The sequence below is a fragment of the Actinomadura scrupuli genome (genome assembly GCF_050971785.1).
GTDB lineage: Bacteria > Actinomycetota > Actinomycetes > Streptosporangiales > Streptosporangiaceae > Actinomadura_E > Actinomadura_E scrupuli.
This window is the reverse complement of record NZ_JBPCCU010000004.1, coordinates 451,905-509,016: the sequence shown is the minus strand read 5'-3', so window position 1 is coordinate 509,016 and position 57,112 is coordinate 451,905. Positions and strand designations below refer to the sequence as shown.

The following is a 57,112-nucleotide window of genomic DNA, read 5'->3' as shown; positions in this document are numbered from 1 at the left end:
CCGTGCAACCGGCTCTGACCAGCCTCGGGACGTCCGCGCTCACCGGCGGGAATCATCAGGGCTTGCGGGCCACCCCGCCCACGCTCCACGCCTGCTCGGGCAGCCGGGCGGCGAGCAGGTTGTCCGGGCGCCACTCGCGGACGTAGACGAGCCCGGGCTCGACCAGCTCCAGCCCGTCGAAGAAACGCAGCACCTGCTCCCGGTCGCGGGAGGCGTCCTCGGTCCGGTTGAGGATGTGCCGGTAGATGTCGACGATCGGCTGCGCGACGTCGGGGCGCGCGTCGAACACGACATGGCTGAGGCCCAGGTAACTGCCGGACGGCATCGCGTCCCGCAGCCGGGCGACACAGCCCAATGGGTCGTCCACGGCCGGGATGTACTGCAGCGCACCGAAGATCAGGATGGCCAGTGGCCGGTCGAAGTCGATCAGCCCCCGCAGCTCCGGGTCGGCGAGCAGCTCGTCAGGGTGCAGGACGTCCCCTGCGACGACCCGCGTGAGCGGATCCCGGCCGAGGATCGCGTGGGCGTGGGAGAGCACGACCGGGTCCTTGTCGACGTACACCACGCGGGCGTCGGGGCGGACCGACCGGGCGACCTCGTGGGTGTTGCTCTGGGTGGGGAGTCCCGAGCCCACGTTGACGAACTGGGTGATCCCCTCCGCCGCGAGGTAACGCACCAGCCTGATCTGGAAGGCGTGACCCGCCCGGGCCATCGTGAGGATCTCCGGCGCGACGGCGAGCACCTCCTCAGCGGCCTTGCGGTCCGCGGCGAAGTTGTCCTTGCCGCCCAGGAAGTAGTCGGTCATGCGGGCAAGGTTGGGCGCGGTGGTGTCAAGATCGGCCGGGCGCCTGGCCTCGTCGGTCACGCCTCAACTCCTGTGTCGGGTAGAGCAGCCGGGTGAAGCAAAGGTATCCCCGGGAGGTGGACCCTCCACATCCGGCCCGGGTCCGGCGGCCTTCCTGCACCGCGGGACCGGCCCCGCCCGGGGCGGCGGCCCCGGGCGGCGGCCCCGGGGCGGCCTCAGGCGGAGGTCTCGGTGCGGTCCCCTCCCCAGAGCGTGTGGAAGGAGCCGTCGCGGTCGGTCCGGCGGTAGGTGTGGGCGCCGAAGAAGTCGCGCAGTGCCTGGGTGAGGGCCGCCGGCAGCCGGTCCGCTCGCAGCCCGTCGTAGTAGGCCAGCGCGGCGGAGAAACCGGGCGCCGGGATGCCGAGCCGCGCGGCCGTGGCCACCACGCGCCGCCAGGCGTCCTGCGCCGCCCCGATGCTCTCGGAGAAGTGGTCGTCGGTCAGCAGGGTCGGCGTCGCCGGGTCGGCGTCGTAGGCGGCCCGGATGCGGTCGAGGAACCGGGCCCGGATGATGCAGCCGCCGCGCCAGATCGTGGCCATCGCCCCGGGATCGACGTTCCAGTCGTACTCCGCGCTGCCGGCCTGGATCTGGTGGAAGCCCTGCGCGTAGGCGACGATCTTCGAGGCGTACAGCGCCTGCTCCACGTCGTCGGCGAACCCGGTGGTGTCCTCCAGCGGTGCCGGCGCCGGCCCCGGCAGTCCATGGGCCGCCCGGCGGAGGTCGCCGTGCCCGGACAGCGACCGGGCGAAGACCGCCTCGGCGATGCCGCTGACCGGCACCCCCAGGTCCAGCGCGGTCTGCACGGTCCAGCGGCCGGTGCCCTTCTGCTCCGCCTGGTCCTGCACCACGTCGACGAACGGCTTGCCGGTGGCGGCGTCGGTGTGCGCCAAGACCTCGGCGGTGATCTCGATCAGGTAGGACTCCAGCCGGCCGGTGTTCCAGGTCCGGAAGACCTCGGCGATCTCGGCCGGGGACAGCCCGGCCGCATGCCGGAGCAGGTCGTAGGCCTCGCCGATGAGCTGCATGTCGGCGTACTCGATGCCGTTGTGCACCATCTTGACGAAGTGCCCGGCGCCGTCCGGGCCGACGTGGGTGCAGCAGGGAACGCCGTCGACCTTGGCGGCGATGTCCTCCAGCAGCGGGCCCAGGGCCTGGTACGACTCCGGGGAGCCGCCCGGCATGATGCTCGGCCCGTGCAGCGCCCCCTCCTCGCCCCCGGAGATCCCGGTGCCGACGAAGTGCAGGCCGCGTTCGCGCAGTGCGGCCTCCCGCCGCCGGGTGTCGGCGAAGTGGGCGTTGCCACCGTCGACGATCATGTCGCCGGGCTCCAGCAGGGGTGCGAACTCGTCGATCACCGCATCCGTCGGGGCCCCGGCCTTGACCATGATCACCATCCGGCGCGGGCGCTCCAGCGACGCGACGAACTGCTCGGCCGTCTCGGCCGGCAGGAAGGTCCCCTCGTGGCCGAACTCCGCCACGAGGTCCTTGGTCCTGGCCGTCGTACGGTTGTGCACGGCGACCGGATGGCCGTGCCGGGCGAAGTTCCTGGCCAGGTTGCGGCCCATCACCGCCAGGCCGGTAACGCCGATCTCTGCTTGCGTCATTGCGATCAGTCCCCCCTTGGTTGAAGGCCGTACCCACGGTACGCGCGCCGGTCACCCGCGGTTCGGCCGGTCACCTCCCGTGACTTGGCCGAAGGTTGACCGGATGCCTGAGGATCCCTCTCTGAGCTGCGAGGATGAAGCACTTCGAGCACGGGTAGTGACCTCCCGTGACCATGCGTCGCCCCGTGGCGGGCGAGGCGGGATCGGCGGCGCCGAGGGGGATGATGTGGGCATCGGGGAGACTCTGGCCGCGGCGCGCCGCGCCGCCGGCCTGACGGTGACGGATATCAGCGCGAAGACCAAGATCCGTGAGCCGATCATCGAGGCGATGGAGCAGGACGACTACGCCCTGTGCGGCGGCGACTTCTACGTCCGGGCCCAGCTGCGCGCCATCGCCCGGGCCATCGGGATCGATCCCGCCCCGCTGGTCGCCTCCTTCGACCAGGCGCACGGCTGGTCCACCGGCGGGCTCCCCGCCCAGTCGCCGAGCCCCTCCTCCCGGCTGCGCGAGCGGCTGACCGCCCTGGCCGGGCGGTACCGGCCCTCCTGGGCGGTGGCCGCGGCGATTCCGCTGGTCGCCATCATCGGATACGCCATCTTCGCCCTCATCAGCGGCTCGCACGGCCGCCCGCATCCCGCGACGACGGTCAAGAGCACGCCGCACCGCACGCCCGCGGCCCCGGTGCACCGGGCCGCGGCGCCGCTGCGCAACGTCGAGGTCCGCCTGTACGCCAAGCGCACCAGCCAGGTGATCGTCCACGATGCCACCGGCAAGCTGCTCTTCGACGGGAAGGTGCAGGCCCGCAGCCATCAGGCGTGGACCGGCCCGCAGCGCCTGACGGTGACTCTGCACGACGCCGGGGCCACCCAGCTGACCGTCAACGGCAAGAACCTGGGCCGTCCCGGCCGTTCCGGCCAGGTGCTGCGGCTGAGCTTCGGCCCTGGAGACCCGAAGCGGGCCAAGCCCGCCGACGCCCCGGCGCCGGCCACCCACTGAGCCCCTGCCCGTCCGGCCGTTCCGCTGCTGAAGGCAGGCCCCGGCCTCTAGGCTGGCGGCCGTGCGCTCTCGCGGTGGACCGGCCGTCCTGCTCTGCGCCCTGCTGGCCGGCCCGGCCGCGGCCTGCGGCGCCCCGGCCGGTTCCGCGGCGGAGCCGGCCGCACCGCCCATCGTGACGACGACCCCGGGCACCTCCACCCCGGGCGTCTCCACCCCGCCCCGTACCACCCCGGCGGCGCAGGCCGGCGACACGGCCGCCGCGTGGGCGCGGGCGCTCATCATGATCCATGACATCACCGCCGTCTTCGAGAACGACCGCGTGACGCCGCAGTACGGCTTCATCGCCGACCAGCGCGACGGCTGCGGCTTCACCGCGGGCTGGATCGGGTTCTGCACCAAGTACGGCGACCTGCTCGAGGTGGTGAAGGCCTACAACGCCGCCGCGCCCGGCAACGTCCTCGCGCGGCACACCCCGGCCCTCCAGCGGCTCGCGGACGCCCGTACGGACCGGACCACCGGCCTGGGCACGCGCTTCGTCGCGGACTGGAAGCGGGCCGCCCTGGACCCCGCCTTCCGGCGGATCCAGCTCGACGTGGGTCACCGGGCGTATCTCGTGCCCACCCGCGACGTCGCCCGGCGCGAGGGCGTCACGACCCCCCTCGGGCTGGAGATCCTCTTCGACACCGCGCTCATGATGGGCCCCGGCCGCGCCGCCTGCGACGGGTTGCTCAAGATCGCCTCCGAGACCCACCGGGCGATGAAGGGCGGTCCCGCCACCGGCGTGCCCGAGGCGGCGTGGCTGCGCCGGTTCAACACCATCCGGATCCGGCACCTCGAGCATCCCTGCACTCCCGGCCGCCAGGCGGACTGGCCCCGGGCGGTCGGCCGGCCGCGGGCCCTGCAGGCGCTCGCCGACCAGGGGAACTGGCAGCTCACCCCGCCGGTGCACATCGGCGGGAACCACGATCTGACCATCACCACGCCCACCGACTGAGGTCATTCCACCCGGATGGCGTACAGGGTGGTGTCGTCGGCGTTGCGGTCGTGGCCCATCCGGGCCAGCACGGCCTCCAGCACCTGGTCCGGCTCGGCGGCCGTATCCTCGATGATCTGCTCCAGCCGGCCGATCCGCTCGTCGAGGTCGGCGCCCCGGCGTTCGATCAGCCCGTCGGTGTAGAGCAGGACCAGGTCGCCGCTCAGCAGCTGGGTGGTCATCGTCGAGTAGCTCACCTCGGGGCAGCAGCCCAGCACGGGATCGGGGACGATGTCCATCCTGGCGGCGTGCCCGTCCCTGAGCAGGATCGGCGGCGGATGCCCCGCGCAGGTCCAGTCCATCAGCCGGGTGGCGGGGTTGTAGTGCGCCAGCAGCGCAGTGCCGATGGTCGCCGGCTCCAGGTCGCTCACCAGCGCGTTGAGCCAGCCGGCGAGCCGTGCGGTGTCCTCGCACGTGTAGGCGAGCCCCAGCAGCCCCATGCGCATCCGGGCCATGGCGGCGGTGGCCGCCAGGCCGTGACCGGCGGCGTCCCCGACCGCGAGCAGCGCACGGCCGTCCTGCAGGGCCCGGGTCGCGTACCAGTCGCCGCCGATCCGGGCGGGGCTCTCCGCGGCCAGGCTGCGGACGGCCACCTTGAGGCCCGGCACGGTGACCAGCTCGTGGTCGGGGGGAAGGATGGCCCGCCGCAGGGTGAGCGTCACCTGGCGCTCGCGCACCGTCTCGCCCTGCTGGCGGAGGAACTCCTTGCGGGTCTCGGCCAGCGCGTCCTCGATGTAGCGCCGGCGGGTGATGTCCTGCGAGATCACGCTGACGGCGACCGGCCGTCCGGAGTCGTCCAGCACCGGCTCGGCGAAGATCCACAGGTGGCGGTTCTCCCCCGCCGCGGTCATGATCCGGTGCTCCAGCTCGATCGGCTCGCGGCGGCTGAACAGCGTATGCAGGCTGTCCTCCATCAGCGGCAGGTCCTCCGGCAAGACGATCTTCGGAAGCTCGTCCACCGGGACCGGGCCCTCCTGGGGCGTACGGCCGTAGTTGGCGAGCATCTGCGGCGACCACGTCTGCTCGTCGGCGACCAGGTCCCACTCGCCGAAGCCGACCAGCGCCAGCCGCTCGGCGCGCTCCAGCCGGCGCCGGACGCGGTCCTCCTCGTCGTGGTAGCGCCAGGTGACGCAGACGCCGGTGGGCACCCGTACGCAGCGCACGCTGAGCCGGGCCGAGCGGGCGACCCCGTTCTGCGCGGTGGAGAACACGAAGGGCCCCCGGGCGTACGGTTCGCCGGTCTCCAGCACCTGGACGTAGGACTCGAACAGCCCGTTGAGCGCCGTCCCGGGATCGACGCGGAGCAGCCGGTGGCCGACGAGCTCCTCGGCCCCCCGGCCGAAGATGTCGGTGGCCCGTTCGTTGAGGGCCGCGTTGAGAAAGTCGATCACCCGGCCCTCGACGTCCCGGACCGGGACGAGCCGGCTCGCGCAGTCCTGGGTCGCATCCAGCACCCCCCGCGCCACGGGGTCGTCGGGAAGCCCGGCGAGCAGTTCCGCGTCCCCCGCGGCGTCCTCCACGGCCAGCCGCCGCAGCACCTCCTCCAGCGCGGCGGCGCGGTCCTCGCCCAGCCGCCGCGCGGTGTCCATGACCAGCGACCCCGCGGCCTCGTCGTCGCCCGGGGCCAGCACCGGCGGCCGGCCGGCGATGACCAGCGCGGCCGTCTCCGGCAGTTCCAGGTCGAGATCCCTGGCCAGCCAGATCAGATGCTGCAGCGCCTCGCCCACATGACACCGCAGGCGCTCCGCGAGGACCACCCTGGCCTGGGCGACCACCGCCCGGTCTCGCATGGTGGCCCTCAGGTCCAGCAGTTCCGGCGCGTTCAACCCGCCACCGGCGCTCGGCCCCCTGCCCGTCGCAGCCGAAGAACTCATCCCACCCCCGGGAACTCAGCGTGATGTGGGGAGAATGACCTGGCGGAAACCTCATCCCACATCAATGCAATATAGGGCAAAATGAGAACTCGCGCGCCTCAACCTGTCACTATTCGGACAATTCCGAGTAATATCCTAAATTTACACCATTGGCAGGTAAATTAATGGTCATTCGTCGGAGAGTTCCTCCGCGTACTTGGCCGAGCCGAGCACGACCGACCCCAGCGGGTCGTCCACCAGATGGGTCGGGATCCCGATCTCCGACCGCAGGAGATCCTCCAGGCCGTCCAGCAGCGCGCCGCCTCCGGTGAGCGCCATTCCCTGGTCCATCAGGTCGCCCGACACCTCCGGCGGGCATTCCGAGAGCGTCTTCTTGACGAGGTCGACGATCGCGCCGACGGGTTCGGCGATCGCCTCGCAGATCTCCGCCTGCGAGATCGAGACGATCTTCGGCAGGCCGGTCATCGCGTGCCGCCCGCGGAGCGAGGTGGACCTCTCCTTCCCGGTCGGGTAGGCCGATCCGGCCGCGATCTTGGTCTCCTCGGCCGCCCCGAGACCCACCACCAGGCCGTGCTCCCTGCGCGCGTACGAGACGATGGCCTGGTCCAGGTCGTCACCGCCGATCTGCAGCGCGTGGGCCACCACGATGCCGCCCATCGAGATGATCGCGGCGTCGGTGGTGCCGCCGCCGACGTTGACCACCATCATGCCCTCGGCCTCGGACTCGGCGCCGACGAGCCCCATGCCGATCGCCGCCGCCATCGGGGACTCGATGATGTGCACGCGCCGGGCGCCGGCCAGGTGGGTGGCCTCCTGGACGGCCCGCCGCTGCACCGCCGTGATGCCGCTCGGCACCGCCACGACGACATGGCGCTTGATGAAGTTCGGCGGCCGGTTGGCGACCCGGAGAAAGTGGCGCATCATCCGGGTGGCGATCTCGAAATCCGTGATCACCCCACCCCTGATGGGATGGACCATGGTGATCGTCTCAGGAACACGGCCGATCATCTGCTTGGCCGCGGCACCCACCGCGATGATCCGGCCTGATCTGCTGTTGATTGCCACGACGGACGGTTCCTTCAGCACCAGCCCACGGTTGCGCACATGAATGGACGTGTTGGAGGTACCGAGATCGACCGCGGTGTCACACCTCAAGAATGCCAGCTTGCTGCCCATGAGAGACCAGCCTTCTGCCAGACGAGTGACCCCAGTGGAGTACCGGCGTCATAACACGACATACCCGGGCGGACAATCGGTCAGCGTTCGGCGCCCGTCAAGAACGGCCAAAGAGCGGCGTCCGGGGCCGGGCACGAGGGGCCGGGCGAGAGGGAGCCGGGGCGAAAGGGAGCCGGGGCGAAAGGGAGCCGGGGCGAAAGGGGGCCGGGCATGACGAGGCCGGACCGCGCGGGGGCGCGGTCCGGCCTGTGGCCGCTCGGGCGGCGGGGGTACTGCGGTCGTCAGCCGGCGGCGTACTCGGGGTACCCGTAGCCGATGACGTCGGAGGTGGGGCGGATCTTCTTCGCCACGACGTCGCCGCTGGTGTTGCCCTCGACGGTGGTGATGGTGCCGTCATGGTTGTCCTTGACGACCAGGCCGACATGGTCGATGCCCTCGGTCCCGCCGCCGTTCCAGGAGAAGAACACCACGGCGCCCGGCGTCGGCTTCTCGCCCCACCGGTGGGTCTTCTGGAACCACTTGGCGTGCGCGACCGTGTAGGCGTCCCGGCCCATGTGCTTGACACCGGCCTGCGCGCCGACCCAGGAGACGAACATGTCGCACCAGGCGGCGCCCTTGTAGTCCTTGACGTTCCCGCCGTCGCGGCGGGCGAGCTGCTTGGCGTCCGGCGTGGACTCGAACCACTGGTGGAACTTGGTCTGGCCGGACGCGTCGGCCTTGATGCCGACCTGCTTCTCGGCGAGGCTGACGACGGCGCCCGCGGTGGCCAGCCGGGCCCCCGAGTTGACGTCGGCGCGCTGCGCGGCGGAGTGCGCCCCGGCCCGGACGGACTGGTCGACGGGGGACGCGGACACGGCCGCGGAACCGGCCACGACGGCCCCGACCGCGACGGCGCCCACCACGACACCCGAGGTGACGCGGCTCTTGAAGGACTGGACGCGGCTCGTGAGGGATGAGAAGAACTGTGCGTGCGTGCTTGTCACTGAGCGTGACTCCTCTTCTTCCAGGTCGCCTACCGGGTTAGCTGACGGATTCGGGCATGGAAGTAGCCCTACGGCGCGCTGAGCACGCCGATTCACCCCTGAAACGTGGGTTCCCGGTTCCGCAGAATGCGGATTCGGCGGAAGACGGCCGCTGTAGAGGCAGCCGGCCTTCGATGGACATGTATGGGAGCGCGGATCGGTGTCACGCGCGCGTCACGGCCCTGGAGACGGGTCCGGACGAAGAGATGATCTACGACCATCTGGGCGACACATGGGGCGCATCGCCATAACCAGACATAACGGTATCAAACCACCAAGACGGATGCAAACCTGGCGCAAAACCGACGAGCCGATCGTCATGTTCTCCCCTCGCAGGTATGGTCGCCGTCACGGCGCGGTCACTTCGGCGCGCGCCGGCCACGATCATGGACGGGCACCCGCCCAGGGGCCGGAACCCCCCGTCCAGGCCTTGTCACGGCCCTCCGCGACCGTGTCCACTGGAGACTCCCCCGGATCAGCGCCGCATCTGTCGTCCGGAGGCCTCGCGGGAAACGGAGACATGTGTGGGGGACGAATCCACCGAAGGAATGACCGAGCTGAGCTTCTGGGACGCGCTCGACGAACCGGAGCGGGACGCGCTGCGCGACGCGGGCCGGGAGCGTGAGTTCCGCCCGCACGCCGAGCCGCTGTGCTTCGAGGGGGACTCCTCGTCGACCAATGTGGTGATCATCCTGTCCGGCTGGGCCAAGGTCACCTCCCCGACCCCGTCGGGGCGCCAGGTGGTCTTCGCCGTGCGCGGTCCCGGTGACGTGGTGGGGGAGATCTCCGCGCTGTTCCGCAGGCCGCGTACGGCGACCGTGGAGGCGCTGGACGAGATCAGGGCCCTCACGGTGCCGGCCTCCCGGTTCACCAGCCTGCTCGACGAGCATCCACGGTGCTGGTGGCCGTTGACCGCCACGATCGTCGGCCGCATGGACGAGCTCGGCAACCGGCTGCGCTGGCACGCGGAGGCCGACGGCAAGCGGCGGCTGGCCCATCTGCTCGTCTATCTGGCCGAAACGTCCCTGCGCTACCAGAAGCAGGGCCCGGAGGGCATCGAGATCCTGCCCCGGCTCTCGCACACCGAGCTGGGCAGCTGGGTGGACGCCTCGCGGGAGACCGCGGCACGGGGGTTCCACGAGCTGCGCAGGCGGGGCCTGGTCACCACCGGGTGGAAGAGGATCACCGTGCTCGATCTCCAGGGCGTCCGCGACTACGCCGCCGGATCGGGGCCGCGCTGAGCGGCGGGCCTCAGCCGGCCGGGGCGAGCAGCCCGGCGTACAGGTCCCGGGTGCGCCGGGCGATCTCCGTCCAGGAGAAGTGCTCGACGGCACGCCGGCGGCCGGCCAGGCCCATGGCCGCCCGGTCCGGATCGGCGAGCACGGCGTTGACCCGGTCGGCCAGGTCGGCGGCGAAGCGGGCGGGGTCCAGCGGCGTGCCGTCGGCGGCCTGCTCGACCGGCACCAGCAGACCGGTCTCCCCGTCGGCGACCACCTCGGGGATGCCGCCGGTGGCCGTGGCCACGACCGGCGCCGCGCACGCCATCGCCTCCAGGTTGACGATGCCCATCGGCTCGTAGATCGAGGGGCAGACGAACACCGTCGCATGGCTGAGGACCTGCACCAGCCGGTCGCGCGGCAGCATCTCCTTCAGCCACACCACGCCGCCGCGCTCGGCGCGCAGCCGCTCGACCGATGCCTCCACCTCGGCGGCGATCTCAGGGGTGTCCGGGGCGCCGGCGCACAGGACCAGCTGGGCGGCCGGGTCGAAGGCGAGCGCCGCCCGCAGCAGATGGGGCAGCCCCTTCTGCCGGGTGATGCGCCCGACGAACACCACCGACGGGCGGTCTGGATCGATGCCCAGCGCGGCGAGCCGGTCGGTGCCCGGGTCGGGCGCGTACGCGGCGGTGTCCACGCCGTTGTGGATCACGCTGACCCGGCCCGGGTCGAGCTCCGGGTAGGCGGCCAGCACGTCGCGCCGCATGCCCTCGGAGACGGCGACCACGGCGTCGGCGGCCAGGACGGCGGTGCGCTCGGCCCAGGACGAGAGGGCGTAGCCGCCGCCGAGCTGCTCGGCCTTCCACGGCCGGAGCGGCTCCAGGCTGTGCGTCGTCAGCACGTGCGGCACCCCGAACAGCAGCTTGGCGAGATGGCCGGCGAGGTTGGCGTACCAGGTGTGGCTGTGCACGAGGTCGGCCCCCGCGCAGCCCGCCGCGATCTCCAGGTCGACGCCGAGGGACTGCAGCGCGGCGTTGGCCTCCGCCAGCCCGCCCGGGACCTGGTAGGCCTGGACACCGGGCATGTCCCGGTCGGCGCCGAAGCAGCGCACCCGGACCTCGCAGAGCTCGCGCAGCTCCCGGGCGAGGTACTCGACGTGCACTCCCGCGCCCCCGTACACCTCCGGTGGGTACTCACGGGTGAGAAGATCGACGCGCATGCCGCGAATCCTAGCCCCGCCACGGCGAATCCAGGCTGTTTGCTGATCCGGAACAGGGATACCCTCGCGCTATGAGCACGCCCAAGATCCTGGCAATGGTGCTGGCGGGCGGTGAGGGCAAGCGGCTCATGCCGCTGACCGCCGACCGGGCGAAGCCCGCGGTGCCGTTCGGCGGCATGTACCGGCTGATCGACTTCGTTCTGTCCAACCTGGCCAACAGCGGCTATCTGAAGGTCGTCGTCCTCACCCAGTACAAGAGCCACAGCCTGGACCGGCATGTCTCGCGTACCTGGCGGATGTCGACGCTGCTCGGCAACTACGTCACGCCGGTGCCCGCCCAGCAGCGGCTCGGCCCCCGCTGGTTCCTGGGCTCCGCCGACGCCATCCTGCAGAACCTCAACCTCATCGAGGACGAGCGGCCCGACCATGTGATCGTGTTCGGCGCCGATCACATCTACCGGATGGACCCGCGGCAGATGGTCGACCAGCACATCGAGTCGGGCGCGGCCGTCACGGTGGCCGCGATCCGCCAGCCGCTGGAGCTCGCCCACCAGTTCGGGGTCATCGACGCGGCGGCCGACGGGGTCACCATGCGGGCCTTCCGCGAGAAGCCGACGGACGCGCAGGGCCTCCCCGACGCGCCCGACCAGGTGTACGCGTCCATGGGCAATTACGTCTTCGAGACCCAGGCGCTCATCGACGCGGTCCGCAAGGACACCCGGGACCCGTCGAGCAAGCATGACATGGGCGGCAACATCGTGCCGATCCAGGTGGAGGCGGGCCAGGCCCAGGTGTACGACTTCGCCCGCAACCGGGTACCGGGGTCCACCGACCGCGACCGCGGCTACTGGCGGGACGTCGGCACCCTCGACGCCTACTACGACGCGCACATGGACCTGATCTCGGTGCACCCGGTGTTCGACCTCTACAACCGGCAGTGGCCCATCTACACCGGTCACGACCCGCTGCCGCCCGCCAAGTTCGTCTTCAACGAGGACGGCCGGCGCGGTCAGGCGCTCGACTCCATGGTCTCCCCGGGGGTCATCGTCTCCGGCGGCATGGCGGAGCGGTCGGTGCTGTCCCCCGGGGTCGTGCTGGACGCCGGCTCGCAGGTGTGCGACTCGGTGGTGCTCAACGACGTGCGCATCGGCAAGGGCGCGATGGTGCGCAAGGCCATCATCGACAAGAACGTCTACATCCCCGACGGCGCCCGGATCGGCCTGGACCCCGAGCACGACCGGGCCCGGTTCACGGTGACCGACGAGGGCGTCGTCGTGATCGGGAAGAACCAGATCGTCGAGGGCTGAGCGGGCGCGCCTCAGCCGCCGGCCAGCGCGCCGTCCACCAGGGTGCGGGCCTCGCGCTGGACCTCGGCGAGGTGCTCCGGTCCCCGGAACGACTCGGCGTAGATCTTGTAGACGTCCTCGGTGCCGGACGGCCGCGCGGCGAACCAGGCGTTCTCGGTGGAGACCTTGAGGCCGCCGAGCGGCGCGCCGTTGCCCGGCGCGGCGGTGAGCACCCCGGTGATCGGCTCCCCGGCGAGCGAGGCGGCGGTGACCTGGTCGGCGGACAGCTGGGCCAGCACCGCCTTCTCCTCCCGGGTCGCGGGGGCGTCCACCCGGGCGTACGCCGGGTCGCCGTACTCGGCGGTCAGGTCGGCGTAGTGCTCACTGGGCGACCGGCCGGTGACCGCGATGATCTCCGCGGCGAGCAGGGCCATGATCAGCCCGTCCTTGTCCGTCGTCCAGACCGAGCCGTCGCGGCGCAGGAAGGACGCGCCCGCGCTCTCCTCACCGCCGAAGCCCAGGGATCCGTCGAGCAGTCCCGGCACGAACCACTTGAACCCGACCGGGACCTCGAACAGCGACCGGCCCAGCCCGGCGGCGACCCTGTCGATCATGCTGCTGCTGACCAGGGTCTTGCCGATCCCGGCGGCCTCCGGCCAGCCCGGCCGGTGGCCGTACAGGTACGAGATCGCCACGGCGAGGTAGTGGTTGGGGTTCATGAGCCCGGCGTCGGGCGTGACGATGCCGTGCCGGTCCGCGTCCGCGTCGTTGCCGGTCGAGACCGCGTACGCCTCCCGCCCGGCGATCAGCGAGGCCATGGCGTACGGCGACGAGCAGTCCATCCGGATCTTGCCGTCCCAGTCCAGCGTCATGAACCGCCAGGTCGGGTCGGTGTCGGGGTTCACCACGGTCAGGTCCAGCCGGTGCCGTTCGGCGATCTCTCCCCAGTAGGCGACGGCGGCTCCGCCCAGCGGGTCGGCCCCGATCCGCACGCCGGCGCCGCGGATCGCGTCCAGGTCCACCACCGAACCGAGGTCGTCGACGTACCCGGCGAGGAAGTCGTACCGGCCGGTGGTGTCGGCCCGCAGCGCCCGCTCGTAGGGGATCCGGCGGACCTCCTTCAGCCCTCCGGCGATCAGCGCGTTCGCCCGGTCCTGGATCCAGGAGGTGGCGTCGCTGCCCGCCGGGCCGCCGTTCGGCGGGTTGTACTTGAAGCCGCCGTCCGACGGCGGGTTGTGCGACGGCGTCACCACGACGCCGTCGGCCATGCCGCCGTCGCGGCCGCTGTCCCGGTCGCGGTTGTGGCTCAGGATGGCGTGCGAGACCCCGGGGGTCGGCGTGTAGCCGTCCCGCGAGTCGATCAGCACCGTCACCCCGTTGGCCGCGAAGACCTCCAGCGCGGAGACCTTGGCGGGCTCGGACAGCGCGTGCGGGTCGGCGCCCAGGAACAGCGGCCCGTCCACGCCCTGACCGGCGCGGTATTCCACGATGGCCTGGCTGGTGGCCAGGATGTGGTCCTCGTTGAAGGCGGTGCCGAGCGACGAGCCGCGGTGACCGGAGGTCCCGAAGGCCACCCGCTGCCCCGGGTGGGCGGGATCGGGATGCAGTGCGTAGTAGGCGGTGACCAGACGTGCCACATCCACCAGATCGGCCGGCTGTGCGGGCTGTCCGGCACGCTCATGCACCATGGGGAGCTCTCCTCGGGGTCGTTCGGGACTGCGACAAGTCTGACGTATGACGGCTCGCCGCCCGAGCCCGCCACTCCCGTCCCATCCCCAGATGCGCCCCGGGTACGCGGCGGCCACGGCGGATCTCCGCGCCCGTCAGTCCACGTCCACCATGGCCTGCGAGAACTGCGCCGCGTACAGCCGCCGGTAGGCACCGTCCGCCGCCAGGAGCTCGCCGTGCGTCCCCTGCTCGACGATCCGGCCGGACTCCATCACCAGGATGAGGTCCGCGTCGCGGATGGTGGACAGGCGGTGGGCGATGACGAAGCTGGTCCTGCCCTCGCGCAGCGAGTTCATCGCCCGCTGGATCAGGACCTCGGTGCGGGTGTCGACCGAGCTGGTCGCCTCGTCCAGGATGAGGATCGCGGGCTCGGCGAGGAAGGCCCGGGCGATGGTGATCAGCTGCTTCTCGCCCACGCTGACGTTGGACCCCTCCTCGTCGAGGACGGTGTCGTAGCCGTCGGGCAGGGTGCGCACGAAGTGATCGACGTGAGTGGCCCGCGCCGCCTCGATGATCCGCTCGTGGCTCGCCTCCGTCGCCCCGTAGGCGATGTTGTCGGTGATCGTGCCGCCGAACAGCCAGGCGTCCTGCAGCACCATGCCGGTCCTGGCCCGCAGGTCCTCGCGGGTCATCGAGGCGATGTCCACCCCGTCGAGGGTGATGCGCCCCCCAGTGACGTCGTAGAAGCGCATCAGCAGGTTGACCAGGGTGGTCTTGCCGGCCCCGGTGGGGCCGACGATGGCCACCGTCTGGCCCGGCTCGACGGTCAGCGACAGGTCCTCGATGAGCGGGGTGTCGGCGGCGTACCGGAAGGAGACCCCCTGGAACTCCACCCGGCCGCGCACCTGCTCCGGTCGCGCCGGCGTCCCGGGGTCGGGATCCTGCTCCCGGGCGTCGAGCAGCGCGAAGACGCGCTCGGCCGAGGCCACGCCGGACTGCAGCAGGTTGGCCATGCTCGCCACCTGGGTGAGCGGCTGGCTGAACTGCCGGGAGTACTGGATGAAGGCCTGGACGTCACCGAGCGAGAGCGCCCCGGAGGCGACCCGGAGCGCGCCGACGACCGCGACGAGCACGTAGTTCAGGTTGCCGATGAACATCATGACCGGCTGGATCAGGCCGGAGATGAACTGCGCCCGGAAACTGGAGGCGAACAGGGCGTCGTTGTGCTCCTTGAAGGTCGCGGCGGCCTGCTGCTGGCGGCCGAAGACCTTGACCAGGGAGTGACCGCTGTACATCTCCTCGATGTGCCCGTTCAGCCGGCCCGTCGTGGACCACTGCTGGACGAACTGCGGCTTGGCCCGCTTGCCGATCTGGCCCGCGACCACCATGGAGACCGGTACGGTCACCAGCGCGATCACGGCGAGCAGCGGGGAGATCACGAACATCATGGTCAGCACGCCGACGATCAGCAGCAGCGAGGTCAGCATCTGGCTGAGGGTCTGCTGCAGCGTCTGGGCGAGGTTGTCGATGTCGTTGGTCACCCGGCTCAGGACCTCACCGCGCGGCTGGCCGTCGAAGTAGCGCAGCGGCAGCCGGGAGAGCTTGGCCTGGGCCTGCTCGCGCAGCCGGAACATCGCCCGCTGCACCATGGTGGTGGTCAGCCGGCCCTGCAGGTAGCTCAGGACCGACGCGGCGACGTAGATCAGCACCGCGATCATCAGGATCCGGCCGACCTGCCCGAAGTCGATGCCGTGCCCGGGCACCAGATGCATCGAGTCGAGCATGTCCGCGCGGGTGCCGTGGCCCTCCGCGCGCAGCCGGGCGACCGCCTCGGCCTTGGTCGTGCCCGCCGGGAGCCCGCGGCCGACGACCCCCGCGAAGATCAGGTCGGTGGCCTGCCCCAGGATCTTCGGGCCCAGGACCGTCAGTGTCACGCTCACCACGGCCAGGGCCAGGGTGAGCACGATGAGCGGCCGCTCGGGCCGGAGCGTACGCAGCAGCCGGCGGCTCGACCCCCGGAAGTCCAGGGACTTCTCCACCGACGGCCCGTTCATGAAGGCGGCGGGTCCCCTGCCGATTCCAGGGCCCCCCGCGGGGCCCGGCCCCCGGCCGGGCGTGGGGCGCTCTCCGGCGCCGTTCTGGGCGGGGGTGCTCATGTGGTGGCCTCCTGCTCGGTGAGCTGCGAGAGCACGATCTCCCGGTAGGTCTCACTGGTCTTCATGAGCCCGTCATGCGTGCCCTCGGCCACGGCCCGGCCCTGGTCCAGGACGACGATGCGGTCCGCGTCCCGGATGGTGCTGACCCGCTGGGCGACGATGACGACGGTGGCGTCGGCAGTCTCGCGGGCCAGCGCGGCCCGCAGCGCCGCGTCGGTGGCGTAGTCGAGTGCGGAGAACGAGTCGTCGAACAGGTAGATCTCGGGCCGGTGCACCAGCGCGCGGGCGATCGCCAGACGCTGGCGCTGGCCGCCCGAGACGTTGGTGCCGCCCTGGGCGATCTTCGTGTCCAGGCCGTCGGGCATCGCCTGGACGAAGGCGCGGGCCTGCGCGGTCTCCAGCGCCCGCCAGAGTTCCTCCTCGGTGGCCCCGGGCTTGCCGTAGCGCAGGTTGGAGGCGATGGTCCCCGAGAACAGGTACGGCTTCTGCGGGATGAAACCGACCGTCTCCGACAGCACGACGGGGTCGAGGTCGCGCACGTCGACCCCGCCGACCAGCACGGTGCCGCCGGTGGCGTCGAAGAGCCGGGGGACGAGGTTGAGCAGCGTCGTCTTGCCGCTGCCGGTGCTCCCGATGACGGCGGTGGTCTCGCCCGGCCCGGCGACCAGGTCGATGCCGCGCAGCACGGGCTCCTCCGCACCGGGGTAGCGGAACTCCACGGCGCGCAGTTCCAGCCGGCCGTGCGCGTCCGTCCCGCGCACGGGAGCGGCCGGCGGCACGACGCTGGAGTCGGTGTCCAGCACCTCCTGGATGCGCTCGGCACAGACCTCGGCACGCGGCACCATCATGAACATGAAGGTCGCCATCATCACCGACATCAGGATCTGCATCAGGTAGCTGAGGAAGGCCGTCAGCGCTCCGACCTGCATCGAGCCGTCGTCGATGCGATGGCCGCCGAACCACAGGACGGCGACGCTGGAGACGTTGACCACCATCATCACCACCGGGAACATCAGCGCCATGAGGCGGCCGACGCCGAGCGAGACGTCCAGCAGCTCGGTGTTGGCCACGGCGAAGCGGTCGCGCTCCCGGCCGTCACGGACGAAGGCGCGGATGACCCGGACACCGGTGATCTGCTCGCGGAGCACCTGGTTGATCCGGTCGAGACGCTCCTGCATGAGCCGGAACAGGGGGCGCATCCGGTAGATGATGATGCCGATGATCACAGCCAGCACCGGCACGATGACCAGCAGCAGCGAGGACAGCGGAACGTCCTGGTTGAGGGCCATCAGGATGCCGCCGACGCACATGATCGGAGCCGCCACCATCATGGTGAAGGTCATCAGCACCAGCATCTGGACCTGCTGGACGTCGTTGGTGGTCCGGGTGATCAGCGAGGACGGGCCGAACCGGCCCACCTCGCGGGCGGAGTAGCCCTGTACCCGGTCGAACAGCGACGCGCGAACGTCACGGCCGAGCGCCATCGCGGTGCGGGCGCCGAGGTAGACGGCACCGACCGAGCAGGCGAGCTGCGCGAGCGACACGGCCATCATCACGCCGCCGAACCGCAGGATGTAGCCGGTGTCGCCGGTGACCACGCCGTTGTCGATGATGTCGGCGTTGAGGGTGGGCAGGAAGAGCATGGCGAGGGTCTGCACGAACTGCAGCAGGACGATCAGCGTCATCGGCCGGCGGTAGGGGCGCAGATGCACGCGCAGCAATCGAATCAGCACACGGACACTTTCCAGAGACGAGGAGGATCGGAGCGGGCTCCGCCCCGAGCCGCTGGCACCACGGCGCAGCGGCGATCACCGTCGCGACTTCGGCCGTGGCCGGACGGCTCGCGGGCACTGCCCGGAGACCAGTATCCATGATCAGGTAATGAACCGGTCAAAGGCCGATAGTTCGGGATCTCGCACCTGCCGCGCGGTGCGGGCCCCCGGTCAGGCGTCACCACGACCCGGGGCACCGGTGTCCAGGCCGGCCGGGCGGAGTCCGGCCCGCTCGCCCGCGGCGGTCTCCGCCGGGATCTCGGCCGGTACGGCTGCCGGGTGTTCCGGTGCAGGTCCTGTAGACGGTTCGGCGGGAGGGGACGTGGCCGGGCCGGGGGCGGGCGAGGCGGGCCGGCGGTACAGGGCGCGGAAGCCCAGCCCGGCGAGCAGGCCCCAGAAGGCCGCGCCGATGCCGAACGGGGCGATGCCGGAGGCACTGACGACCAGCGTGATGATCGCCGCGTCCCGCTGGCCCGGGTCCGCCACCGCCGCCTGGACGGCCGAGCCGAGCGCGCCGAGCAGCGCCAGCCCGGCGACGGCCTCGACGATCAGCGGCGGTGCGGAGGCGATGAGCGACACCGCCACGCCCGCGGACAGGCCGAGACCGAGGTAACAGCCCCCCGCGGTGACCGAGGCGATCCAGCGCCGGCGCGGATCGGGGTGGGCGTCGGGCCCGGCCACCAGGGCGGCCGTGATGGCGGCCAGGTTGACGGCGTGCCCGCCGAACGGCGCGCCGATCATCGTCGCCGCCCCGGTGCTCAACAAGATCGGGCGCAGGGCGGGCCGGTAGCCGTAACCGGCCAGCACGCTCATCCCGGGCACGTTCTGCGAGGCCATCGTGACGATGAACAGCGGGACCGCGATGCCGACGAACGTCCCGGCGGAGAAGGCCGGCGCCTGCACGGTGAGGACGGGCCAGAACCGCGACACGTGCGCCGTCCAGGGCCCGCTGAGGGTGATCGCGGCGATCGCGACCGCCAGCGCGGCCGGCACGGCCCACCGGCGGCTCAGCCGGTTGAGCACCAGCCAGGTGAGCACGACCGGCACCGCCTGCGCGGGGAACCGGACGACGGCCTGGACCGGCGCGAGGCACAGGGGCAGCAGCACCCCGGCGAGCATGGCCCCGGCCAGCGGCACCGGGATGGCGTGCAGCCAGCGCCCGAGCAGGCCGGACATCCCGGCGAGCACGATCAGCAGGCCCGTGACCAGGAAGGCGCCGAGCGCCTCGCGGTATCCGCCGCCGTGGCGCCCGGCGGAGACCAGCAGGGCGGCGCCCGGCGTGGACCACGCGATGCTCACCGGCATCCGCCACCACAGGCCCAGGACGATAGCGGTGACCCCCATGGTCACGCATAGCACCAGCAGGCCCGAGGCCGCCTGGTCCTGGCTCGCGCCGACCGCGCGCAGCCCCGCCAGCACCACCGCGAAGGAGCTCGCGAAGCCCACGATCGACGTGACCACCCCGGCCAGCACCGGCTGGACCGCTCCCGGCGGTCGCTCTCCGCTCATGATCGCCTCCGTGATCCGGCCGTTCCGTACCGTTCTTACCGTTCCGTAAACGGAACACCAGCGTGCCACAAAGCGTTCCACATACGGAACACATCGGTCACATCGGGCGCGACAATGGCTCCATGGAGCAGCAGAGGGCCGCCTTCGCCGCGGCGGTCGGGCGGCGCATCCAGCGACTGCGGCGAGCCCGTGGCCTTTCACTGTCGGAGCTCGCCCACCGGGCGGCGGTCGGCAAGGCGACCTTGTCCGGGCTGGAGGCCGGCACCCGCAACCCGACGCTGGAGACCCTGTACGCGATCACCGCGCAACTGGAGGTGCCGCTCGCCACCGTCCTCACCGACCCCGGCCTTCCGGTCCCCCGCACCGAGGTCGTGCACGGCGCGGCCGTCTCGGGGACGCTGCTGGAGAGCTTCACCGACGGGCCCGTCACCACCGAGCTCTACCGGCTGCGCATCCGGCCGGGCCGGGTGCAGGTCTCCCCCGCCCACCCGCGCGGCACCGTGGAGTACCTCACCGTCTTCGCCGGGACGGCCCGGGTCGGCCCGGTCGACGCCCCGCTGACCGCCACGGCCGGCGACCACGTCAGCTGGGTCGCCGACGTCCCGCACCTGTACTCCGCCGAGGACGGCGCCGAGGTGCACGCCGGCCTGCTCATGCGGCACTCCGCCGCGCTCCCGCCGGCCGGCTTCGGGTGAGCCGCCCCGGCCCGGGCCCCGTTGCCGCCGGGCCCGCGCCGAGGTTACGGCCGGACCGTTCCAGAGACGGATCCGCCTTGTAACACCGGGGGAATACCGGCGAAACACCGGCCCGGATCATCGGAGTCGTGCCCCCTCACGGATCCGCCCCCTACGGCCGCTACCTGCCCATCGAAGAACACGCCATCGTCGGCGACCTCCGGACCGTCGCGCTCGTGGGCACGGACGGGACCATCGACTGGTACTGCCCGGCCCGCTTCGACGCCCCCTCTCTGTTCGCGTCGCTGCTGGACGGGCGCAAGGGCGGATTCTTCTCGCTGTCGTGCCGGACCACGAGCCGCCCCAAGCAGCTCTACCTGCCCGACACCAACGTCCTGATGACGCGTTTCCTGACCGCCGAGGCGGTCGGCGAGGTCATCGACTTCATGGTCCCCGAGACCAGCGGCGTGGCCCTCCCCCGCGACCTGCTGGTCCGGCAGGCACGGGCCGTACGGGGCCGGGCGACGTTCGAGCTGAACTGCTATCCGGCCTTCGACTACGCCCGGGTGCCGCACACCGTGGAGGTCGTGGACGGCATGGGGGCGGTCTTCGAGTCGGCCGCCGGGCGCTGTGTGCTGCGGTCCAGCGTGCCGCTGACCGACGACGGCGACGGGGTCAAGGCGACCTTCACCCTCGACGAGGGCGAGACGGTGGACCTGATCCTGGAGTGGAACGGCCAGGTGCACCCGCTGGTGCAGGGTGAGGCCGAGCAGCTGTTCCTGCAGACCTCCGACTTCTGGCAGCGCTGGGTCGGCCAGTCCCGGTACCGCGGGCGGTGGCGCGAGATGGTGCATCGCTCAGCGCTCGCCCTGAAGCTGCTGGTCTACCACCCCACCGGCGCGCTGGTGGCCGCGCCCACCACCTCCCTGCCCGAGCACGTGGGAGGCGTCCGCAACTGGGACTACCGCTACAGCTGGCTGCGGGACTCGGCGTTCACCGTGTACTCGCTGATGACGCTGGGCTTCCTCGAGGAGGCCTCGGCCTTCATGGAATGGATCCAGCGGCGCTGCGAGTCCGCGACGTTGGAACGTGACATCATGATCATGTACGCGGTCGACGGCAGCGACAAGATCCCCGAGCAGATCCTCGAGCACCTCGACGGCTACCGCGGATCACGGCCGGTGCGCATCGGCAACAACGCCGTCGGCCAGCGCCAGATCGACGTCTACGGCGAGCTGATGGACGCGGTCTACCTCTACAACCGCGAGGTCCCGATCTCCTACGACCTGTGGGCCGGGCTGTCCAAGCGGCTCGACTGGCTCGCCGACCACTGGGAGGAGCCGGACGAGGGCGTCTGGGAGGTCCGCGGGCAGCGCCGGCGCTTCACGTACTCGACGCTCATGACATGGGTGGCCTTCGAACGCGCCGGCCGGCTGGCCCGCGACCGCGGGCTGCCCGCCCCGGTCAACAAGTGGCAGCGGCTGGCCGGGCGGGCCTACCGCTTCGTCCAGCAGGAGTGCTGGGACCCCGACCTCGGCGCGTACGTCATGCATCCCGGCAGCAAGCACCTCGACGCGTCGGTGCTGTGCATGCCCTTGGTGAAGTTCTCCGGTCCCACCGATCCGCGGTTCCTCATGACCCTGGACAAGATCGGCGAGGAGCTGGTCTCCGACAGCCTCGTCCACCGGTACGCCATCACCGGCCACGACGGGCTCACCGGCGCGGAGGGCACCTTCAACCTCTGCTCGTTCTGGTACGTCGACGCGCTCACCCAGGCCGGCCGGGTCAAGGAGGCCCGGATGGTCTTCGAGAAGATGCTCACCTACGCCAACCACGTCGGGCTCTACGCAGAGGAGATCGGCTCCTCCGGCGAGGCGCTGGGCAACTTCCCGCAGGCCTTCACCCATCTGGCCCTGATCAGCGCCGCCGTCAACCTCGACCGGGCCCTCGACGCCGGCTGACCCCGCCTCCCTCCGTGATCATGCAATCGATCGTCCGACGCTTGCATGATCACGGAGGGAGGGGGCGGGTCAGACGGCCCGGCCGCGCTGGCCGCGGTACCAGCGCACGAGGGCCAGCGTCGAGCCGTCGGTGTCGCCGCCGGGCGGTTGCTCGCCGACCAGCGACGGGGTGAGCTCGTTGGCCATCTTCTTGCCCAGCTCCACGCCCCACTGGTCGAAGGAGTCTATGCCCCAGATGACGCCCTCGACGAACGCGATGTGCTCGTAGAGCGCGACGAGCCGGCCCAGCACCCCGGGGGTGAGCTTGCGCGCCAGCAGCGTCGTGGAGGGACGGTTGCCCGGCATGATCTTGTGCGGGACGAGGTTCTCCGGGACGCCCTCCGCCTCGAGCTCCTGGGCCGTACGGCCGAACGCGAGCACCGCGGTCTGCGCGAGCAGGTTGGCCACCAGCAGGTCGTGCATGCCGTCGGCGTCCCGGAAGGGCTCGGCGAACCCGATGAAGTCGGCCGGGACCGGCCGGGTGCCCTGGTGCAGGAGCTGGTGGAAGGCGTGCTGGCCGTTGGTGCCGGGCTCGCCCCACCAGATCTCCCCGGTGTCGGCCACCACGGGCGAACCGTCGGCCCGGACGGACTTGCCGTTGGACTCCATCATCAGCTGCTGCAGGTAGGCGGGGAAACGCGACAGCCGCTGGCTGTACGGAAGGACGGCATGGGACTGCGCGCCGAAGAAGTCGGTGTACCAGACGCCCAGCAGGCCCATCAGGACCGGCATGTTCTGGTCGAAGGGCGCCGTGCGGAAGTGCTCGTCCATCGCGTGGAAGCCGGAGAGCATCTCGGCGAACCGGTCCCGGCCGATGGCCACCATCAGCGACAGGCCGATCGCGCCGTCGAAGGAGTACCGGCCGCCCACCCAGTCCCAGAAGCCGAACATGTTGGCGGGGTCGATGCCGAACTCCGCGACCCGCTCGGCGTTGGTGGAGACCGCGACGAAGTGCCGTGCGATCGCCGCCTCCTCGCCGCCCAGGCCGTCCAGCAGCCACTGCCGGGCGACCTTGGCGTTGGTGAGGGTCTCCAGGGTGGTGAAGGTCTTGGACGCGACGATGAAGAGCGTCTGGTCGGGGTCCAGTCCGGCCAGGGCGGTGGTGACGTCGGCGGGGTCGACGTTGGAGACGAAGCGGCAGGTGAGCCCCTCGAGCGCGTAGTCGTACAGCGCGGTGTAGGCCATCGCCGGGCCGAGGTCCGAGCCGCCGATGCCGATGTTCACCACGGCCTTGATCGGCTTACCGGTGTGCCCCTTCCACTCCCCCGAGCGCACCCGCTCGGCGAAGTCGCCCATGCGGTCCAGCACCTCGTGCACGTCGGCGACGACGTCCTGGCCGCCGACCGTCAGCCGGGCGTCGCGCGGCAGCCGCAGCGCCGTGTGCAGCACCGCGCGGTCCTCGCTGACGTTGATGTGCTCGCCCGCGAACATCGCCGCGATGCGGTCCTGCAGTCCGGCCCTGCGGGCGAGCGCGATCAGCAGCCGGAAGGTGTCGGCGGTGGCGCGGTGCTTGGAATAGTCCAGGTAGAGCTCGCCCGTCCGCACCGACATCCGCTCGGCCCGCATCGGATCCCAGTCGAACAGATCTCGCAGGTGCATGTTCCGGACGTCGGCGTGATGGGCGGCCAGCGCCTTCCATTCGACGGACTCGGTGATGTCGCTCATGCCCCTGCTCCCCAATCCCACGCAACGTCATTTCCCCGGCCCGGCCACGTTAAGCCCCGCTGCCCGCAAACGCCCCTTCGACCTGCCGGATGAGTCCGCCGTCCGAAAAAAGGGGACTTCCCAGGTCGGCTGTACGACTCTTACAGGCCGATAGTCCGGAATGCACTTTCCGCACGCAATCTACCTCGCGGGCCACCGGCAACAGGGAGGATGGTCGAGTACCGAAGGAGGTCAGGTGTCGTTCGAGTCCCTGTCAAGACGGGACCCGCGGCGGATCGGGTCGTACACCCTGCTGGCCCGGCTGGGCGCCGGCGCGATGGGCCGGGTCTACCTCGGGCGGTCGGCCGCCGGGCGGCTGGTCGCGGTCAAGACGATCAGGGCCGAGTACGCCGAGGAGCCCGACTTCCGGGTCCGCTTCGCCGAGGAGGTCGGGGCCGCCCGGCGGGTCAGCGGCGCCTTCACCGCGCCCGTGGTCGGGGCGGATGCCGACGCGGAGGTGCCCTGGCTCGCCACCTCCTACGTGCCCGCGCCGTCGCTGGAGCGGCTGGTGCGGGAGTGCGGCCCGCTCCCGGTGCCCGCCGTCCGATGGCTGGCCGCGGGCTGCGCCGAGGCCCTGGAGTCGATCCACGAGGCCAACCTGGTGCACCGCGACCTGAAGCCGTCCAACGTGCTGGTCTCGCTGGACGGGCCCCGGGTCATCGACTTCGGCGTGGCGCGGGCGATGGAGCGGGCGACGCTCACCGCCACCCGCCAGGCGGTCGGGACGCCCGCGTTCATGGCCCCGGAGCAGGCCCGCGACACCCGGCAGGTGGGACCGGCGAGCGACGTGTTCTCGCTGGGCTCCACCCTCGCGTTCGCCGCGACCGGGCACTCCCCGTACCGCGGCCGGACGGTGACCGACATCCTGGTCCGGCTGGCCACCGAGCCGCCCGACCTCACCGGCCTGCCCGACGAGCTGCACGCCATCGTGACCGCCTGCCTGCGGCGGGATCCGGCCGAACGGCCCGCCCCAGCCGAGCTGCTCGCCGAGCTGGCCCCGGTGACCCACGACGATCTGGGCCACGAGCTGGCCCACACCCTGCTCCCGGCACCCGCACTGGCCCTGATCGAGGAATGGCGCCGCGGCCCGCGGCCGTCCGAGCCCGGGACCGAGGACCGTACGCTCGACTCGCTGACCCCCACGACCGGCCACGACCTGGAACCGCCGGCGCCGGCCCCGGCCGCGTCCGCGCCGGGACTCCGGGGCCGGGCAGAGCGGCTGTCCCGCTCCTCGATGGCCAGGTTGCGCCGGTCCGGGCGGACGCTGTCGGTGGTGGGGTCGATCGCCGCGGTCGCCGGTCTGCTGGTCGTGTGCGGCGTCGTGGCCCCCTCGCTGAAGGACCCGCCCAAGGACCCGCCCAAGAACTCGCCCTCCTCTCAGCGCCCCCCGCCGATGGCGCCGCCCCTGGGTCCGCCGCAGGGGCCGCCCCGGGGCCCGGCGTCCGGTGCCTCCGACCGGCCCACCGGCAATCCCCGGATCGAGGTCAACCAGCCGTACGGCGACGGCGACACCGTGTTCGTGCTGCACGGCACCGGGTGGACGCCGGGCCAGCGGATCACGGTGCGGCTCACCGGGAGCCGCACGTCACCGGACACGCCCACCGTCGACCAGGCGGGCACCTTCAACTACGCCGTCAACCAGGGTCACGAGTTCTTCCCCGGTCGGGTCCCCCCGGGGACGCACCACGCCGTGGTGACCCCGTACGGAGGCGGCGCCCGGGTCGAGGTCGCCTTCGTCGTCCATCCCTAGCGGCGGCCTACTCGCTCGGCGGGCTCCACCACAGCTGCTCCTGCCGGGACCGCCAGCCGGGATCGTCGAGGCGTACCAGGTCCGCCGGGCCGATGATGGCGTTCTCGATCAGCACGCCCACCACCACCTCGTCGGAGAGCCGGGTCCCCGCGCGCACCAGGCCGCGTTCGAGGATCTTGCGGCGGAGAACCCGCAGATGCTCGCCCACGCGGGCCGAGAGCCGGTCCCGGAACATCTGGTCGGCGTCGAAGCGCTCGAGCTCGTAGTGGGCGTCGGTCACCGCCAGCGCGGCCCGGGCGATCTCGGGGGTACGGGGCAGCGGCGTCGTGCGAGACGGGTCGATCAGCCAGGGCCGGCACCAGAGCAGGGCCACCAGGAACACCTTCGTCCCCGGGTCCAGCGACAGCGGGAGCAGGGTCTGCTCGTCGTCCGGCCGCGTCCCGGCGGACCCCCACGGGGCGTCCATCGCCTCGGCGACCATCACCAGCAACGGCCGGCCCTCGTCCAGCATCGCCCGCGAGCCCACCAGCACCGTGCCGGCCCGCAGGAACCAGCCACCGCGCGGCTCGTCCTCGGCCTCCTCCAGCCGGGGCAGCCGCACCCGGTATCCGTCGCTCTCGCTGTAGAGGGCGTGGGTACGGCTCAGGTTGGCCACCCAGGCCCCGCCGCGCACCGCGTTGATCACTCCGGCCCTGCGGGACAGCCCGCGCCCCTCCGGGATCGTCAGGTCCGCGGCCGGTCCCCGGCCGAACACGAGCCGATCTCCCTCGGCGATCACCACCACGCTGCCGGACGGTGTGGTGACGTGCGCTTTGGACGACGGTGCCTGATCGAGCGCCATGGTCATCTCTCGTTCGAGTGCGCATCACACTTCGTACCCGCGGATTCTAGATCCGTGCCGCTTGCCCGGGGAGCCCTCGGGAGCACCGGATGGCGATGTGTGACCAACTGGACACTCTACGCACACCCGGACTTCGGGGATGGCCTGGTGTCCCGAAACGAGGTTGGCTGTGATCGGCCCCCGGGGCGCTAGGCGTCATCAGCAGCACCGGGGAGGAGGGGATCCGACCCACGGCCGGGCCCCGGTACGCCCAACACGGGGGCGTGCCCCGGGGGCCCGCCACCCCGTTCCGCGAAACGAGCCGACCGTGCCCGAATTCCGCACCGCCGACGACGACCTGCTCGCACTTACCCTGTTCTCGACCTGGGCCGTGCGGACCGGCCGAACCCTGCGCGCCGCGCACCCGGAGGAGCTCACCGAGGACGAGCTCATCGAGTTCTGGGCGGAGATGCCCGTCCCGGCCGCCTGGCGCCCGCCGCCGCCCGAACGGAGCGGCGCGGATCCCGGTTAACCCCGTGGTGTGTGCACGGAGAGGTCGCCGAGTCCGCTAGAGTTTACGTCGTTGGACCGGGGCGGCAGCCCAGGGCCGGCACGCGGAAGTGGCTCAGTGGTAGAGCATCACCTTGCCAAGGTGAGGGTCGCGGGTTCGAATCCCGTCTTCCGCTCTGAGGGGCCACCCAGGTCGGCCTCACGGTGGAGTGGCCGAGAGGCGAGGCAACGGCCTGCAAAGCCGTGTACACGGGTTCAAATCCCGTCTCCACCTCGAGCAGGTTCCCGGGCGATTAGCTCAGCGGGAGAGCGCTTCCCTGACACGGAAGAGGTCACTGGTTCAATCCCAGTATCGCCCACCACATCACCCGGTTCAGACCACGTGTCCGAGCCGGGTTTTCTGGTCTTAGGGGTCAGGCGCGTGCCGGTCCACGATCTCGCGCCCGGCGAAAAGGCTTGGAATTACTTTTGCGCGAGATCGATCCTCACATGGCATACCGGTACGCCTTCTTCTCTTGCACGTAATTTTAGCCGCGGAATAACCAATACGGCCGGCCGGCTCTCCGGTCCGCACGCGCCGAGGATTCACGGGGATTAACGCTCACCGTCGCGAGCGACACCCGTGTTTATCCGATCGCAGGCACGGGTAGAGTTGTTGCCGTAATCGCCCATTCCGGGCGAATCGACAGATCCGGGAGGCTGACATGAATGGACACCTACCGTATCGTGAAACCACTCCTGCTGCCCGATGTGGGGGCGTGCGCGGCTGGCAGGCGGACATTCTTCGCGGCGAGTCGTAGCTGAATGAGCCGAGGTACTGCGGTGCGCACAGGCCGCAGTACCTCGACCTGTGCGCAGGCGGGGCGATGCATTTTGGGGGGCGTTCATGGTGCGATTGTCCTACCCTGCCGCTTGGCGCAGCGATGTGGTGGAGGATCTGTTCGGATTCCTGGTATCCGATCCCTATCGGTGGCTGGAAGACGGCGATGATGCGCACGTGCGCGACTGGGCGGCGGCCCAGGATCGTCTCTTCCGCGCCTGTCGCGCCGGATGGCGTGCGAAGCGATCGTGGGCGTCCTTGCTGGATCAGGTGTCGTCCTTCGGGGTGTCGGAGCCTCCGCTGGTGCGTGGTCCGGTCATGTTCCTCGCCGAGCAGCTCCGCGGGGACGAGCAACGGCGCCTGCTCGTCGTGGACGCCGAGGGCAACAGGCGGGTGCTGGTCGATCCGGTAGAGATCGATCCGTCCGGCCATACCGGGCTGTTCGCCTGGTGGCCATCGCGCGAGGGCGAACGTGTGGCCGTCCAGCTGGAGGTCGCCGAGCGGCCCGGCAGCGACATCATGGTGCTGGACGTGCGTACCGGCGAGACGGTGGACGGGCCGTTGCCACGAGCGCGTAACACCTCGCTCGCCTGGCTGCCGGGAGGGGAGGCGTTCTACTACGTCAGCCGTGTTCCCGATGAGGAACTGGCCCCCGGCGACATGCGTCTGCAGCGGCGGGTGAGGTTGCATCGGATCGGTTCGCCCTGGCAGACCGATGCGACGGTGTTCGGCGGCGCCGACGCGCCGGACCACTATTACGGGCTCACGGTCAGCGCCGACGGCCGTCATCTGGCGATCACCGCGATGGCCGGGCCCGCCTCGCACAACGACGTGCACGTGGCCGAGCTGATCGATCCGGCGGCCCCGCATTTCGTCAGGCTCGTGGACGGACGCACCGTACGCGCCCGGGTTCTCCCCCGCTTCCTGGCCGGCGGCGATCTGCTGCTGGTCACCGACCACCAGGCCCCGTGCGGCCGCATCTGTACGGCGCACCGGCACGACACCGACCCGGCCGCCTGGCGCACGCTGGTGGCCGAAGATCCCCAGGCCCCTCTGGACGAGTGCCTGGTCCTGGACGACCCGGCACTTCCGCGGCCCCTGCTGCTGGTGGCACGCACCCGCCACGGCGCCTCCGCCCTGGCACTGCACGACCTGGCCAGTGGCCGGCTGCTCACCGGTCTGCCCCTTCCCGGCGCGGGCGTCGTGTCATCGCTGCGCGCGGACGTCCCATCCGGACATCGCGCATGGTTCAGTTACTGCGACGCGACCACGCCCCCCACCATCTATCGCTACGACGCCATCAGCGGGGAGACGGAACACGAGACCGGCGCGACAATGGCCGGAGACACGCCAGAGATCCGCAGCCGCAGCGTTCGCTGTCACGCCGGCGACGGCACCGAGATCACACTGTTCCTGTTCACCCCGGCCGAAGAACATCGGGGCCCCCGCCCCACCCTCCTTTACGGCTACGGCAGCTTCGGCATGCCGATGCGCCCATGGTTCTTCCCCCTGGCGGCCGCATGGGTGGCCGCCGGCGGCACCTACGCGGTCGCCTGTGTACGCGGAGGCGGCGAAGAGGGCCAGCACTGGCACGACGCCGGCCGCGGTCCGCACAAGCACCGCACGGTCAGCGACTTCAACGACGCCGCGACCTGGCTCATCAACACCGGCCGGACCACCCGCGACCAACTGACGATCTACGGCCAATCCGCCGGCGGACTACTGGTCACCGCCGCCGCCGTACAGCGACCGGACCTGTACGCCGCGGTCATCGCCGAAGGCCCGCTCTGTGACATGGTGCGCTACGAACACTTCGGCCTGGGATGCACATGGACGGACGAATTCGGTAGCGCCTCCCAAGCCGAGCAACTGCCATGGTTGCTCACCTACTCCCCGTACCACAACGTCACGCCCGGAGCGCGCTATCCCGCCTTCCTCCTCACCGGGGCGGTGACCGATCTGCAGACCGGAGAGGCCCACGTCACCAAGATGTGCGCGGCCCTCCAGCACGCCACCGGCGGTGACCGGCCGATCCTCATGCGCCGAGAACCCGACACCGCCCACTCCGCCTTCCCCGCGAGCAAAGAACGCGCCCTGGCCGCGGACATCCTCGCCTTCGCCGGAGAACACACCGGTCTGTCGCCGGAGGAGAGGACCGTCCGTCTCCACGAGACCGCCGCTGGAGGCGGCCCGGCGTAGCGGCACGGCAGATCGCGATCCAGTACTACCGCTACACCAACAACAGTGCGTTCATCAGTGGGTTGCGGACGAAGCTGGAAGCGGCGACCACGTACCATGCCACGAGACGTACGCCCTGTAACCGCTTCGAGGCCGCCGGACACGGCTTGAACTCAGCTCAGACCACCACCGTCTAAGGCCGTGCCCCAGTCGAACGTCCAGGCCATGACAGCAGTTTCCGGATCCCCGTTGGCCTGTCTCCCAACGAATGAGCGTCTCTCCGCGCAGGAGCAGGAGAGGCAGGAACTGCGCATGCTCGCGTTTCCCTCTCGGGTGACGCAGCGGCGGAATTGAGCTCTTTCAGGCCGAAGCCCAGCTGGCTGTACAGCTCCAACTGGTCGAAGTATTCGCGATGCGTTTGATCTTACCGTTCTCGACGAAAGTAGAGCAGGTAGACCGAAGAGTGATGGGACGGCCCGTTCCTTCCAGCTCACGCCCGTCCGGTAGCAGGAAGGGGCCGTCATGCGTCCCGGTCATCGTCCATTCTGTGACCGCCGGGTTGTCGCAGTCGCCGAGCTCGAACCACGGCGTCAGCCGGAGATCCGGGAAGCCCTTGAATATCTGTTCGTAGTACCAGGCGATCTGCTCATGTCCTTCTGCCACACCCGATGGCGTGACGTAGACCGCGTCTGGACTGTAGCAGTCGAGCACTCCCTGCAGATCGTGAGCGTTGATCGCCTCGCCGAGCCGGTGTTTGAGTTCCCAGAAAGTAGACATTGGATGTCCCTTGCTGGTGTTGGGGGCGGCCGACGCTCTCGATGCGCCGAGATGGCACTGCCCCAGCGCCTGGTCGGCGCCTGATCCGAACACAACTTACGAAATTTGATCGTATCCAGTGAAGAGTCAGACCCTGACTACGCGCACACCAAGAACATGCCACGGTTCCCCCACCGGCTCCTCTGTGGGCAGCCGGGGGGCACCCCGGCTTCAGCGTTTGACACGGTTGCGGACGGCGAGCACAGAGAAGCCGAGGAACAGCGGGCCGAGGATCCGGGCGGTGATGTCGACGTACCGGCCGGTGGTGGTGAGCTCGGTGTCCGGGGCGCGAAAGATGACGGCGTTCAGGGTGATCTCGGTGGCCTTCTCGATCCGGTCGGAAAGCTGCTCCGTGGGTTCGGACTGATGCACGGTCACCCTGATCGGCTGAACGGTGCCGGTGCCGGTGGCGGACAGGGTCCCGTCGGCCTTCAGGTCCTTGCCGGTGGCCGGGAATCCCCAGAGCGTCAACGTCACGATCGTCGCCGCGACCACTCCGGCAAGGCAGATCAGCGCACGGCGGGCCCGCAGCGCGTACCCCGACGTCGCCCAGTAGGCGTTCAGGATCCACCGGTCCGGGCGGCGGCCTCTCTGCACGATCGCCAGCAATCCCTCCCGGCGGAGGTTGTCCCGCATGACCGCGCGTCGCATCTCCATCTCGCCGTAGTAGAAATCCGCCGCTCCCGGCTCGTTCTTCCCCTCCTCGAATGCCTTACGAAGTTGGCGATACAGCACCTGCAGCCGATCCGGTCCCACCACCTCCACCCCGTCTGGTGCGGCCGTCCACCGTTCGGCCCTCCTGGACTGCTGGTCGTGCCGCCAGTGGTGTTCCTCCACCAGCACCTGCCGCGCTCCGGAGGGATCGGTGGCGAAGACGCACCGGCCGTCGAACTTGATCTGGTCGAGACGATGGATACCGGTGAAGCGGCACCGGCTGAGGTCGACATCGGTGAGCACCAGCCTCTCGGCGTCCATCCCCCGCAACGAGACCACCGCCACCGGACGGACCCCGCCAGAGCCGGTCACCGGCAGGTGGGCCTCGTCGACCCCTTCCTCCGGATGCTGCAGACCGTGCATCGTGAACGGCCCGGTGAACACCGCGTCCTCGACGTCCACCTCGGTACCGCGCAACCGCAACGCCACCCGGCCGGACGACCGCATTCCCACCACCGAGAGCTCGGCGATCGGCCCCTCCACCACCAGTTCTCCCGACACCTCGGCCCGCTCGAGGTTCAGCCGGGCCGCTGGACCTCGCAGGTGCGCCGTACCTCCAAACGCCACTCCCCCGAAATCGCCGGTACCTGTGAAGGCCGCACCGCTGAAGTCGGCGGTCCCGGCGAACGTCGTATCGCTGAAGTCGGCGTCCCTGGAGAACGTCGCACCGCTGAAACTGGCGGCCTGGAACGTCAGCTGATGGAAGTAGGCGTCGGTGGCGAACGTCGCGCCGCTGAAGTTGGAATCTCCGGAGAAGGTGGCGTCGCGGAAGAGGAGGGCGTCGGTGAAGGCCGCACCGACGAAGTAGGAGATCTCCGCGAAGGACGCGCCGGCGAAGTTCGCGACCCCGGTGAAGGTCACGTCACCGAAGTTCGCGACCTTGGTGAAGGTCACGTCACCGAAATTGGCGACCTCGGTGAAGTGGGCACCGGCGAAGTGGGCGCCATCGGCGAAAGTCGCCTTGCGGCAGAAGACGCCCCTGGTGAAGGTCGCGCCGGCGAAAAAGGCGACCCCTGCGAAAGTCGCGCCGGCGAAGTCGGCACGCCCCGTAAAGGTCACTCCAGTGAAGGAGGCGAGCTCCGCGAAAGTCGCGCCGTTGAAGTCGGCGTCGCCGATGGAGCCGGTGCCGTCCGGCAGGCGAAGGACGGCCGTCAGGCGTTGGAGCAGCCCTGCGGAGAAGACGACACCACGGGCATGGACGGGAGCACCTGGCGTGAGCTCGGCGAGATGGGCGTCCAGAGCGTTCGGATCCAGGTGCGCCAGGCAACGGCCATCGGCGGTGACGGCCGCTCCGCAGGGTTCGCCGGCCTCCGCGGAGGGCCGGAGGGACGGTTCCTGGCAGGACGAGGACGGGAGCAGAGGAGAGTCGGCCATGCCTGCTTTCTACGGTGTACCCGGCATCTGCGTCCGGGCGGATGTGGAGACAGCATCGCAACCGTTAGCCACCCGCCGGCTCATGCGACTCGTCAGACCTGCCGGGCGAGGCCCTTCTCGACCGCCTCGATGATCTGCGGGCGCAGCTCGGCGCAGCTGATGATCGCGTCCACCGAGCCGACGTCGACCGCCCGCTGGATGCTGTGCACGCGGTCGAACTCGGTGGCCACCTCGGTGAGCTTCTCGGCCCGTACGGACGACCGCAGCTCGGCGAGCTCGGCGGCCAACGCGGACCGCCTGGCAGCCGGCGCCTCCGCCACCCGGGCGGCGAGCGCGAGCACGCGGGGGTCGTTGCCGGTCCGCTTGTCGACGTCGCGTGCGAAGACCACCGCGGCGGCCGGGGCACCACCGAGCACCGAGGCGAACGAGCCCTCGACCGCGAGCACGGTCATGTTCGGGTTGAGCGCCTTGGAGAACACCACGAACGCGCCGCCGTGGTACCGCGAGATCACGCAGAACACGATGGGGCCCTTGAAGTTCACTACCGCGCGGCCGATCTCCGCGCCGTACTCCAGTTGCAGCTTGCGCATCGATTCGGGCGACCCGTCGAAGCCGGACAGGTTGGCCAGCACGACCAGCGGGCGGTTCCCGCTGGCGGCGTTGATGGCCCGGGCGGCCTTCTTGGACGAGCGGGGGAACAGGGTGCCCGCGGTGTAGGTGTCCGGACCGTCGGTGGGAGGGAATCCGCGACGCGGCACGGGCCGGGACTCGATGCCCAGCAGGCACACCGGCCGGCCGCCGAGGTGGACGTCCTGGACCGCGGCGGTGTCCGCGTCGGCCATGCCCGCCCACCGCTCCAGCACCGGGTGGTCCTGATCGGACAGGGCCCGCATGACGGTACGGATGTCGAACGGCTTCTTGCGGTCCGGGTTGTACTCGACGGAGAAGATCTGGCCCACCGTCGTGAAGTCGCTGTCCGGTGCGGTGTGCGGGAACGTCGACACGTCGCGGTCCACCGGGTCGCTGGTGACCGTCTTGCGCGGCCCGTCCTCCCCCGGCGCGACGTAGCTGTGGTCGTAGTGCGACATCAGGATCTCCCGCGCACCGCGGATGTCGCGCGCCCAGTACTGCGCCTGGCCGTTCGGACCCATGATCCGGTCGTACCCGCCGATGCCGTGGTTGTCCTCGGCGGACACACCGCCGGAGAAGTCGAGCGACTGCTTGCCCGTCAGCACCATCGCGGAGTCCGGCGTCATCACCAGGATGCCCTTGGTGTGCATGAGCATCGTGGCCTCGGCGTTCCAGTACGGCTGGGCGCCGACGTTGATGCCCGCGACCACGATGTTGATCTCGCCGCCGTCCTGGGTGAAGTTCACGATCCGCTTCAGCGCGGCCGCCACCCAGTCCATGTTCTCGGTGCCGGACGACATCGAGATCCGGGCGCCCGCGGAGAGCGCGAACCACTCCAGCGGCACCCGCATCCGCTCGGCCAGGTCGAGCGCGGCGATCACCCGCGCGCACTCGGGCTCGGACAGCGCGCCGAGCGCCTTCGTCGGGTCGCCCAGCAGCACGACGCGGGTCATGCCCTCCGGGTGGCGCGGCGTGGGCGTGCTGACGACACCCGCGACGAGCGCGGCGGTGTTGCGTCCCTTGGGCCGGTTCACCGGCACCAGCGTCGAGTGCTCGTCCAGGTCGTACTCGGTGAACGAGCCGAACGGCCCGGCGAGCATGCCGGTCAGCTCGTACGGGTAGTGGGTGCCGCGGCTGTTGGCGCGCAGCACCTCCTGGCGGTAGTCGTCCAGCGGCTCGATGGGCTCGGTGGGCGGCGGCTCGACGGACAGCCGCACGCCGGAGCCCACGTCGTAGCCGATCCGGACGGCGATGTCGACGAGCTCGCCGGTGGCGCCGTCGCGGCGCCTACCGAGGAACAGCACCTCCTCCAGGCCCGCGCCCGCCGTCGTCGGCAGACCGCGCTTCGCCACGGTGTTCAGCTCGTCCGGCGAGAGGTCGATCGGCGGCCACACGTAGATGACGATCCGGTTCGTGGCGGACGTCTTCGCGCCGGGCTTCTTGGCCCGGCGGATCGCGTCGAGACACGTGGCCAGGACGTCCTCGGCCGCGGGCAGCGCGACGAGCCTGCCCTCGTCGTCGCGCAACGGCGTCAGGTCGCGGACCTGACCCAGGGCGACGAGGCGTTCGTCGGAGGCGTTCTGCCGTGCCACGGCCCGGAAGAGGTAGACCTCCTCGTCGGGCGAGGGCAGCCGGGTGAGGTCGAAGTCGCGCAACCGCTCCAGCTGCATGCGCTCGGCGATGCGCGGGTGCAGACCGCGCAGCAGCCGCTCCTCCACGAAACCGTCCGCGGACGGTCGGAAGGTGAAGTGGTGGTGCATCACGGCGCCGCTGTTGCCCGCGACGGTCGTGGTGATGCGGCGGACCCGGTTCGACGGCTGCTGCGCGGCCAGGACCTCGCGCAGGCGCGTGGCCATCTCGTCGGGATCGCTCGGACCGTCCGACCAGGTGAGGTAGACGTCCGCCACCAGCTCGCCGTCACCGGCGAACTCATCGACCGGCTTGACCGCCTCGGCCAGCGCCGGGAAGTCGACGGCGGTGGTCACGACGCGGCCGTCGCCGGTCGCGGTGTGGTGGTCGGCGACGACGAACGTGCAGCCCGCCACCTTGCTCACCCGGAAGTTGCTGAGCGCGCGGTTGCCGTAGTAGCGGCGGGTCAGCACCTCCAGCAGCGGTACGGGGTCCGTGCCTTCGCGGCCGATCCGCTGGCCGACCAGCCGGACCAGCGGCTCGGCGCTGGCGACCATGGCGGAGATCCGCTCGGCGCGGTCGGGCGAGTCCGGGTGCTGGTCGAGGTGGCGCAGGTGCTTGCGCACGGCCGTGTAGACCTTGGCGCGGGTGCGGCGCAGCAGCGGCTGGGCGAACCAGACGAACACGACGCCGCGCGCCAGGTCCGCGACGGCCGGGAACCGGACCTGGGTGGCGGCGACCAGGTGCTCCAGCGCCAGGCCGATGGTGACGCGGTCCGCCTCGGCGGGCGGGGCCTCGCTCACCCACAGGCGCAGCAGGGTCGTCACCACGACGACGTCGGCGGACGCGCGCTGCTGGGCCAGGAAGATCCGGAAGACCGCGTTCTCCAGCTCCGGCGTGCGTTCCAGCCCTTCGACGCCGTAGCGGGACAGTACGTGCGTGAGTCGCTGCTGGAAGTTCTCCGACAGCCCGGAGCGGTCCGGGTCGAGGTACTGCAGGTACGTGTGGAAGAACTCGCGGGGGCTGTGCACCGCGGAGTTGGACTTCGACTCCTCGCCGGCGGGCCGGTTGCGGCTCAGCTCGCTCAGGTCGGCGAACATGCGGAGCAGCTCGACCTCACCTGCCGGCTCGTGCTTGCCCTCCGCGACGAGCTCGGCGCGCGCGGCCAGGTAGTTGGCGAGCAGGCGCTTCTCGTCCTGTGAGTCGATGTCGAAGCCGAGCAGGAGGCTGCGCAGGTCCTGCAGGCCACGCGCGGCCCGCTCGGCCGCGGGCAGGTCCACCTGCTCGGACGGTAGGTCCAGGTCGACCTCCTTCGAGGCGGCAGCGGGACCCGCCGCCTCGTCGCCGTCACCCAGCGCCTCCAGGCGGAGCAGCCGGGCGCCGGCCTCGACCTGGCTGCCGACCGACACCGCGAGCTCCCGCACGCGGCCGCGGAACGGCGCGCGCAGCACGGTCTCCATCTTCATGCTCTCGACCACGAGCAGCGGCGCACCGGCCTCGACCTCGTCGCCCGCCTGCAGCGGCGTGGCCACCACGAGCGCGGGCACGGGGGAACGCACGATGCCGCCCTCGTCGCGGCTGATCCGGTGCGTGACGCCGTCGACCTCGACCAGGTGGATCGGACCGTGCGTGCTCGCGACGACCTTGAAGCGGGCGCCGTTCACGATGATCTGGCCGCTGTGCTCGTCGAAGCGCTCGACGTCGACGTCCGCCGCGTGCTCGGGGCCGCCCGCCGAGATGCCGATGCGGAACCGGTGGCCGCCGGTGCGGGCGACCTGGACGCGGTAGCCGACGTCGCGGAGCTTGAGCTCCAGCGCGCGGCCGCTCTCGTGCTGCGACTGCGGACGGCCGCCGTGCGCCGTGGACAGGAAACGCTGCCGCGTCACGGCCTCCTCGTCCTCGTAGGCCTCGATGGCGGCGGCGATCAGCGCGATCGCGGAGTGCTGGTGCGACACGAGGGCGCCCTGGGCGCGCACCCGGTCGATCCAGCCGGTGTCGGCGGACCCGTCGATCACCGCGGGCTCGTCGAGCAGCATGCGGACGAAGCCCTTGTTCGTCACGCCGCCCTCGATGATGACGGTCGTCTCCGTCATCGCGCGGCGCAGGCGGGCCAGCGCCTCCGCACGGTCACGGCCGTGCGCGATGATCTTTGCGATCATCGAGTCGAAGTCGGCGGGGATCGTGTCGCCCTCGCTGAACCCGGTGTCCACCCGGATGCCGGGGCCGCTGGGCAGCGCAAGCCGCGCGATCCGGCCGGGTGAGGGCGCGAAGTCGCGGTCGGGGTCCTCGGCGTTGAGGCGCGCCTCAACGGCGTGACCCCACTCCGCGGGCGCGTCGCCCTCGAGCTTGCCGCCCGCCGCGACGTGCAGCTGGGTCTTCACCAGGTCGACGCCGGTGGTGATCTCGGTGATCGGGTGCTCGACCTGCAGGCGCGTGTTGACCTCGAGGAACGCGAACAGCCGCTCGCCGGGGTGGTAGAGGAACTCGATGGTGCCCGCGCCCTGGTAGCCGACCGCGAGCACGAGCCGCTCGGCCGACGCCTTCAGCTCGGCGACCTGCTCGGCGTTCAGGACCGGCGAGGCGGACTCCTCGATGATCTTCTGGTTGCGGCGCTGCACGGAGCAGTCGCGGACGCCCAGCGCCCACGCGGTGCCATGCCCGTCCGCGATGACCTGTACCTCGACGTGCCGGGCGCCCGTCACCAGGCGCTCCAGGAACACCACGCCACTGCCGAACGCGCGCGCGGCTTCCTGGCGGGTCAGCTCGTAGGCCTGGGTCAGCTCGTCGGCGTCGGAGACCTTCCGGATACCACGACCGCCGCCACCGGCGGTCGCCTTCAGCATCAACGGGTAGCCGATCCGGTCCGCCGCGGCCTTCGCGTCCTCCAGCGTCTCCACCGGACCGCGGCTCCACGGCGCGACGGGCACACCGACCTCTTCGGCGATCAGCTTGGAGCCGATCTTGTCGCCCAGCTTGCGCATCGCCTCGGCGCTCGGGCCGACGAACGTCACGCCGATCCCGGCGCACAGGTCGGCGAACGCCGGGTCCTCCGCCACGAAGCCCCAACCGACCCAGGCCGCGTCCGCACCGGTCTCGACCAGGGCCTTCTTCAGGACCGCGTGGTCCAGATAGGGCCGGTCGGCGGCGAGCCCCAGGTCGTAGGCGATGTCCGCCTCGCGGACGAACGTGGCCGTCCGGTCGGAGTCGGTGTACAGGGCGACGGTCTCGATCCGTGTCCCCGTCTCCGCCGCGAGGTCCCGGACAGCGTGGATGAGCCGCATGGCGGCTTCACCCCGGTTGACGATGGCGACACGACTGAACACTGAGCGGGCCTTTCGAAGACGGTGAACACGGCGGCCGTCCCCGCCGCTACCGGGGTACATACTCTCGGCTGCCCCCGCATCCCGGAATGGCGGGAGCTAAGCGTGTTTCGCGGCCAGAGTTGTTGGGCTCCCACAAACCGCCGTCGGGTGGTGTGCCATGCAGCAGGGGTGATCTTGGTCGCGCGGCGGCTCGTGGACTCGGGGGTACGTCCAGACTAGCCGCGGGCGGGCGCCGGTGCGTTTGTCAGGCGGCGACAAAGACGCCGCGCGCGCCGCCGGCACCGGGGTCGTCCTGCCCGGTGCCGGCGACGCGCGGGAGCGCAGTGCTCCCGATGGTCATGCCTTGGGCGCCTGCGAGATGCGCACCGTGTTGCCCGAGGGGTCCCGGAACGCGCAGTCGCGCGGGCCCCAGGGCTGGTCGATGGGCTCCTGCAGCACCTCGGCGCCGGAGGCCCGCACCCTCTCGAAGGTCGCGTCGAGATCGTCGGTGCGGAACACGACCATCGGCAGGACACCCTTGATGAGCAGTTCCTGGAGGGCGTCCCCGTCGGCTTGGGACCGGCCGGCGTGCGGTTCGGAGAGAACGATCTCGAGGTCCGGCTGGGACTCGCTGCCGAGGGTGACCCAGCGGAACCCGTCCGAGGCGACGTCGTTGCGGACCTCGAGGCCGAGCCCGTCGCGGTAGAAGGCGAGCGACTCGTCCAGGTCGTTGACGGTGATATGGCAGTACTGAAGTGAAATGGTCATGTGTTCAACGCTAGACGGCGGCTGCGCGGACCGCTTCTCCGATCCTGACCGGTTGGCCCCGGGTCGGCCGGGTGCGCGCCTTGGCCACACACGAGGGCATCGCCTGCACGGCGCAGTGTTCCCGGGCCCGGTACGCGCTCGGCGTCATCCCCACGAGCTCGGTGAATCGCGAGCTGAACGAGCCGAGGGAGGTACAGCCGACCGCCATGCACGCGTCGGTCACGCTCATGCCCGCGCGCAGCAGCGCCATCGCCCGCTCGACCCGCCGGGTCATGAGGTAGCTGTACGGCGTCTCGCCGTAGGCCGCCCGGAACGCCCGGGAGAAGTGCCCCGGCGACATCAGCGCGTGGCGGGCCATCGCCGGCACGTCGAGCGGACGCGCGTACTCCCGGTCGACCAGATCCCGCGCCCGGCGCAGGTGCGCGAGGTTGGCAAGGTGCTGCTGGTCCATGGGACGAGCGTACCCTCTGCGCTCGCGGCGGCCGCCGGGACGTCAGGCCACGTCCGACAGCTCATGTACGGGAATCGTCACGTGGAGCGATGTGCCGTTCCCGACCGGACTCGTGATCTCGATGTTGCCGCCGAGCACGTCGACACGGTCGATGAGTCCGATGAGTCCTGAGCCGTGGCTCGGGTTGGCCCCTCCGGCTCCGTCGTCAGTGATCGACAGCCGGACGATCGTGTCCTCGACGGTGAGGTCGATGTGCACGAGGGACGCGTGGGCGTGCTTGGCCACGTTCGTCAGCGCCTCCGACGCGATGTAGTAGACGGCCGCCTCGATGGGCTCGGCCGGACGCCGGTCGGCGCGTATGTTGAGCTCGACCGGAATGCTGGAGCGGCGCGCGAGCATTTTGAGGGCCGGCCCGAGGCCGCCCTTGGAGAGGACCGCGGGGTGGAGGCCGCGGGAGATCTCCCTCAGGTCCTCGACGACCCCGGCCAGACCTCTCGCCGTGTGGGACAGGCGTGTCCTGAGCTCCCGTTGTTCGGCGGGCATGGTGGCTTCGGCCGCGCGCAGCTCGAGCCCGAGTGCGATGAGGCGCTGTTGCACCCCGTCGTGCAGGTCGCGCTCGATACGGCGCCGGGTCTGGTCCGCCGAGGCGACCAGGCGGGCGCGGGAGGCGGTGAGTTCCGTACGGCTCTCGGCGTTCCCGATCGCGGTCGCCACGAGCTCGGTGAAATGCAGCATGCGCTCTTCCGTGCCCGCGGGCAGCGGCTCCCTTCCCACCGAGAAGGCGACCATGGCACCCCACAGGCGACCCTCGACCACGATGGGGCAGCCGACCGAGGATCTGAGCCCCTTCTCCCGTGCCCAGGTGGCGATCTCACCGTCCCCTTCGTACCTGTCGAGCCGCTCTGGTCTTCCGGTCCGCCACACCCGCTCCGAAACGCTGCCCTTCTGGATCAGCCATTGTGAGCCGAGGGGTAGCAGCCGGTCGGAGAAGCGTTGATCGGCCCAGTTGCCGACGATGGTCATCATGCCGTCAGGTTCGAAGCGCGTCATGCCGATGTATCTCGCCTGCAGGATGTGACCCATCTCGCCGGCGACCGCCTTGAACACCTCGGGTTGCGCGACTCCGCGGGCGACGCAGGTGGCGACCCGTCTCAGCCCGGCCTGCTCCTCCGCGATCCGGCGGAAGTCATCGCGGCTGGCCTCCGCGGCCTCCGCCATCGCCCTGCGATCGCATGCCGCGCTCACCAGGGCCTCCAGCGAGGGGACCACCTGGTCGCGCAGACGCCACCTCGTGGGACCGGGCAGTCCGGCGGGCACCAGGAGCGTGCCGATCGTCTTCCCCTCATTACGCAGCGGAAACGCGACACGGCGCTCGTCGGCGGCGAGCACCGCGAGCTCGATCTTCGCGTACGGCAACTTGAGCGCCTGCGCGAGGCAGCGTGATGCCGTAGGCAGCGCCGAGCGTACGTCCTGGGTGCACAGCAGGATTTTTGCGAGCTCGACCATGAGGTCGGCGGTCCTCCGGTTGTCATCGGCCTCGACGGTCCGTGCCCGGGCCCATTGCGCGACATGACTGGCCAGCAGGGCGACGGTGAGGAAGACGGGGAAGACCACCCATCCCCGGCTGTCGAAGGTGGTGAGGGTATGAACCGGTGAGAGATGGAAGTAGTCGTAGGCGAGACCGCTGGCCACCGCCGTCGCGATCCCCAGCACCGGGCCCCATCCGGCCGAGACGACCAGCACACCGAGAAGGTAGACGATGCCGAGTGAGCTCACCGAGGCGACGTGCCGGAGCGGATAGAGCAAGAAAGTCTCCGCCAGGACGAAGGCGCCTCCCACCATTACTCCCAATTTGATGGGAGGAGGTGCCCGGCGCAGCACCGACGCCATGCTCGCATACACTTGTCAAGTGTACTCCGATATAACAAGCCGATTCGTCTGCTAAGACGCTCACATATGCACGGATGAGCTTCAGATGATTTCTTTATCATCATTTGGCGGCGCTGCGGGGAATGCTTGACTCACCCTTCCGAGAGCATTGTGGGGATGGCGGCAAACATCATCCCAGGGTGGCGAAGCGGTGAACGGAAGCCATAGACGGGTGGCGCTGGCGGACGATGACGTCCTGCTGCGCGAAGGACTCGCCAGCCTGCTCGAGCGGTCCGGGTTCGAAGTCGTCGGCCAGGCCGGAGACGGGTCGGAACTCCTGACTCTCGTCCGAGAGCGCCGGCCCGACCTCGCCATCATCGACATCCGGATGCCCCCCGCGCACAGCACCGAGGGTCTCGACTCCGCCCGCGTGATCCACAAGGAGTTCCCCCAGATGGGCATACTTCTGCTGTCGGCGCACGCCGAGGTCGAGCAGGCGATGGAGCTGCTCGCCAGCGGGCACCATGTCGGCTACCTGCTGAAGAGCCGGGTGATCGACGTCACCGACTTCATCGAGTCGATCGAGCGCATCGTACGGGGCGGCTCGGTCGTCGATCCCGGCGTGGTGCAGGAGCTCATCGCCGCCCGCCGCCGGAACGACCCGCTGAGCCTGCTCACGCAGCGCGAGCGTGAAGTGCTCGCGCTCATGGCGGAGGGACGGTCGAACGCCGGCATCGCCCACCAGCTGTGGATCACCGAGGGCACCGTCGAGAAGCACGTGCGCAGCATCCTGTCCAGACTGAGGCTGCCCGAGACCGAAGACGACCACCGACGGGTTCTCGCGGTCATCGCCTTCCTGGAATCCCGGTAGGTCCCGTCCTCCCCAGAATGTTGTTGATGGCCCTCCCCGAGATATCGGATTTCGGCAGGAACGCCACGGCGGGGCTGGCCTCCGTCAGGTCCGCGAAATCCATTTCGGCGTGCACCGAGATCAAGATCACGCTCGTCCGCTCCGCGTAGCCCGCTCCGTCGAGCCGCCAAGCGAGATCGAAGCCGCTCTCCTCGCCCAGTTCGACGTCGACGAGCGCGACGTCCGGGCGGAGATCTCCCACCAGATGAAGGGCCTGGGCGGTCGTCGACGCCATGCCGACCACGGCGATTCCCTCTCGTTCGAGCAGATCACGAGCGGCAACACGGAAGTGGTGATTGTCGTCGACGATGAGGCAGCGCAAAGCCATGCTCTCAGGATTTCAGCAAGATGCCGTCCTGGCATTGCAGCTAGCAGGTAGGGCCGGAGTCGTACTGGCACGGGCTCGAAAGAGGCGCTAACGGCGAAGACGGCGGACGCCCGCAGGGGCATCGTGGACAGCGGGAGTCCGGCCGGCTCCCTCACAGTCCGCGAACCAAAGGCAGAAATCATGTGCGAGCACCAGCCTCCGTGCCCCCCCGCCGAGGCTCCTGACCACCAGGCGGCCTGCATTGTGGCCTTCCACCCCGAGCAGGGCTGGGAACTGCTGTGCAATGGCGTGGTGGTCTTCGACGACCTCGGTGAGTTGCTGCCCGACGGACGCAGTGTCCCCAGCCACCGCGATCTCTATGGATGGGCAGCATGAAATGGGCCACCACCGCCATCGAACCACCGCGCATGCGCCGGGTCATCTGGTCGCTCATGTGCGATCCGGTCTCGGTTCCCCAGGCGCGCCATCTCATCCGCGAGCAACTGGCCGACTGGGGTCTGAGCGAGCAGAGCGACGCGGTCGAACTGCTCGCCAGTGAACTCGTCACCAACGCACTACGTCATGCGTGGGGCAATCCGACCCTGATCTTGTCCGTACAGGACGGCGCCCTGCGCTGCACGGTCAAGGACGAGAGTCCCGCCCTGCCTCACCTGTCCAATGCCGATCCCGACGAGGTAGGCGGCCTCGGGCTCCACCTGGTCGACCGGCTGTCGTCCTCCTGGGGCAGCAACCCCGTCTCCCAAGGAAAGATCGTCTGGTTCGAGATGCGCACCTAATGCACCGCGGTCTCGAACTCCGACGCCGTTGCGCTCCCCTTCCGCGCGTGAGAACATGATTCTCCTGTAAAAGAATGTGTTTCTCGCAGCGAGCCGCCCCGCTCGCTCGACCCCACCGCAGAGGGAGACCCCGTTGGAACCGGTGCCCGACCCCGATCGCCGAGTCCCCGTCGACCTCCACTTCGGCGACCCCCACGGCCGCGGGCCCGCTGCCGGCGGTGAGAACGGCGCCGGAACGGGCGGCCGGGTGGCCAGGTCATGAAGGCCGAGGACCAGTTCCATATCGGCCTCGTCGTCGAGGACTTCGAAGCGACGATGGCCGAGTTCTCCTCCCTGCCCGGGTACGAGTGGTGCGACGAGGTCGGCGGACGGATCGAGGTGACGCTGCCGGCCGGTGACGTGGTCCTCGACCTGCGCTGCGCGTACTCGCTGACATCGCCTCGGCTGGAGATCGTCCGGCGCATCCCCGGGACCCTGTGGGAGCCGGCCGCCTCCGGCATCCACCACGTCGGCTACTGGTCTGACGACGTCGCCGCGGACTCCGCCGAGCTCACCCGCCGCGGGTTCGTGACCGAGGCGACGCGTACGGGTCCCGACGGCGCCCCGTTCTTCGCCTTCCACCGCAGCCCGACCGGCTTCCGGATCGAGCTCGTGACCCGGCTGGCACAGCCGGGGCTCGAGCGGTACTGGACCGGTCCGCGCGAGCCCGTCGCCACCCTCACCCCGGATCACCGGGCCGACGACGGGGGGAAGCCCGCATGACGACCGTGGGCATCGCGACCGGCGCCGGTCGCGGGATGGGACTCGCCTGTGCGCGGCGGCTCGCCGGCACGGTGGACACCCTGCTGCTCGTCGACCGGGACGAGGCGACCGTGACCGCGGCGGCCAAGGACCTGTCGGCGGCCGGCGGTGACGTCGAGCCGTTCGTCCTCGACATCACCGACCGCGACGGCCTTGCCCGGCTCGCCGCTCGCACCGGTGAACTCGGCACCCTCCGGGCCGTCGCCCATGCCGCGGGCATCTCCCCGACCATGGCCGACTGGCGTCGCATCCTCGTCGTGGATCTCGTCGGGACCGCGATGCTGGCCGAGGCGCTCCGCCCGCTCGCCACCGCCGGGACGGCGATGGTGTGCTTCGCCTCGATGGCGCCGCTGCTCGGCGGCACCGGGCCCGATCCCGTCGCCGACGCGGTCCTGGACGACCCGCTCGACGAGCGTTTCCTCGAGCGGCTCCACGACGCCGTCGGGCCGGGCATCGAGGAGACCGGAACGGCCTACGCCTGGGCCAAGCGCGGCGTGCACCGGTACGTGCAGCAGGAGGCGGTGCGGCTCGGACCGGCCGGCGCCCGGATCTGCTCGGTCTCCCCCGGCATCATCGACACCCCCCAAGGGCAGCAGGAGGCCGCGAACCACCCCAGCATGGACATCCTCGTGCGACAGACCCCGCTCGGCCGTACGGGCCGTCCCGAAGAGGTCGCCGCCGTCGTCGCCTTCGCGTTGTCGGCCGAAGCCGGCTTCCTCACCGGTACCGACATCCTCATCGACGGCGGCGTGTGCGCCGCCGTGCGCGGCCGGGCCGGCCGGCGGTAAGCCCCTTCCCATCCTCCTCATGTGGCACGGCGACGCAGATCGGTGGCTGACGATGCGGGCCTCGACGGGCCGGACCGGCGAATGACCGGCGTCGAGTTCGGCATCCACCTGCCGCAGGTCGCCCTGGGGTTCGACGACATCCTCGGGCGGGCGCTCGAGTGCGAGCGTCTCGGCTACGACTCGCTGTGGCTGTTCGACCACCTCTACGCCCCGGGCCTGCCCTCGGCCGCGTCGTACGAGGGATGGACGCTCGCGACGGCGCTGCTCGCGCGGACGTCACGGCTGCGGGTGGGGCATCTGGTCACCTGCAACAACTTCCGGCACCCCGCGCTGCTGGCCAGGATGGCGACCACGCTCGACGTCATCTCCGGCGGCCGGGTCGAACTGGGCATCGGCAGCGGCTCCTACGAACAGGAGCACCGCGAGTCCGGGCTGCCGTGGGGCCCGGCGGCAGAGCGCGGGGAGCGGCTGGCCGAAGCGCTCGAGATCATCACCCGGATGTTCCACGCGCCCGTCACGACGTTCGAAGGCCGCCACTACACCGTTCGCGGCCTGCCCAACGTGCCGGGACCGGTGCAGCAGCCGGGGCCGAGGATCCACATCGGCGGCGCCGGCCCGAGGCTCACGCTGCCGCTCGTGGCCCGCTACGCGGACGTCTGGAACATACCGACGTACGCCCTCGGCCGGATCGCCGAGCTGACCGGCGCGTTGGACGCCGAGTGTGAGCGGATCGGGCGGGATCCGCGCTCGGTGCACCGGTCGGTCCAAGGCGTGCTCGCGGTCGCGCCCGCGCACCGGCTGGAGGAGGCCATCGCCCGGGCACGCCGTCATTACGGCATGCCGGGGTACGAGTTGGACGCCGGCGGCTTCACGGGCACTCCCGCACAGGTCACGGACCGGATCGCAGAACTCGTCGAAGCCGGCTTCACCTCGTTCGTCTTCATCACGCACGACCGTGCGAGCGCCGAGACGCTCCAGCTGTTCGCGGACGAGGTCATCCCGCATTTCGCCCGGGCAAGGCTTCCGGAGGCCTGACACGTAACCAATGGGTTACACTTCCGGGTGTGGACGAGGTGGCCGGGGCGATCGGGGATCCCGTACGACGGGAGATCCTGGTCATGCTGCGTGACGGGCGGCTGTCCGCCGGGCAGATCGCCGGGCGTTTCCAGATCAGCAGGCCCGCCGTGAGCCGCCACCTGCGGGTCCTCCGGCAGAGCGGGCTGATCCACGACGAGCTCGTGGGCAGGCAACGGCTCTACGAGCTCGACCCCGGGCAGTTCACCGAGCTCGTCTCGTGGCTCGCCCAGTTCGCCCGGCCCGTGGACTGGGAGCACCGCCTCGACGCACTGGAGACAGAGGTCTACCGGACCCGCCGCGAACGCCGCGCACGCGATGCCGCGGACCAAGAAGAGGAGAACACGGCATGAACCGTTTCCCCACCGGCCGGCTGTTTCGCAACAGCACCGGAAGCGATCTCGTCCTCACCCGGACCTTCCGGGCGCCCGCCGAGGACGTGTGGGCCGGCCTGACCGAACCCGACCGCACCGCCCGCTGGTTCGGGCCCTGGGAGGGCGACGCCGCGCCCGGCCGGACCATCAAGGTGCAGATGGCGTACGAGGACGAGGCGCCGTGGTTCGAGCTGCACATCGACGCGTGCGATCCCCCGCGGCGGCTGGCCGTGTCGACGACCGACGAAGCCGGGAGCTGGCGGATGGAACTGCTGCTGACCGAAGCGAACGGCGCGACCGAACTGCGGCTCGTGCACCATCTCGACACCGAGGACCACCTCGGCGAGGTCGGCCCCGGCTGGGAGTACTACCTCGACATGCTCACGGCCGCTCGCGACGGCTCGCCCAGGCCCGACTTCGACGACTACTACCCGGCGATGAAACCGTACTTCGACGAACTGTCCACCCGGGCGTGACCGGACCGGCGCGCTCACGTGCCTTCGCGCTGGTCAGGCCGGGGTCGCCGTAGGTCCGGGGGCTATCATGGAAGGTGATTCCAGACGGCTCCGCAGGGGCGGCGGACCACCGTCACCCCGCTGCTGGAGCCGGTCCGACCACCGCTGCATCGCCCGGATCAACGCCACATAGGTGGCTGACCGGCCGATCCGGATACCGAGGTGAAGCCGGTTCCGGAGACCACCGTGCGGCCGGCCCGGACACCGCCGCGGTGCCGACGCCAACCACGGTAGGAGGAGTCATGGCTCACGAACTACACGGCCGGAAGATCGCCATCCTTGCGACGGACGGCGTGGAGCGGGTCGAGCTGGAGCAGCCGAGAGGGGCGCTCTACGGAGCGGGCGCGAAATCCGAGTTGCTGTCCCTCCACCCCGGTGAGATCCAGGCCCGGCAGTGGGATATGAACGCGGCCGGCACGTTCGCCGTCGACCGGCTGGTCTCCGATGCCTCACCCGACGACTACGACGCCCTTCTCCTGCCCGGCGGGACCGTGAACCCGGACCAGCTGCGAATGAACCGGGATGCCGTCGGCTTCGTGAAGGCGTTCGTCGCCTCGGGCAAGCCCGTCGCGGCGATCTGCCACGGTCCCTGGACCCTGGTCGAGGCCGACGCCGTACGAGGCCGCAGGCTCACCTCCTGGCCGAGCATCCGTACCGATCTCCGCAATGCCGGGGCGGAGGTCGTCGACGAGGAGGTGGTGGTCGACGGGCAGTTCACGACCAGCCGTTCACCCGCCGACCTGCCGGCCTTCTGCATGGCGATCGTGGAGCAGTTCGCCAGGTCCGAGCATCGAGTGGCGGGGTAGCCGCGCACGAGGTGGTGATCCGCCCCGCCCCTGCGTCGATGCAGGTCGCACTCGCCCGCATTGACGTGCGGGGCCGGCGTGCCCGGACCCCCGAGTGAGCGGGAGGCCGTTGCCGTCCGCCGCGGCCCTCCCGCTATCGTCGGGACCGGTGGTCACCGGTCGACGTGCACGCTCGAGCGCCGCGATCGCGTGCGCGCTCCTGATTCTCGGCGCGTCGCTGTGCGTTCAGCTGTCGGCCGCGATCGCCAAGGGGCTGCTCGGCACGGTCGGCACCGTCGGCGTGAGCGGACTGCGGATGGCGATCGCCGCGCTGGTGCTGCTGGTGCTGACCCGGCCGGCGCTGCGGGGGCGGCCCCGGCGGGAGTGGGCCGGCATCGTGCTGTACGGCGCGGCGATGGCCGCGATGAACGTCTTGTTCTACAACGCCGTCGCGAACCTCCCGCTCGGCATCGCGGTGACGCTGGAGTTCCTGGGGCCGTTCCTCGTGGCGTTTCTCGGTACGCGCACCCGGTGGGAGTCGGTGTTCCCGCTGGCGGCGCTGGCCGGGGTGGCACTGATCAGTGACCCGACGGGCAGCATGACCGCCGTGGGCCTGGCCTGGGGGCTGGGCGCGGCCGTGGCCTTCGGCGGCTACACGGTGCTCGCCGGTCACGTGGGGCGCGCCTCGTCCGGCTTCTCCGGCCTGGCGCTGTCGGTCACCGTCGGGGCCCTGGTGCTGGCGCCGTTCTCGGCTGCGGCCGTGCCCCGGGTGTCAGGGACGGGCGGATGGCCGGTACTCGCCGCGTCCGGGATCATCGGTGTGGCGGTCGCCTTCGGCTTCACCTACACCGCGACCCGGCTGACCTCTCCCCGGGTGACCGGGACCCTGCTGGCCGTGGATCCGGCGATGGGCGCGCTGATCGGGGCGCTGGTGCTCGACGAGCGTCTCACCGGCCCGGCCGGGCTGGGCATCGCGCTGGTCGTGGTGTCCGGCGCCGCGGTCACCTGGCTCGCCGGGGCGCGACGCGGCGAGCCGGCGCTCCGGCCGGACCGGAGCCCCGGTCGGCCGGTCTGACCCGGAGGTCACCGGCGCGAGCCCTCGCCGATCGGTCGGCGGCTCCTGCCGCAGGCCCGGCGGACCGTGCGGGCAGGGTCTTTCGTTACTCCCAGTGGACTCACACACCCGAAAGGCCGGCCCGGCAGGACTCGAACCCGCACCGTGTCACCGCGTAGGAGGCGGCCGCTCTGTCCGTTGAGCTACGAGCCGTTGGAAGCGCGGACGGGAATCGAACCCGAGATCGGTCGGCTTTGCAGACCGCCGCCCGCACCAGCGAGAACCGCGCCAGGACCCATCGCGCCCCCAGCAGGAGTCGAACCCGCTACACCCCGGTCCGAAGCCGGGTGCTCTGTCCATTGAGCTATGAGGGCGGAACTCGGCGTGCCGCGGGCTGCGCCACGACCACCGTGCGGCGCTTCGCCTGGCGGAGCGCCGGTCGACCGAGCAGGATTCGAACCTGCGACCCGCTGTTTGTAGGACAGCCGCTCTGGCCTGCTGAGCTACCGGTCGTCGATCGGGCGGATGCGGGTCCATGCCGCGACGGGTCGCCGCGGCATGGACCGCACCGGTGTCCTCAGCCGGATTCGAACCGGCGACCTACCGCTTCGGAAGCGGTTGCTCTGTCCAGCTGAGCTACAAGGACCTGGCACTCACGACCGGACTCGAACCGGCACCGTCTGCCTCGACAGGGCAGCGCTCTGACCATTGAGCTACGTGAGCAGGAGCGGCCCCGCCCGATGTCCGTCACGGAGACCGGCGGCTTCGCGCGCCGACCTTCGCGCGCCCCGGCACGAGGCCCTGCCGGGTGGATCAGAGTGGCTGCGGCGGCTGGATTCGAACCAGCACCGGCGGGATTAACAATCCCGGGTCCTGCCGTTAGACGACACCGCACTGGTGGCGCAGGCCGGATTCGAACCGGCGATCTCGGGCTCATGAGGCCCACGGGGACGGCCGAACTCCCCCACTGCGCGGTAGCTCCTGCGGGACTCGAACCCGCTCCGCGAGGGTGAAAACCTCGCAACCTAACCCATGGTCGAAGGAGCCTTGCCGGTTTCCCGGCTGAGCCGAAGGGCTCTGCGTTGCGTGCCGTCCAGAGGACTCGAACCCCTTCACTCCGGCTTAAAAGGCCGGTGCCCAGACCTGTCGGGCGCGAACGGCGCGAACTGTGCGGAGGGAGCGAGGATCGAACTCGCACGGGGCAGAGCCCCCAATGGTTTTCGAGACCACGGCCGTCGCCATCCGTCGGCTGGCCCCTCCAGTGCGGAAGGTCAGGGACTCGCACCCTGAACACGGCATGCAGCCGTGCCACGTCGCTTCCGACGACGCTCCTCGTCTGGCCGGACACCTTCCCCGCGTCCTCCGAGCTGGATTTGAACCAGCGAATCCCGCCGTATCAGAGCGGCGCCTTGACCGGGCTTGGCCATCGGAGGCCGGAATTCCGCGCACGGAATTCCTTGGCGGCGAGGGTGGGATTCGAACCCACGGACGACCGGTTGAGCCGCCACACCCTTAGCAGGAGTGCCCGATAAGCCATCTCTGGCACCTCGCCGTGCGTACCGTTCCCGGGACTCGAACCCGGACTGCCCAGATCCTGAATCTGGTGCCTCCTGCCAATTGGGCTAGAACGGCGTGGAGCGGGCGACGGGATTCGAACCCGCCCTTCGACCGTGGCATGGTCGTGTGCGGCCAATAACACTTCACCCACCTGAAGAGCCCTTCCCCGGTGCCGACCCGGGCGGCCCGTCCCTACCAAGGACGAGCGGACGCCGATCCGAAGGGCCTTTCCCCGCGTACGTCCGGCCGGATTCGAACCGGCATCCTCCTGGCCCTCGACCAGGCGCCTCTACCAGATTGGGCTACGAACGCTTGGAGCCGCCGCCCGGTGCCGACCCGGGCCGTCCCGCCTTACGAGGGCGGTCGCACCACCGGGTGCTCGGCGGCCTCGCTGCTGGAGCAGGGTTCGAACCTGCGTCGCGTGATCCAGAGTCACGTGTCCTGCCGTCTGGACGATCCAGCATCGGTACGGGAACCCGGATTCGAACCGGGACGAGCGGGTGCTCGCCGGGGTTTGGGCCCGGTGCGGCTGCCTGTTTCGCCATTCCCGCGTGCCTCCGGCCACATCACTCGCCGGTTCCGGAGGTCGTACCGCCCCGGGGTCTCGAACCCCGCCAGCCCGGAGTAAGAGTCCGGGGCCCGTCCCGCCGGGCGCGAGCGGCCTGATCAGCCGATCGATCGCCGTATCGAGCCATCGATCGCCGTACCGAGCCGTAGCGGGGACTCGAACCCCGTCCGTCTCCTTGGAAGGGAGGCGCCTTACCTGTTCGGCTTCTACGGCGGAGGAACGTGCCCGGCCCGCTGCTCCGGTGCCCGGCCGTTCGCGTGCTCCCGGACGTAGGAGACCTCGTCCTCCAGAGCACTCCGTGGACCAACCGGGACTCGAACCCGGAACTTCTGCTTGCAAGGCAGACGTGATGCCGTTGTCACCACCGGCCCAGATCGCCCTGGCCCGGGCGCCGTGATGGGGCGTCCGGCCAGGGCTCCGCCGACCGTGGTTCCGGCCCCGTCCGTGACGGGGGGACCGGCGGCACCCGACGAGCGTCGGGTGTGCCGGGGTCGGCGGCCATCTCGTCAGGGAACATCGTGCCGTTCCCGGACTTGGTGTGCTTGTCCACTGTGGAGTTCTCAATCCGGGCAAGGCCCGGGCAGTTCCTCCGCCCGGAGGCGGGGTGTCGCATGGGTGGAAGGAGTCGAACCCTCTCGCGCCGGATTTGGAAGCCGGGCTCCTGCCGTCGGTTCACCCACTCGCTGATCGGATCGTCGGCCGGAAAAATGCTCGGGGGCATGAAAAAGGCCGCCCCGGGACGTCTCCCCTGGGGCGGCCTCTGGTCGGACCGGATTCGGCCGCTACCCAGAGGCACCGTCGGGGGTGACGTCGCCGCCACGCCATTCACACGCTGACGCATTCAGCGCGGTCAACTGACTGATCACTTTGGTGCTTCCTTCGTGTCGCCGGGGCGGTGTCCCCGCTTATGGGTTCTAGAATGCATCTTCGGCGAGGAGATCGCCAATGGTTTTTTCGGGCGATCCCGGCGGTCGTTTCACCGGCGAGCATTCCGTCTCCCTTAGAGGAGGTCGCCGCCGCGTGGGTTCCCTCGATTCGGCTCGGCGATGCGGGCCGGGGTGCGCCACCCGGACTTCCAGCTGGAGGCCGCCGCTCCCCGGGTGGCGGATCCGTCTCCCGGCCACGTCCCGCCCCTGGGTGAACCGGACATGAACCGGAAGTGAACCGGCCTGCCGTGCGCCCCGTACTTCCGGTCGAATCCCGCTGCCGGTACGGAGCAGACCCGACACCCGCCCTCCGGAGGACGCGATGAGGAACCCGCGCGATCTCATCGAGACCACGAACACAGGGCCGGGCCGGCCATGCCCGGATCGGCCGGCGGCCGGACCGGATCGGCACCGCCGGCCCGTCCGCGCGGCAGCGGCCGGCGTTCGCGGCGGTGACCGCACGAACGCGCTTCGCACCCGGGAGCCTCCCCTTCGCTGAGGTGCCGGAGACCCGAGAGCCCTGCTGAGCACGGACGATTTTCCCGGAGGACGATGTGACGACGGACGGCCGCCTGGACCACAAGCCGGATGAAGACGCCGCAGGCGGCCCCGCCGGTGCCCCGCCCGAGGACGAGGTGGCGGGCGACGAGGTGGCGGGCGGCTCCGCCGGCCGCCGGGGAGTGCGCCGGGTCGCGGTGTGGGTGATGACCGTCCTGGCGGCTCTGCTGGTGTTGTTCGCCCTGATCGCTCCGACCAGGGTCGATCAGCTCACCCCCGCGGCGTTCGTGCGCATCCCGGTGGAGGTGTTCTTCGGCGTCGCCGTGATCCTGGTCCTGCCGGCCAGGCTGCGGCGCGTGGTGGTGACGCTCGCCGGGCTGGCGCTCGGTGCGGTGACCATCGTGAAGATCGCGGACCTCGGCTTCTCCGAGTTCCTGGACCGGCCCTTCGATCTGGTGCTGGACTGGACCCTGCTCCAGGACGGTGTGGAGTTCCTGGGATCCTCGGTCGGCCAGGCCGGGGCGATCGGCACCGTGGTCGGCGTGGTGGTCCTCCTCGTCGCCGTGCTCGTCCTCATGACGCTGTCGGTGCTGCGCCTGACCCGCCTGGCGGTCCGGCACGACACCGTCGCGGCCGGCGGTGCCACCGCGCTCGGTGCCGTCTGGGTGACGTGCGCCGTGTTCGGAGCGCAGATCGTCCCGGGCGTGCCCGTCGCCTCCAAGGGCGCGGTCGGGCTCGTCTACCGCCATGCGGCCCAGGTACGCGCCGGTCTGCGGGACCAGAAGGTGTTCGCAGCGCAGGCCGCCGTCGACGCCTTCCGCAACACTCCGGGCAAGGACCTGCTGACCGGCCTGCGCGGCAAGGACGTCGTCGTCGCCTTCGTCGAGAGCTACGGACGCTCCGCGGTCGAGGACCCGCAGCTGGCACCTCGGGTCGACGCGGTGCTCGACGCCGGGACCCGGCGGCTGGCCGCGGCCGGGTTCTCCTCCCGCAGCGCCTTCCTCACCTCACCGACGTACGGAAGCGGCAGCTGGCTGGCCCACTCCACCCTGATGTCCGGCCTGTGGATCAACAACCAGCAGCGCTACCGCACCCTCGTCGCCAGCGATCGCCTGACCCTCAACGGCGCCTTCCGGCGCGCGAGCTGGCGGTCGGTCGCCGTCGTGCCGGGGGTCACCCGGGCCTGGCCCGAAAGCTCGTTCTTCGGCTTCGACAAGATCTACACCTCCCGTGACTTCGGATATCACGGCCCGCGCTTCAGCTGGGCCACCATGCCCGATCAGTACACTCTGTCGACCTTCCAGCGCCTCGAACGCGCGGCACCGGGCCACGCCCCGATCATGGCGGAAATGCCGCTGCTCTCCAGCCACGCACCCTGGGCGCCCCTCCCCAAGGAGGTCGGCTGGAACGAACTCGGCGACGGCACGATCTTCAATGCCCAGGCCGCGGCCGGCTCGCGGCCGAAGACCGTATGGCACGACCGCAACCGGATCCGCGCCGCGTACCGGCAGTCCGTCGAATACTCGCTCGGCAGCCTCATCTCCTACGTCCAGACCTACGGCGACGACAACCTCGTGCTCGTGTTCCTCGGCGACCACCAGCCCGGCCGGGTCGTCACCGGCGACAACGCCAGCCGAGACGTTCCCATCACGCTCGTCGCCCGTGACAAGGCCGTTCTGGACCGCATCTCCGGATGGGGATGGCAGGACGGCCTCAATCCCGGCCCGGCGGCCCCGGTCTGGAAGATGAGCGCCTTCCGCGATCAGTTCCTCACCGCCTTCGGGCGCTAGGCCGGCGGCGAGGAATCCGAGCCGGGCCAGGCCGCCGCCGGACGGCGGCGGCCTGGAGGTACCCGGCCGAACTGCGCCGGCCGGCTACGACGACGGGCACATGCTCTTGTAGCCCTGCATATACCCGACGGCCCAACCGCGCGAGTACATGGTGGCGCCGGGCACGGCGCTCCTGAGGTGCCGGTGCGTGGAACGGCTCCGCTTGTTCTTGCAGTCCAGGCCGCCGTCCCGGACGCCCTGCCGCATCCCGGCCCGGAATCCGATGTTCCAGTTGTCGTCCATGGGACGCCCCTGGAGCGCCTGCGCGGCGGCGGTGCCCACCGCCTCGTGCGAGCCCGGAGCGGCGAAGGCCTGCGGGGCTTCGACCAGCGCGATGGTCGCGGCGACGGGGAGCGCGGAAGCAAGCAGGATGAGGCGGCGTGTGCTGAGCATTGGCGCATCCTTTCTGCCCGGGCCGCCTGCGGATTGACATCCCGGCGGCCGTCCCTGGACCGAGGCGGACATATGTCGACGCCTCTTATCATCCATAAGAAACGACGAAAAATGCACAGTCAATGACAGGCGGAATAAACTTGCGGCAAACAAAAACAGGCCACTAATCTAGTTTAGGCAACATTGATGGTGAAATACGGAGGTCGTGATTTTCGCGTGACCCGTGTCGTGCGGGACGGCCGCCGCACGGCTCCCGGCCGCATGCGGCTCATCGGCCGGCGGGTGCCGAGAGGACCACGCAGAACTCCTGGACGCGGTAGCCGGCGCGTTCGAAGGCGGCTGCCATCGGCCGGTTGGTCACGTCGGTGGTGGCGGTGATCCGGCGCGCACCGTTCTGGGCGTGGAAGCGGGTGATCTCGGCGAGTATGTCGTCGATGTAGCGCCGGCCGCGGAGTTCGGGGACGACGCCGAGGTACCCGACGACCGGGCCGTAGACGCTGAGGTTGGGCATGGCCAGCCCCGCGAGTTCACCGTCCGCGGTACGGGCTAGCCGCCACCACTCCCGGTCACCGGGCATCTCGCGGTAGAGGTCCAGGTCCGCGCGGGCCTGTCGCTCGGCCCCGGACGCGGCGATTTTCCTGCGGGTCGTGACGTCGAGACTGCCGTCGGCGACCCTGCGGAGCGCGGACAGGAACACGTCGTCGCCGGGTTCGGGCCGGAAGATCAGCCGCCCGCTGGAGCCCGGCAGGCCGGCGGCCGGGGTCCACTCGTAGCGGAGCCGCTCGAGTTCGTCGGTGAGCCCGGCGCGTACGGCCGCCGCGCGCCGCCAGCCGAGCGCGGTGGTCACGGCGGGGTCGTCCCGCCGGCCGTTCGGCACGCTCAGGTCGTACCGGGGCGGTCGCCCGGCGCCCCGGGAGCGGAAGGCATCGTGTCCGGCCGCCAGCAGCCCGGCTGCCAGCCCGATGCGGTCGGGGACCGAGTCGTGGACGTACAGGCAGTCGAGCGCGAGCGGGTGCGCACCGGCGGGGCGCCCCCACCAGAGGGCGCGGGCCAGGATCCGGTCGCCGTCCTCGGCGATCCAGGTCCATTCGGGACGACATCGCCGGGCGGCGAGTTCCGCGCGGTAGCGGTCCGCGGGGATCCAGCCGACGGGCTCGGTGACCTCGCAGGCCAGAACGCGGTCGAGATCGTCCTCGGCCACGGAGCGGAACAGCATGCTGCCTCCAGGGGGCTGGGTGTGCGGCGCCCGTTCGCGCCGACGGGTACGTACCACCGGCCGGCTCACGGCGGCCCCGGGTCACGGCGGCCCCGGGTCAGGGCCGGGTCCCCGCTGGTGAGGCCTCTCGACCGGCCATACTGGTCGGATGCCGGCGGAGATCACAATGCCGGCGGGAGAGGGGCTTGAGCCGGATGGAAGGGCTTCGGTGCGGCATCGAGGACGTCGACCTCGCGGTCGCCTACGCCTACCCGAAGGACGGTCCATGGCTGCGCGCCAACATGATCACTAGTCTCGACGGGGCCGCGTGGCTCGACGAGCGGTCCGGCGGCCTCGGCGGGCCCGCCGACCAGCTGGTGTTCTCGACGCTCCGCGGGCTCGCGGACGCGATCATCGTCGGTGCCGGCACCGTCCGCACCGAGGACTACGGGCCCGTACGGTCCGCGCCGGGCTGGCACAGGCTGCGCACCGGCCGCTCCCCCGAGCCGAGGCTCGTCATCGTCTCGGGCCGCCTGGTCCTCGACCTGAACGCGCCGGTCTTCACCGAGTCCGCCGAGCCCCCGATCGTGATCACCTCGGCCGCCGCGCCCCCGGAACTGCGCCGTGCGGCGGCGGAGCACTGCGAGCTCATCGTCGCAGGCGACGAGCGTGTCGACCTTCCCGCGGCGCTGTCCGAACTGACCCGGCGGGGCTACCCCCGGACCCTGTGCGAAGGCGGCCCGAGGCTGCTCGCACAGATCACCGCCACCGGGCTGCTCGACGAGCTCTGCATGACCCTCAGCCCGCTGCTGACCGCCGGCGACGCCGCCCGCATCCTCGACGGGCCGGATCTGCCGAAGGTCGAGCGCCTCCGCCTCGGCCACGTCCTCACCGGCGAGGACTTCCTCTTTCTCCGCTACTCCCGGTGACGTAGTCGCCGGGCATCGGCATACCAGCACCGCCCGCCCGGGATCAGAAGCCGGGCAGCTGGTTCCCCCGGAAGCTAGAATCCATGGCCATGGATCTGAGGCAGCTGGAGTACTTCGTCGCGGTCGCCGAGGAGCAGAACTTCACCCGGGCCGCCGAGCGGGTGCACATCAGCCAGTCCGGCGTCAGCGCCCAGATCCGCCAGCTCGAACGCGAACTCGGCGCCGACCTGTTCGACCGCTCCGCACGCACCGCCACCCTCACCACCGCGGGAAGGGCCGCACTCGGACACGCCCGTGCCGCGCTCGCCGCCGCCGGGGCCGTCGGCCAGGCGGTGGGCGAGGTGACCGACCTCATCCGCGGCCGCCTCACCGTCGGGATGGTCATCGGCTGTACGCTCACGCCGCTGTTCGACGCGCTCTCCGCCT

Annotated in this window: 43 protein-coding genes, 22 tRNA genes and 1 riboswitch (1 of these 66 running past the window's edge); of the genes, 25 read left to right on the top strand and 40 right to left on the bottom strand. The window is 70.7% G+C overall.

Features of this window, described 5'->3' with window-relative positions; genetic code table 11:
• Positions 1-55: 55 nt before the first annotated feature.
• Together ACRYCC_RS21615 and gnd are read right to left on the bottom strand one after the other, a co-directional pair.
• Positions 56-865, bottom strand: a complete 810-nt coding sequence (locus ACRYCC_RS21615; protein WP_433814689.1) for an SAM-dependent methyltransferase — start codon at positions 863-865, stop codon at positions 56-58.
• A gap of 155 nt (positions 866-1,020) precedes the next feature.
• Positions 1,021-2,448, bottom strand: coding sequence for an NADP-dependent phosphogluconate dehydrogenase (gene gnd, locus ACRYCC_RS21610; protein WP_433814687.1), 1,428 nt, complete (start codon positions 2,446-2,448; stop codon positions 1,021-1,023).
• A 226-nt stretch (positions 2,449-2,674) separates the two neighbouring features.
• On the opposite strand from gnd, the gene ACRYCC_RS21605 reads away from it, so the two are divergent.
• Together ACRYCC_RS21605 and ACRYCC_RS21600 are read left to right on the top strand one after the other, a co-directional pair.
• Positions 2,675-3,445, top strand: a complete 771-nt coding sequence (locus ACRYCC_RS21605) for a helix-turn-helix domain-containing protein (protein ID WP_433814685.1) — start codon at positions 2,675-2,677, stop codon at positions 3,443-3,445.
• Between the two features lie 61 nt (positions 3,446-3,506).
• Positions 3,507-4,439 carry a chitosanase gene (locus tag ACRYCC_RS21600; RefSeq protein ID WP_433814683.1) on the top strand — a complete coding sequence of 311 codons (933 nt, stop codon included), beginning with the start codon at positions 3,507-3,509 and terminating at the stop codon, positions 4,437-4,439.
• Between the two features lie 2 nt (positions 4,440-4,441).
• Here ACRYCC_RS21600 and ACRYCC_RS21595 read toward each other — a convergent pair whose 3' ends face one another.
• From ACRYCC_RS21595 to ACRYCC_RS21585, 3 genes are all read right to left on the bottom strand, one after another.
• Positions 4,442-6,304: a PP2C family protein-serine/threonine phosphatase gene (locus ACRYCC_RS21595; protein ID WP_433814682.1), complete on the bottom strand. Its 1,863-nt coding sequence runs from the start codon at positions 6,302-6,304 to the stop codon at positions 4,442-4,444.
• 216 nt (positions 6,305-6,520) lie between these two features.
• Positions 6,521-7,528 (bottom strand): rod shape-determining protein, encoded by a 1,008-nt coding sequence (locus ACRYCC_RS21590; RefSeq protein ID WP_433814680.1) that lies wholly within the window; start codon positions 7,526-7,528, stop codon positions 6,521-6,523.
• Between the two features lie 281 nt (positions 7,529-7,809).
• Entirely contained in the window at positions 7,810-8,511 is a 702-nt protein-coding gene (locus ACRYCC_RS21585; RefSeq protein WP_433814678.1) for a CHAP domain-containing protein, read from the bottom strand.
• Between the two features lie 10 nt (positions 8,512-8,521).
• Positions 8,522-8,661, bottom strand: a riboswitch (cyclic di-AMP (ydaO/yuaA leader).
• A gap of 413 nt (positions 8,662-9,074) precedes the next feature.
• Between ACRYCC_RS21585 and ACRYCC_RS21580 the strand changes: the two genes are divergently transcribed.
• Positions 9,075-9,791, top strand: coding sequence for a Crp/Fnr family transcriptional regulator (locus ACRYCC_RS21580; protein ID WP_433814676.1), 717 nt, complete (start codon positions 9,075-9,077; stop codon positions 9,789-9,791).
• 10 nt (positions 9,792-9,801) lie between these two features.
• Here ACRYCC_RS21580 and glgA read toward each other — a convergent pair whose 3' ends face one another.
• Positions 9,802-10,986, bottom strand: a complete 1,185-nt coding sequence (glgA, locus tag ACRYCC_RS21575; RefSeq protein ID WP_433814674.1) for a glycogen synthase — start codon at positions 10,984-10,986, stop codon at positions 9,802-9,804.
• A gap of 71 nt (positions 10,987-11,057) precedes the next feature.
• Between glgA and glgC the strand changes: the two genes are divergently transcribed.
• Positions 11,058-12,293, top strand: coding sequence for a glucose-1-phosphate adenylyltransferase (gene glgC / locus ACRYCC_RS21570; RefSeq protein WP_433814672.1), 1,236 nt, complete (start codon positions 11,058-11,060; stop codon positions 12,291-12,293).
• An 11-nt stretch (positions 12,294-12,304) separates the two neighbouring features.
• Here glgC and pgm read toward each other — a convergent pair whose 3' ends face one another.
• The 4 genes from pgm to ACRYCC_RS21550 form a co-directional block, all read right to left on the bottom strand.
• Positions 12,305-13,960 carry a phosphoglucomutase (alpha-D-glucose-1,6-bisphosphate-dependent) gene (gene pgm, locus ACRYCC_RS21565; protein WP_433814670.1) on the bottom strand — a complete coding sequence of 552 codons (1,656 nt, stop codon included), beginning with the start codon at positions 13,958-13,960 and terminating at the stop codon, positions 12,305-12,307.
• A 135-nt stretch (positions 13,961-14,095) separates the two neighbouring features.
• On the bottom strand, positions 14,096-16,096 hold the full coding sequence (locus ACRYCC_RS21560; RefSeq protein ID WP_433814668.1) for an ABC transporter ATP-binding protein: 2,001 nt from the start codon (positions 16,094-16,096) through the stop codon (positions 14,096-14,098).
• Complete coding sequence (locus ACRYCC_RS21555) at positions 16,093-17,829, bottom strand: ABC transporter ATP-binding protein (RefSeq protein ID WP_433814667.1); 1,737 nt, start codon at positions 17,827-17,829, stop codon at positions 16,093-16,095. The genes ACRYCC_RS21560 and ACRYCC_RS21555 overlap by 4 nt, the downstream gene beginning before the upstream one ends.
• 210 nt (positions 17,830-18,039) lie before the next feature.
• The gene (locus tag ACRYCC_RS21550) at positions 18,040-19,377 is read right to left on the bottom strand and encodes a benzoate/H(+) symporter BenE family transporter (RefSeq protein WP_433814665.1); all 1,338 of its coding nucleotides are present in this window, start codon (positions 19,375-19,377) and stop codon (positions 18,040-18,042) included.
• Between the two features lie 122 nt (positions 19,378-19,499).
• On the opposite strand from ACRYCC_RS21550, the gene ACRYCC_RS21545 reads away from it, so the two are divergent.
• Positions 19,500-20,072 (top strand): helix-turn-helix domain-containing protein, encoded by a 573-nt coding sequence (locus ACRYCC_RS21545; RefSeq protein WP_433814663.1) that lies wholly within the window; start codon positions 19,500-19,502, stop codon positions 20,070-20,072.
• A gap of 128 nt (positions 20,073-20,200) precedes the next feature.
• The gene (locus ACRYCC_RS21540; RefSeq protein WP_433814662.1) at positions 20,201-22,012 is read left to right on the top strand and encodes a glycoside hydrolase family 15 protein; all 1,812 of its coding nucleotides are present in this window, start codon (positions 20,201-20,203) and stop codon (positions 22,010-22,012) included.
• A gap of 69 nt (positions 22,013-22,081) precedes the next feature.
• On the opposite strand, the gene pgi is transcribed toward ACRYCC_RS21540, so the two are convergent.
• Entirely contained in the window at positions 22,082-23,716 is a 1,635-nt protein-coding gene (pgi, locus tag ACRYCC_RS21535) for a glucose-6-phosphate isomerase (protein WP_433814660.1), read from the bottom strand.
• 235 nt (positions 23,717-23,951) lie between these two features.
• Between pgi and ACRYCC_RS21530 the strand changes: the two genes are divergently transcribed.
• Positions 23,952-25,505 (top strand): serine/threonine-protein kinase, encoded by a 1,554-nt coding sequence (locus ACRYCC_RS21530; protein ID WP_433814659.1) that lies wholly within the window; start codon positions 23,952-23,954, stop codon positions 25,503-25,505.
• Between the two features lie 7 nt (positions 25,506-25,512).
• Here the strand turns inward: ACRYCC_RS21530 and ACRYCC_RS21525 are convergent, their stop codons facing one another.
• Positions 25,513-26,346 carry a hypothetical protein gene (locus ACRYCC_RS21525; protein WP_433814657.1) on the bottom strand — a complete coding sequence of 278 codons (834 nt, stop codon included), beginning with the start codon at positions 26,344-26,346 and terminating at the stop codon, positions 25,513-25,515.
• A gap of 307 nt (positions 26,347-26,653) precedes the next feature.
• Between ACRYCC_RS21525 and ACRYCC_RS21520 the strand changes: the two genes are divergently transcribed.
• The 5 genes from ACRYCC_RS21520 to ACRYCC_RS21500 all read left to right on the top strand — a co-directional run bounded on the left by ACRYCC_RS21520 (position 26,654) and on the right by ACRYCC_RS21500 (position 29,854).
• Positions 26,654-26,857 carry a hypothetical protein gene (locus tag ACRYCC_RS21520; RefSeq protein WP_433814655.1) on the top strand — a complete coding sequence of 68 codons (204 nt, stop codon included), beginning with the start codon at positions 26,654-26,656 and terminating at the stop codon, positions 26,855-26,857.
• Positions 26,858-26,939: 82 nt separating this feature from the next.
• A tRNA-Gly gene (locus ACRYCC_RS21515) sits at positions 26,940-27,011 on the top strand.
• 27 nt (positions 27,012-27,038) lie between these two features.
• Positions 27,039-27,109: transfer RNA gene (locus ACRYCC_RS21510), tRNA-Cys, on the top strand.
• 13 nt (positions 27,110-27,122) lie between these two features.
• Positions 27,123-27,197: transfer RNA gene (locus ACRYCC_RS21505), tRNA-Val, on the top strand.
• A 524-nt stretch (positions 27,198-27,721) separates the two neighbouring features.
• A complete protein-coding gene (locus ACRYCC_RS21500; protein ID WP_433815041.1) occupies positions 27,722-29,854 on the top strand; it encodes a prolyl oligopeptidase family serine peptidase in 2,133 nt (710 codons plus the stop codon).
• 339 nt (positions 29,855-30,193) lie between these two features.
• On the opposite strand, the gene ACRYCC_RS21495 is transcribed toward ACRYCC_RS21500, so the two are convergent.
• The 6 genes from ACRYCC_RS21495 to ACRYCC_RS21470 form a co-directional block, all read right to left on the bottom strand.
• Positions 30,194-30,610 carry a nuclear transport factor 2 family protein gene (locus ACRYCC_RS21495; RefSeq protein ID WP_433814654.1) on the bottom strand — a complete coding sequence of 139 codons (417 nt, stop codon included), beginning with the start codon at positions 30,608-30,610 and terminating at the stop codon, positions 30,194-30,196.
• A 210-nt stretch (positions 30,611-30,820) separates the two neighbouring features.
• A complete protein-coding gene (locus tag ACRYCC_RS21490) occupies positions 30,821-32,737 on the bottom strand; it encodes a pentapeptide repeat-containing protein (RefSeq protein ID WP_433814652.1) in 1,917 nt (638 codons plus the stop codon).
• Between the two features lie 92 nt (positions 32,738-32,829).
• Positions 32,830-38,319 (bottom strand): ATP-binding protein, encoded by a 5,490-nt coding sequence (locus ACRYCC_RS21485; RefSeq protein ID WP_433814650.1) that lies wholly within the window; start codon positions 38,317-38,319, stop codon positions 32,830-32,832.
• A gap of 336 nt (positions 38,320-38,655) precedes the next feature.
• Positions 38,656-39,066 carry a VOC family protein gene (locus ACRYCC_RS21480; protein ID WP_433814648.1) on the bottom strand — a complete coding sequence of 137 codons (411 nt, stop codon included), beginning with the start codon at positions 39,064-39,066 and terminating at the stop codon, positions 38,656-38,658.
• A 10-nt stretch (positions 39,067-39,076) separates the two neighbouring features.
• A complete protein-coding gene (locus tag ACRYCC_RS21475) occupies positions 39,077-39,517 on the bottom strand; it encodes a helix-turn-helix transcriptional regulator (protein WP_433814646.1) in 441 nt (146 codons plus the stop codon).
• Between the two features lie 42 nt (positions 39,518-39,559).
• Positions 39,560-41,359: a sensor histidine kinase gene (locus ACRYCC_RS21470; protein ID WP_433815039.1), complete on the bottom strand. Its 1,800-nt coding sequence runs from the start codon at positions 41,357-41,359 to the stop codon at positions 39,560-39,562.
• 238 nt (positions 41,360-41,597) lie between these two features.
• Here ACRYCC_RS21470 and ACRYCC_RS21465 point away from each other — a divergent pair, with 238 nt between their 5' ends.
• Positions 41,598-42,257, top strand: coding sequence for a response regulator (locus ACRYCC_RS21465; protein WP_433814644.1), 660 nt, complete (start codon positions 41,598-41,600; stop codon positions 42,255-42,257).
• Here ACRYCC_RS21465 and ACRYCC_RS21460 read toward each other — a convergent pair.
• The gene (locus ACRYCC_RS21460) at positions 42,232-42,624 is read right to left on the bottom strand and encodes a response regulator (RefSeq protein ID WP_433814642.1); all 393 of its coding nucleotides are present in this window, start codon (positions 42,622-42,624) and stop codon (positions 42,232-42,234) included. The two genes, ACRYCC_RS21465 and ACRYCC_RS21460, sit on opposite strands and share 26 nt — an antisense overlap.
• A 180-nt stretch (positions 42,625-42,804) precedes the next feature.
• On the opposite strand from ACRYCC_RS21460, the gene ACRYCC_RS21455 reads away from it, so the two are divergent.
• The 9 genes from ACRYCC_RS21455 (at position 42,805) to ACRYCC_RS21415 (ending at position 48,812) form a co-directional block, all read left to right on the top strand.
• Entirely contained in the window at positions 42,805-42,999 is a 195-nt protein-coding gene (locus ACRYCC_RS21455; RefSeq protein ID WP_433814641.1) for a DUF5999 family protein, read from the top strand.
• The gene (locus ACRYCC_RS21450) at positions 42,996-43,400 is read left to right on the top strand and encodes an ATP-binding protein (RefSeq protein ID WP_433814639.1); all 405 of its coding nucleotides are present in this window, start codon (positions 42,996-42,998) and stop codon (positions 43,398-43,400) included. Before ACRYCC_RS21455 ends, ACRYCC_RS21450 begins: the two co-directional genes overlap by 4 nt.
• 258 nt (positions 43,401-43,658) lie before the next feature.
• Positions 43,659-44,162 carry a VOC family protein gene (locus ACRYCC_RS21445; RefSeq protein ID WP_433814637.1) on the top strand — a complete coding sequence of 168 codons (504 nt, stop codon included), beginning with the start codon at positions 43,659-43,661 and terminating at the stop codon, positions 44,160-44,162.
• Positions 44,159-44,989: an SDR family oxidoreductase gene (locus tag ACRYCC_RS21440; RefSeq protein ID WP_433814635.1), complete on the top strand. Its 831-nt coding sequence runs from the start codon at positions 44,159-44,161 to the stop codon at positions 44,987-44,989. Before ACRYCC_RS21445 ends, ACRYCC_RS21440 begins: the two co-directional genes overlap by 4 nt.
• 42 nt (positions 44,990-45,031) lie before the next feature.
• On the top strand, positions 45,032-46,024 hold the full coding sequence (locus ACRYCC_RS21435) for an LLM class flavin-dependent oxidoreductase (protein WP_433814633.1): 993 nt from the start codon (positions 45,032-45,034) through the stop codon (positions 46,022-46,024).
• A gap of 29 nt (positions 46,025-46,053) precedes the next feature.
• Complete coding sequence (locus tag ACRYCC_RS21430) at positions 46,054-46,416, top strand: metalloregulator ArsR/SmtB family transcription factor (RefSeq protein WP_433814631.1); 363 nt, start codon at positions 46,054-46,056, stop codon at positions 46,414-46,416.
• Positions 46,413-46,913, top strand: a complete 501-nt coding sequence (locus ACRYCC_RS21425) for an SRPBCC family protein (RefSeq protein ID WP_433814629.1) — start codon at positions 46,413-46,415, stop codon at positions 46,911-46,913. The genes ACRYCC_RS21430 and ACRYCC_RS21425 overlap by 4 nt, the downstream gene beginning before the upstream one ends.
• 281 nt (positions 46,914-47,194) lie before the next feature.
• A complete protein-coding gene (locus ACRYCC_RS21420) occupies positions 47,195-47,758 on the top strand; it encodes a type 1 glutamine amidotransferase domain-containing protein (RefSeq protein WP_433814628.1) in 564 nt (187 codons plus the stop codon).
• A gap of 148 nt (positions 47,759-47,906) precedes the next feature.
• On the top strand, positions 47,907-48,812 hold the full coding sequence (locus ACRYCC_RS21415) for an EamA family transporter (RefSeq protein ID WP_433814626.1): 906 nt from the start codon (positions 47,907-47,909) through the stop codon (positions 48,810-48,812).
• Positions 48,813-48,928: 116 nt separating this feature from the next.
• Here ACRYCC_RS21415 and ACRYCC_RS21410 read toward each other — a convergent pair.
• The 19 genes from ACRYCC_RS21410 to ACRYCC_RS21320 form a co-directional block, all read right to left on the bottom strand.
• Positions 48,929-49,004 (bottom strand) — tRNA-Arg (locus tag ACRYCC_RS21410).
• Positions 49,005-49,092: 88 nt separating this feature from the next.
• A tRNA-Arg gene (locus tag ACRYCC_RS21405) sits at positions 49,093-49,165 on the bottom strand.
• Between the two features lie 65 nt (positions 49,166-49,230).
• A tRNA-Val gene (locus ACRYCC_RS21400) sits at positions 49,231-49,304 on the bottom strand.
• A gap of 59 nt (positions 49,305-49,363) precedes the next feature.
• A tRNA-Arg gene (locus tag ACRYCC_RS21395) sits at positions 49,364-49,437 on the bottom strand.
• A gap of 1 nt (position 49,438) precedes the next feature.
• A tRNA-Asp gene (locus ACRYCC_RS21390) sits at positions 49,439-49,514 on the bottom strand.
• Positions 49,515-49,610: 96 nt separating this feature from the next.
• A tRNA-Asn gene (locus tag ACRYCC_RS21385) sits at positions 49,611-49,685 on the bottom strand.
• Position 49,686: 1 nt separating this feature from the next.
• Positions 49,687-49,765 (bottom strand) — tRNA-Met (locus ACRYCC_RS21380).
• 1 nt (position 49,766) lies between these two features.
• Positions 49,767-49,838, bottom strand: a tRNA-Glu gene (locus tag ACRYCC_RS21375).
• A 40-nt stretch (positions 49,839-49,878) separates the two neighbouring features.
• A tRNA-Lys gene (locus tag ACRYCC_RS21370) sits at positions 49,879-49,952 on the bottom strand.
• Positions 49,953-49,962: 10 nt separating this feature from the next.
• Positions 49,963-50,051 (bottom strand) — tRNA-Ser (locus ACRYCC_RS21365).
• 98 nt (positions 50,052-50,149) lie between these two features.
• Positions 50,150-50,224: transfer RNA gene (locus ACRYCC_RS21360), tRNA-Ile, on the bottom strand.
• A gap of 25 nt (positions 50,225-50,249) precedes the next feature.
• Positions 50,250-50,343 (bottom strand) — tRNA-Ser (locus ACRYCC_RS21355).
• Positions 50,344-50,348: 5 nt separating this feature from the next.
• Positions 50,349-50,423 (bottom strand) — tRNA-Leu (locus ACRYCC_RS21350).
• 1 nt (position 50,424) lies between these two features.
• Positions 50,425-50,499, bottom strand: a tRNA-Gly gene (locus ACRYCC_RS21345).
• 86 nt (positions 50,500-50,585) lie between these two features.
• Positions 50,586-50,660: transfer RNA gene (locus ACRYCC_RS21340), tRNA-Leu, on the bottom strand.
• Positions 50,661-50,739: 79 nt separating this feature from the next.
• Positions 50,740-50,811 (bottom strand) — tRNA-Gln (locus tag ACRYCC_RS21335).
• A 4-nt stretch (positions 50,812-50,815) separates the two neighbouring features.
• Positions 50,816-50,899: transfer RNA gene (locus ACRYCC_RS21330), tRNA-Leu, on the bottom strand.
• A gap of 158 nt (positions 50,900-51,057) precedes the next feature.
• Positions 51,058-51,129 (bottom strand) — tRNA-Gly (locus ACRYCC_RS21325).
• 86 nt (positions 51,130-51,215) lie between these two features.
• Positions 51,216-51,287: transfer RNA gene (locus ACRYCC_RS21320), tRNA-Ala, on the bottom strand.
• A gap of 1,109 nt (positions 51,288-52,396) precedes the next feature.
• Here ACRYCC_RS21320 and ACRYCC_RS21315 point away from each other — a divergent pair.
• Positions 52,397-54,130: an LTA synthase family protein gene (locus ACRYCC_RS21315; protein ID WP_433814624.1), complete on the top strand. Its 1,734-nt coding sequence runs from the start codon at positions 52,397-52,399 to the stop codon at positions 54,128-54,130.
• 84 nt (positions 54,131-54,214) lie between these two features.
• Here ACRYCC_RS21315 and ACRYCC_RS21310 read toward each other — a convergent pair whose 3' ends face one another.
• The gene (locus ACRYCC_RS21310; RefSeq protein WP_433814623.1) at positions 54,215-54,562 is read right to left on the bottom strand and encodes a hypothetical protein; all 348 of its coding nucleotides are present in this window, start codon (positions 54,560-54,562) and stop codon (positions 54,215-54,217) included.
• Positions 54,563-54,830: 268 nt separating this feature from the next.
• Positions 54,831-55,778 carry a GNAT family N-acetyltransferase gene (locus ACRYCC_RS21305; RefSeq protein ID WP_433814621.1) on the bottom strand — a complete coding sequence of 316 codons (948 nt, stop codon included), beginning with the start codon at positions 55,776-55,778 and terminating at the stop codon, positions 54,831-54,833.
• A 194-nt stretch (positions 55,779-55,972) separates the two neighbouring features.
• On the opposite strand from ACRYCC_RS21305, the gene ACRYCC_RS21300 reads away from it, so the two are divergent.
• Together ACRYCC_RS21300 and ACRYCC_RS21295 are read left to right on the top strand one after the other, a co-directional pair.
• Positions 55,973-56,686, top strand: coding sequence for a pyrimidine reductase family protein (locus tag ACRYCC_RS21300; protein WP_433815037.1), 714 nt, complete (start codon positions 55,973-55,975; stop codon positions 56,684-56,686).
• Positions 56,687-56,775: 89 nt separating this feature from the next.
• On the top strand, positions 56,776-57,112 hold the beginning of the coding sequence (locus ACRYCC_RS21295; RefSeq protein WP_433814620.1) for a LysR family transcriptional regulator. 545 nt of this gene lie beyond the right edge of the window; 337 of the gene's 882 nt are visible here — the first part of the coding sequence; it begins with the start codon at positions 56,776-56,778; its stop codon lies beyond the right edge, outside the window.

Excerpts from the sequence above, each read along its gene's own strand:
- gnd (WP_433814687.1), bottom strand. The coding sequence starts at position 2,448 with ATGACGCAAGCAGAGATCGGCGTTACCGGCCTGGCGGTGATGGGCCGC.
- ACRYCC_RS21590 (WP_433814680.1), bottom strand. The coding sequence starts at position 7,528 with ATGGGCAGCAAGCTGGCATTCTTGAGGTGTGACACCGCGGTCGATCTC.
- glgA (WP_433814674.1), bottom strand. The coding sequence starts at position 10,986 with ATGCGCGTCGATCTTCTCACCCGTGAGTACCCACCGGAGGTGTACGGG.
- glgC (WP_433814672.1), top strand. The coding sequence starts at position 11,058 with ATGAGCACGCCCAAGATCCTGGCAATGGTGCTGGCGGGCGGTGAGGGC.
- pgm (WP_433814670.1), bottom strand. The coding sequence starts at position 13,960 with ATGGTGCATGAGCGTGCCGGACAGCCCGCACAGCCGGCCGATCTGGTG.
- ACRYCC_RS21560 (WP_433814668.1), bottom strand. The coding sequence starts at position 16,096 with ATGAGCACCCCCGCCCAGAACGGCGCCGGAGAGCGCCCCACGCCCGGC.
- ACRYCC_RS21550 (WP_433814665.1), bottom strand. The coding sequence starts at position 19,377 with ATGAGCGGAGAGCGACCGCCGGGAGCGGTCCAGCCGGTGCTGGCCGGG.
- ACRYCC_RS21545 (WP_433814663.1), top strand. The coding sequence starts at position 19,500 with ATGGAGCAGCAGAGGGCCGCCTTCGCCGCGGCGGTCGGGCGGCGCATC.
- pgi (WP_433814660.1), bottom strand. The coding sequence starts at position 23,716 with ATGAGCGACATCACCGAGTCCGTCGAATGGAAGGCGCTGGCCGCCCAT.
- ACRYCC_RS21525 (WP_433814657.1), bottom strand. The coding sequence starts at position 26,346 with ATGGCGCTCGATCAGGCACCGTCGTCCAAAGCGCACGTCACCACACCG.
- ACRYCC_RS21500 (WP_433815041.1), top strand. The coding sequence starts at position 27,722 with ATGGTGCGATTGTCCTACCCTGCCGCTTGGCGCAGCGATGTGGTGGAG.
- ACRYCC_RS21495 (WP_433814654.1), bottom strand. The coding sequence starts at position 30,610 with ATGTCTACTTTCTGGGAACTCAAACACCGGCTCGGCGAGGCGATCAAC.
- ACRYCC_RS21490 (WP_433814652.1), bottom strand. The coding sequence starts at position 32,737 with ATGGCCGACTCTCCTCTGCTCCCGTCCTCGTCCTGCCAGGAACCGTCC.
- ACRYCC_RS21480 (WP_433814648.1), bottom strand. The coding sequence starts at position 39,066 with ATGACCATTTCACTTCAGTACTGCCATATCACCGTCAACGACCTGGAC.
- ACRYCC_RS21475 (WP_433814646.1), bottom strand. The coding sequence starts at position 39,517 with ATGGACCAGCAGCACCTTGCCAACCTCGCGCACCTGCGCCGGGCGCGG.
- ACRYCC_RS21470 (WP_433815039.1), bottom strand. The coding sequence starts at position 41,359 with ATGGTGGGAGGCGCCTTCGTCCTGGCGGAGACTTTCTTGCTCTATCCG.
- ACRYCC_RS21460 (WP_433814642.1), bottom strand. The coding sequence starts at position 42,624 with ATGGCTTTGCGCTGCCTCATCGTCGACGACAATCACCACTTCCGTGTT.
- ACRYCC_RS21455 (WP_433814641.1), top strand. The coding sequence starts at position 42,805 with ATGTGCGAGCACCAGCCTCCGTGCCCCCCCGCCGAGGCTCCTGACCAC.
- ACRYCC_RS21450 (WP_433814639.1), top strand. The coding sequence starts at position 42,996 with ATGAAATGGGCCACCACCGCCATCGAACCACCGCGCATGCGCCGGGTC.
- ACRYCC_RS21445 (WP_433814637.1), top strand. The coding sequence starts at position 43,659 with ATGAAGGCCGAGGACCAGTTCCATATCGGCCTCGTCGTCGAGGACTTC.
- ACRYCC_RS21440 (WP_433814635.1), top strand. The coding sequence starts at position 44,159 with ATGACGACCGTGGGCATCGCGACCGGCGCCGGTCGCGGGATGGGACTC.
- ACRYCC_RS21425 (WP_433814629.1), top strand. The coding sequence starts at position 46,413 with ATGAACCGTTTCCCCACCGGCCGGCTGTTTCGCAACAGCACCGGAAGC.
- ACRYCC_RS21420 (WP_433814628.1), top strand. The coding sequence starts at position 47,195 with ATGGCTCACGAACTACACGGCCGGAAGATCGCCATCCTTGCGACGGAC.
- ACRYCC_RS21310 (WP_433814623.1), bottom strand. The coding sequence starts at position 54,562 with ATGCTCAGCACACGCCGCCTCATCCTGCTTGCTTCCGCGCTCCCCGTC.
- ACRYCC_RS21305 (WP_433814621.1), bottom strand. The coding sequence starts at position 55,778 with ATGCTGTTCCGCTCCGTGGCCGAGGACGATCTCGACCGCGTTCTGGCC.
- ACRYCC_RS21300 (WP_433815037.1), top strand. The coding sequence starts at position 55,973 with ATGGAAGGGCTTCGGTGCGGCATCGAGGACGTCGACCTCGCGGTCGCC.